The sequence below is a fragment of the Parasediminibacterium schistidii genome (assembly GCF_046546515.1).
GTDB lineage: Bacteria > Bacteroidota > Bacteroidia > Chitinophagales > Chitinophagaceae > Parasediminibacterium.
The window spans coordinates 57,672-115,342 of record NZ_JBKHKJ010000001.1; the positions used below are offsets into that span (position 1 = coordinate 57,672).

Below are 57,671 nucleotides of genomic sequence, written 5' to 3' on the forward strand. Positions count from 1 at the left end.
GGGAATAATGTGTCTTTTAATGTTGCAGCGGCTTTGGGGTTGCCAGGCATTGCTTTTACAGACTGTAAGTAGTATTGACCCGGCCCTCTATCGGTACGTCTTACCAAATCGAACCAGCGTTGGCTTTCCTGTATAAATTCCCTTCTCCTTTCGGTGAAAACAGAATCACGAAAATCGGCTTGGTTTAGCCCTGACAAGTCGTTTGCGTGGCTAGTATAGGCCCCATTGCTTTTGTAATTGTATGCAGCGTAAGCACCATTACTTATGTAGGTGTTTGCATTATAGGCACGTCCCCTAACAATATTGATTGCATTGTACGCATCTGGATTAGGACCGCCATTCAATTCATTCAATACCTCTGCATATAACAGCAACACATCAGCGTATCTTATTACAGGAAAATTAACCTTGCTGTTTGCCCCTTGGGTTCCCGCTAAGCCATTGGTAAACCCTGCACTTTGGTCGACAAACTTCAAGAAATTGTAGTAAGGCCATTTAACCCATGCACCTGTGGACTTATTGTAAAGAGAATCGTAAAAAGTGGTGCTACGACGTTGGTCTGCAATATTAAACAGCCCTTCTATCACGCTTGCATCTGCGGGTATATCGGCGGTGTAAGATGTTGGACTCCATACAAAAGAGCTAAGTGTGTTTGTGCTAGTAAAGCCACCAGCAGTACCATTGAACTGTGCAGAGAAGATATGCTCTTTGCCATTTTTTGTACCGGGTTGGAAGGCATCAGAGAAATTGGCGAATAAATCGTAGCCATAGTTACCTGTGGCACTTGCAAAGCCAGAGCCAGCAGTTATTACTTTTTCCAATTCAGTTTTTGCATTTGCCCAATCTTGCCTTGTAACATATACTTTGCCCAACAGTGCATGTGCAGCACCGCCTGTTACCCTACCCAAGTTATTAGCTGAATAGATAGGAAGGGCAGTTGCGGCATTTAAGTCGGCAATAATTTGGAGATAAACGGAATCTTTGGGTGTGCGGCTTACCAAATTGGCAGCGGCTGTATTTACGTTTGCCTGCTCATGCAAAACCAATGGCACATCACCATATAAACGAACCAAGTTGAAGTAATACAATGCTCTTATAAACTTAGCTTCATTAATGAGGTTTGCTTTTGAACGGGTTTTATCGAAAAATATAGAGTCTGGGAGCAAGGAGATGTTATCAACCGCCAAATTGGCTTTATTGATGCCCCAATACAACTGCGCATATATTTTCTTTACCCTATCATTTGTACTTACATAAGTGGCCGTACCTAAAGCCCGTACATCTGGGTTGGTATTTGATGGGCTATACACTTGGTTATCGCTTGGGTTATCGACAATCAGGTTCAAGTTTCTTCCGTAAATAGGGAAGTCATTGTTTACATCAGTTGACAAAGTGCTATACACCGATGTTACTGCTGCAATGGCATCGGACTGTGTTTTATAAAATTGATCTGGCGTTAACGTACCCAATGGATTTTCCGCCAGCTTATTGCAGGAAGAAAAAAGGGTGACAGTGGTAAAAGAGATACTTGCTATTGCTATGATATATTTCTTCATTGCTTACTAATAATTTGAATTAGATAATTGATTTTTAACCTTTATAAGGGTGCTTGTTATTCCGTTAAAAAGTGACATTCACACCTACCAAATACGTTTTATACCGAGGGTATACACCATAATCGATACCTGGTTGCAGGCTATTTTGGTCGTAGAAGTTTGCCTCAGGGTCTTGACCAGCATATTTTGTAATAGTCAACAGGTTTTGTGCAGAAGCATATATCCTAATTTGTTTTGCACGGATTTTTTCTGCAATCCCTTTTGGTATATTGTAGCCCAGCGTAATGTTTTTCAGGCGGATATAAGAGCCATCTTCAATATAAGTGTCCTGTACCTGCATTACTGGCGCATTAACCACTTTTTGGAATGTACCGTGCGGGTTACGAATAGAATCCCATCTATTCAATGCCAAGGCCGTTACATTGCCCATTGTAGTTGTTTTTTCCAACTGCTGTTGCAACAAGTTGAAGATTTTGTTGCCAAAAGAGCCTTGGAAGAAAAAATTTACGTCAAACTCCTTATATGTAATCGTGTTATTCAGGCTAGCCGTAAACTTGGCTTGCGCATTGCCCAAATCGTGCTTATCTGCCGTAGTGATATTGGCACCTGTAAGGCCATTTGCATGTAGGTATTTCCTATCTCCGGTAACTTGAGACACACCTGACAATTTAGGAGCAGGTTTTTTGCCATACACATCCTCAGTAGTTAACAAACCATCTGTGCTATAGCCCCAGAAAGTGCCCACTGGCAGACCGACTTTTACAATTACAGGCGACACCTGACCTGTTGGCGCAGTTGGCTGGAATGATTGACTAGGCCCTAAGCTTAATATCTTGCTGGCGTTAGTAGCATAAATGATGGTTGATTTCCAAGAAAAGTTTTTTGTTTTAATGTTTTCAGTGTTCAAAGACAATTCAAAGCCTTTGTTTTCAAGGCTACCGATGTTTTCAGAAGCAGTGGCATAACCAGTTGTCAACGGAATCAAACCACCACCGCTTACATACAGATTAGAGGTTTTCTTGTAATAAATATCGGCAGTTACGTTAATCCTGTTCTTAACTAAGCCCAAATCGATACCCGCATTGTATTGGGTAGTTGTTTCCCATCCCAAATCTGGGTTGCTTAACTGCGTAGGGGAAAGGCCATTTACGGCGGCAAGTGGACTACCAAAATAATAGCCATTTACGTTGATTGTTTCCAAGGAGCTGTATGCAGGGAAATTGGCATTGCCCACACTACCAGCAGTCAACCTAACTTTCAAATTGCTGATTGTTTTATATTGCTTCAGGAAATTTTCGTCGGAAGCATTCCAAGAGAAGCCGACAGCAGGGAAAAAGCCCCATTTTTTATTTATCCCAGCTGGAGAAGCTCCATCTGCCCTACTAGAGAAGGAGAAATTGTATTTATGATCGAAAGAATATGACAACCGACCCAACCAAGAGTTCCTTGTTTGCAAAGCCTCACCAGAGCCAGACACCTTATTGGCAGTGGCTAGATATAAGTTGTTGTATGTAAGTACATCAGTAGGAAAAGATTGACCTGCCAGAAACCCTGTTTCAGACTTTTGGTATTGGGTAGTGTAACCAGCCAACACGTTGAATGAATTTTTTTCACCAAGATTCAAATCGTAGTTAACTGTGTTTTCATTCAACCAGCTTAGATAAGCGATAGTACCTATAGAACCAGACCCACTAATAGTGCCGGTGTTGTTACCCGCTGCTGTAAAGGATGGGGCATAATAATTCAATTTAGTATTCAGGATATCCACGCCGAAAGTTGATTTCCAAACTAGTTTATCCAATATTTTGTATTCGGCCGAGAAATTGCCCAGCACCCTGGTAAGCTTGGTTTGGTTAACCGTGCTTGCTATATCCTGAATAAGGTTATCCGTGTTATTTTGTCCATTAATAACATTAACAGTAGAATTCAATGCCCCTAGTAAACTGGTATTGTAAGTACCATTTGCATTCTTTGCAGTTTGTAGTGGGTTGGCTATATACAAAGAAGAAAATGCATTGCTAAAATTAATGTCATTATAAGCGTTCCCAGTTGTTTTATTTTCTAAAGAGTTGCTACCAAAAATATTTGTGGCTAACTTGAGCTTGGACGTAAAATTCTTTTCGTAGTTGAACCGAGCGGAATATCTTTTAAAATTGGTGCTCAATACAAGCCCATCCTGGCTATAATAATTGCCAGACAAAGAATACCTTGATTTATCATCACCCCCATAAATATTCAATTGGTGGTTTTGCACTGTACTTGGCTTAATGGCTGCACCAACCCAATCCTGTGACACGCCAGCCGCACCTAGAGAATCTATATATTTTTTACTTGCTGCAGCACTGGTCTGTATGCTAGGAGTTGCCTTATATAAATCATCGAAAAGACTAGCCCATTGTGGGCCATTCAGTACATTTAATGTTTTACTTTGACGCTGCGTGCCATAAGATGTACTATAGGAAATGTTATTAGAACCTTTTGTACCCTTTTTGGTAGTTATAATAACTACCCCATTAGCACCACGGCTACCGTAGATAGCTGTTGCGGCAGCATCTTTTAATATATCGATAGATTCTATATCGCCAGGATTTATAGTGGACAAACCATTGGAAGATACACCTGAAACACCTGTGCCAGAAGCTGGAGCAAGGTTAGTAAGATTGTTGTCATTGTAATAAATAAATCCGTCTATTACGTATAAAGGGTCATTACCAAAACTGAGGGAATTACCTCCACGTATACGGATGCTTGCTGTTGCGCCGGGCTGCCCCGAGCTTTGTGTAACAGCAACACCTGCAACAGCTCCTTGCAACAAATTATCGAAAGAAGGGGTTGTTTGGGTAAACCTATCCTTGGAAACTGAACCAACGGAACCTGTTACTTCTTTTTTCTTTTGCGTACCATAACCAACCACCACTACATCGTTCAACTGGCCAGAAGCCTCTTGCAAGTATATGGTAACAGGTTTTGCTTCGGTAACCAAAACTTCTTGTGTTTGGTAGCCTACAAAGCTTACCAAGTATGTAACTGGCACTTTTTGCCCGGTTACAAACTGGAAAAAGCCTTTTAAATCTGTTATTACTTCGTGGGTTGTACCTTTAATGTGGATGGTTGCGCCAGCGAGTGGGGTTTTGTATTTGGCATCTTCTACCCTACCATTTAAGGATAAATTATTATTTTGTGCAAATACACCTGCCGACCCTAACAATACGAGTAGACTGAGGAAAGATTGTTTGTAAAATTTATGTATTCTCATCGTTTCTTTAGTTTAAGTCTACTTGCAAAATAGACTAATAAGATAAAATTTGGCTTTACCAGTATCCATAGCAAGGCTTAACGCCCCAAAAGGGGCTTAACCTTTGTAGTAAAAGCAAAGCAGGAAAATATTGTCTGTTATATGCACCAATATGTATTCAGTGCCAAGAATTTATACCTAACAGCAACTGGTAATACACACAGTTAACCAACCACCGGAAAACAGTATAATAAATTACACAGTTGCCGTTAGGTTTATAACATATTGCTAATAAGTGGTAAGTTATAAGTCGTAAGTGAAAACACACGACTAGACCACTAACTTACTTGCAATACGCCTTTAGTAAAATTTGGGAATTTAATACTGCTTGCTTAGCAACAACAGCAACGAGAGGAGTTGTAGGAGAATTGTTTTTTACTGTAAAAGCCCACCTTAGTGCAAGGATGCACTGTTCTTTTTAAAGATTGCATTTTTTATACATTTTAATGTAAAGGCTTTTTTGCTGGTGGTTAACAAAAATTCCTTTGGGTTAATGAGTAACTGTTACTTTACCCACTCAATTAGTCCACAAAAATAGTAGGTTAAAATCAATTCACCAAATTTTTTTTCCTTTCTTTATTTGTTGCTACTAAAGTGCAAGTTTGGTTAATCTGCCACGAAGGAACTAAGGCACAAAGAAGCACAGAGTTTTAAGGGAAGAAAAGAAAAAAAGAAGAGCAAATAAATACCCCTAAATGGCTAAAGCCATGATAGTAAACTGCAATATTGGGAAAATTGTTTTGGCAATCTTATCAAGCATTGGTGTGCTGTGATTTTTGTTACCATTTATATTGAAAAACAATAGCCAACCTATATAGGATTTTACCTACAAAGATTGGCTATTGGCAGGGGCGATCCCTGCCTCAACTTACCACTTACTACTTATTACCACGCATGTCGTGGAGCATAATCATCGTATTTATTGCCAATTAAAAACCCGACCAATATTTCGTGCGTGCCCCTGCTGATGGCATTAAGGGCAGACGTGGTATAATCGTAAGAATAACCAATGTTGATAGAATAATTGATGTTCAAGCCAAGCATTGCCGTGAAGCCATCCTGGTAGCGGTAGCCACCCCCTACCCAAATCTTGTTTTGGTATTCCAGCTTTGTGTTAATGTCAAAACCAACTGGCAATGGGCTTATATAACGAACCAGCACGCTAGGCAAAAGCGTAAGGTCCTCGTCCAGCTCAAACTTGTAGCCCGCTTGTGCAAAAATATGCGGCACAAACTTGCCTACTGTTTTTACAGAGTCGCTACTATTAGAATAATCAGTAAAATACAATTTGTCTGGCACTATTTGCTGCGCTGCAAGCCCTATGAAATAATTCTTGGAATACAACCATAGCCCGGCACTAATGTCGGGGTTTATCTTGTTCAATATGCCCGTGCTTGTACCCACGGCAGGGTCGCTGCCCCCACCAGTGCCGTTGGCACTACCATCGAAGTTTAGCTTGCTGGCATCAAGGCTCATCTGCGTGATGCCAGCGCTTACGCCCAGTGCCAGATTGGTGGTGCTGGTAAGGTTGAGGTGGTAAGCATAAGTACCATAAGCCGCAAAGCGATTCAGCGGACCCGTTTTGTCGTTCAAAATGGTAAAGCCAACCCCACCATGCGAATCTGGTGGCTGGTAGGGTGTGCCACCAAGCATATTGTTAGTGCCACTTGGGTAAACGCTGGTGGGGGTTTCCCTATCTATATCGTACAATTTCTTTTTTGTAGGCGCACTAATGGTAAGGTAAGTAGTTACCGGGGCATCCGTAAGCCCCACCCACTGCACACGGTGGCTGGCTTTGATGTCGGTATAATTATCGATACCTGCCACGGCTGGGTTAATGAGGTAATTATTTAAAATATATTGGGTATAGTATGGCCTTTGCTGCGCCTTGGCAAAACCTAGGCAAGCAAAAAGGGAAAATGAGAGCACAATTTTTTTCACACCAATTTGTTTAATGTTTCAAATATAAAATAATACTTACTACGTAGGTATAATTTAACTTTACTATTCAGGTACAATTTCACCACATAGACACAGTAGCACACATAGATTTTAGCGAGTAAAAGAAAGATGACATAGATTTTAACCTTATTTCCAACTTTTTAAATGCCTACGGAAGCTAAAAAGGCAAGCCAAGTACTATGTTTTCTCTTTTTTTCTTTTTCTTCCCTATGTGTACCATGTGCCTATGTGGTGAGTAATAATAATTTTACCTTATTATAGTAACACTGCCACTCAATTTTTCAACACCGTTTTTCGGGTCGATGATATAATAGTAAGTACCTACTGGCAGTGGCTTGCCATTAGATGTGCCATCCCATGGCACGGTGTAACCATCCTCTTGGAAAACCAATTGCCCATACCGGTTATATATATGCACGCTAGCAAACTGGAAGCGTTCTAGATTGGGTATATTCCATTTCTCGTTAATATTATCGCCATTGGGCGAAAACGCATTTGGGATAAGTGGTTGTTTTAGCAACACCACATCTACTTGGGTAGTGTTCTTGCAACCACCTGCTGCTGTTACGGTAAGCGTATAGGTTACATCTGTAAGCGGGGTGCATAGCGGTTTCAGCAAAGCAGGGTCATCTAAGTATGCCGATGAAATATTTGGCACCCACTGGTATGTAAGCCCACTGCCCTTAGCTGTTGCCTGCAGCCTTGCAGAACGCCCAAGCAGTATATACTGTTTAAGGTCAGCATTTACTACTGGTAACCCGTGTACCACTACTGTTTGTACCCGAGTAGTGCTGGGGCAGCCAAAATTGTCTACGATATAATGGGATATAGGGTAGCTGCCGCTATCTTTATAATTAAGGGTAGCAATAGGGGTAGTACCCGTTGTATTGTCCCCAAAATTCCAATGGTTTTCTTTAACCGTGCCAGGGCTTTTGTCTGTAACGGTTATCGGTTCGCCTAAGCAAACACTTAAACTAGCAGGGTTAACAATATATGCTTCTGCTGGCTGCGGATGGATACTTGTAGACGGCAGGGTCTTGGTTGTTGTGTTGGAACAACCAGTGCCTGGCACTGTTACCGTTAAGGTAATTTGGTAATCGGCCACTGCACTAAATTTATGCGTAGCTATATGCGAGGCAGATGTAGCCGTGTTGTTGGCATCGCCAAAATCCCATAAACAATTCAAACCAGCAGGTGTGGAAGCATCGGTAAACGTGCCGTTTCCATCAGGCAAGCAAATACCATTGGTAGGCAACTTGAAATCTGCCGTAGGCAAAGCGTTTACCACCACATTCTTAGGCGTAGTTACCACACACCCACTGTCGTTGGTTACAGTAAGTGCAACCGCATAGGTAGCGGCCGTGATATATTTATGCGACACTGGTGAGCCAGTTGCCGTGTTGGGGTTTGCTGCCGTGGCATTTGCCGCATCGGCAAAGTTCCATGCCAATGCTTTTATGTTGCCAATGCCCGCAGTCGATTTATCAGTAAAGCTGATAACGCCATTTACGCAAGTAGTGCTGGAGTAAACAAAATCTGGCACGGGCAATGGCCATACGTTAATAGGCTGCTTGGCAGAATCTTGGCAACCAAAGCCGGTAGTATATAATGCCTGCACCAAATTAGCACCAACCGTAGCCGTTGCAGGGTTGAACGATGTGCCGCTAACACCCGATCCAGAATAGGTAAATCCAGGATTACCAGCTTGCCCCGTGGTTTCCGTGGCCCCAGTTATTAGCCGTGCGGTTGCATTGGCACAAATGCCAACTTGGCTTACAAAAACCACATGCGGTATGCCATGCACGGTAATGGTTTGCGTAATAGAATCCTTGCAACTGCTACCAGCAGCAGCAATCAACCTTACCGTATATGTTTTATCGGTTGTGGAAACAGGGTATTTGTTTGTATAGGTTTTGCTGCTGCCCGCCGCCCCGTTTGATGGCGAGTTGTCTGTAAATATTACAGATGGGTTATTTACCACATCCCAAATAATCTGTACGGTATTTATCTTGCCTATGGCAATAGTGGAATTATCTGTCAACTGCACATCCACATTGCTGCACAACTTGCTGCCATTTACCATTGCAAAACTAGGTATTGGCTTGGAGCCAGCAATTTGAAATGGCACCGTATCTGCTGCGGAGCAGCCATGCAGCGTGGTTACCTTTTGTATAACGGAATAAGTGCCTATGCCTGCTGCCGTGTAATCGTGCTGCACATTGGTTGCCGTCCTGATAGTATCGTTGTTGCCAGACTTAGGGTCGCCAAAAGTCCAGAGGTAGGTAAATGGCTGTTGCGTGCCATCGTCTGGGGCAATGGTAGCTTTATCTGTAAATGTAACCGTGCCGCTACCTAGGCAACTGCCTGGCAATATAAAGCCCGGCGTAGGCAATGGGTTAATTTTTATAACCTGCGTTGCCGTGTCGCTCATGCACCCTTGATCAGTACTTATGGAAAACTTTACCGTGAAGCTGTTTATAGTGCCATATTTGTGCTTGGGGCTTGGCAGGTTAGAACTGTTGCTTGCACTAGCTCGCTCACCAAAGTCCCAGTTCCATTTGGTAATGGTTTGCTTATTGGCCGTGCTTATATCGCTAAACTTGGTTGAATCGCCGAAGCAAGTTTGAAGGTCTGCTGTAAAGGCAGCTTTGGGCTTATCGAATATATTGGCAGCCGTTTGGGTAATGCTATCCTTGCAGCCAAAGGCATTAGTGGCTACCAACTTCACAGTATATCCGCCGCTAGAAGAGGTTAGATAAGTGTGTACACCATCCACGGTAGTAGTGGTGGGCGTGTTGTCGCCAAAATCCCAAACATAACTATATGGCTGGAAGCCCGTTGCAAAATCGCTTGTATTGGTAAATGTGGTGCTGCCAGGCAAGCAAACGCCCTTAAAACTAAAGCCTGGCTTTGGCAATGGCGAAACAAATACTGAGTCAGAATATACTAAACTTTTACAACCGCCCGAGGTAAACACTTGCAAGGTAATCACATGCTTGCCGGGAGTTTGGTATTGGTGCGTTGGGTTTGCTAAATTAGAAGCATTGTTTGCACCACCGCTAGTTGGCTCACCAAAATCCCATACCCTTCTTGCTGCATTGGCAGAAGAACTATCAGAGAATGTTACGGTTGAACCAGGGCACAAAGTATCCATATCCATGCCAAACTTGGCTTTGATGCCAAAGGCTAAATCAAAGTTAACACTAAATTCAGACGTGCAGCCCAAACTACTAAAGGTAGTAAGCTTAGCCGTATAAGCACTAAGTGCAGGGTAAACATGTGGGTTCACGGTAGGGTTAGGGTTTGCCGCATTGGTAACAGACTCTGATGTGTGATCACCAAAATCCCAGTTCCATTTTACAATGGTAGAACCTGCAATAGACGTTGAGTTATCTGTAAAAGTTACATTTTTGCTGCCGCAACCTGCTGCCACTGCCGTAAAGTCAACATTGTCACCAGTTACCTGCACATATATTTTTTGAGCATCGGTGCCACCACATTCACTTGCAAATGTACCATAAGCAGTAGCAACAATTGGATAAAACCCATAGTCGCTAAATTTATATTGGACTGGGCAAGTATAAATATAGAAGGTTTGCCCATCCACTACAATAGTGCCGCTGGTATCGGCATATTGCTTAGCAGGATTATTTGGGTCTGTCATCATTGGGCCAGTATTGGAAGACCCACTTAGGTTGATATTGGAATTGTTAGGTACAGTCCAAACAATCTTATCTACTTTTGATGGCAAATAAGGCAGTGCAATAGCAAGGGTAACAAAGTTGTCCTTGCAAGTCTTAATCACTGAGCTTGATGTGTCATTACCAAAAGGGTTCTTGGCTATTTTAATAGATGACAAGTTATTAATAGCAGTACCAGCATTGTACCCATAACTTTCACCATCATCCATTCCATAAGCAATGGCATTAAAAGCCACATTAGAAGTTAAAGTATGCGAAAAACCAGTAGTTACTTTAAACTTCGCATAAGAATAGCTTGGATCACCGGGGTGCACTTTAAATACATTTTTCATTGGTATATTAGTGTTGGAACTAGAACCATAAATACCTGGAACACCAATTTTTGAGTAACTGCTAATACCAGTATCCGCAGTTTGCTTATTATCAAGTTTAAAACTAGCTACCCCTTCATTTTTTATTACCACATTAATATAACTACCGCCAGAACCACCATTTTTAAAATTAGAAGAATAAACTGTTGATGAATTTATCGCTTGTTGAACTGGGCTTAAAATTATCATCTCAGGATCTCCTAATCCACCATTTCCAATGTCTGGGTGGGTTGTCTTATTTTTACCATCGGGGGCTGATCCAGCTATTATAAACTGAGTAACAGATATTGGCTTATCACTTTCTATTATATTAGGTTGGTTACCTTCAATTGGATAATATTGACCTTGGCTATTATACTGAGAAGCAAGCAAAGCAGTAGCAGCAGTATGAATCGGACTATTTACCCAAACTTTTGTGTTAGCATCTTGAACATTGATACGAAAAACATTATATTCCATCGTTTTAGTTGGGACAGTAAGGTATTTAGTACCCCAAGCAACTTTCGGAAACATTTGCTGAACTAAATTGTCAGATCCTTGACCTACAAGATTTGTTTTAGTAGCAACTAATACTCTTCCACTACCGCCAAAAACGGCTATCTTTTTAGAGCAATCAACTGTTTTAACTGTTGTTCCGCTCAAATCAAGCCCAATTGCCGTGCCACTTCCTGTCCCTTGAACAAAAGCCATTGCATTAAAAATCTGCCCTTTATTTAAAGTTATAGCGTAAGTTGATCCTTTTGCGTATTTAACATTAGAAGGGATATTGGCTTCTTTAAAAATTGTTGCAGCACTAGAATCAACAATATCATTACTGGGTGTAAATTCAATTTGCGTGTTATCGTCTTTCGCAATTACAAAAAAGAAAGAACTTGCATTACCTGAATTTGTAGTACCCCCATATGCTTGAACACTATACGCTGACCCCCATGTATTTGTTGGAAACACCATTGTTGCCCCAGCAGAGTTATTAGTTGTATAAGTATGCATCCATACAGCAACAGGAACTCCATTTAAACTTTTGATATGTACCCCCCTATTACTAATACCAGTAAAATACAATCTAGAATCAGGGGCATTTCCTGAATTAAATTGATCAATTGCTCCAATCGGGAAATTTTTAATTTCCTTTACAGTATTAGCTGGTATCATCCATGTTTGTGGGAAACCAACGGCTCCAGAAATTCCTGGAAGTTCAATACTAACATTTGCATCTGTATTCCCAGCGGCAATATAAATTGACATCTGAGCAGCAGCCCCATCACTCGGTTGGGACTCCATATTATTCTGAAAAGCAAACCCAGTCCAAAAATCAGTACCCGTATTAGACAACTGATCGGGTGAAGGAATAATATTAGCCGTAAGACTTACTGAATCTGCATCTTGGGCAGCTGTACCGCCCCCAGAATGTGATATAGCACTTACAAAAGTGCCATAGTTATTTGTCAATAATTTTACGTAAATCACTTTTGTGAACTTCCCCCCCGTATAAGGTATCTTAAAAGAGGATACAGGCGCAGCAGGAAATGTGCTGGCAGAACTAGAAACAATAAAACCAGCAGCAGGGGATAGATTAATAGTAATACTATCTGCCGCAGGGCTAAGGTTTGCACCAGTTAATGTATAACTTAAAACTGGTGCATTAATATTATAAATTATATCGCCAAAATCTATTGAGCCTGTGTTTGTAGCCAATGTAGGAACTGCCCCCTTAGTAGTAAAGGAATCTATATTGCCACAGCCTGTTCCTTGGTTATTGGTAGCACATGCTTGGTAATAGTATTTTGTATTGGGTAGCAATTTTCTTACCACTTGCGTATAAGGGGTGCTACCAGTATTTACAAGTGGCGTAGCCGTATTGGCAAGCGAGGCCATGCTTGTGCCATAATTAATCACTTTATTTGTAATTGGCAATCCACCGCTATCAACAATGGTACCCCCTACCGTAGCTTTGTTAGACAATACATTTGCAGCTGGCTGATTAGTAATAACGCTTGGTACTGTAAAAGGGTCGGTTTTAAAACTCAATTCTGCACCATAAATGGTATCTAGTTGCGTAATAGCGTAAGCCCTTACAAAATAGGTAGTAGCGGCACTTAGCCCTGTGATAGTGCTATTAATAATACCATTGCTGCCATCGGTAGTTTTAGTAGGTAAAGAAGCCACTGGCGAAAGTGGTGCACCTGTTGTGTTCCAGCAAACGCCGCTTTGGTTAACCAATTGAGAGCCAGTAATTGAATAAGTGCCTGTGGCAGTACCCGCATACTTAGGTGCTGTTGCTGATTTAACCGCTGTGGAAGTAACCACAATAGGCTTTGAAGATGCCACAGTTGCTGTGCCAGCAAAAATTACATTTAAAATATTGAAATTATCATTCTTGGTAGCACCAGTAGTACTGGTAACATACATCCTTACTACATAAGTATGCGTGTTGTAGAAAGGTTGGTTTAAAGTGCCAAAACTGATAGTTGTTCCTAAAGTTGCTGAATCAACGGCTTGTGCTGGCGCAATCTGCTGCCAACTTCCTGCCCCATCTATTTGGTAATAGGGTGTTACCAACAAAGAGACAGTTTTACCTGAAGGAATACTTAGTGCCGGCACCTGAAAGCTAATACCAGTTATAGTTAAGTCAGAACCAGCTTTTGGGGATAGCGGAAAATCAAGGTTAAAAGTATTGTTAGCTGGGTGGCTAGATGGCCAAATCAGGCTTTGTTTAACTTTGAAGCCAGTTGTGGCAGAATAACCACCAGAAAAAGTTGGGTCTGCGGAAAACACCCCAGCATTAACGCTAGCAGCTACTCCGCTAGCATTGCTTGTGTTGGTTTTATTCAATGTCCATGTGGCCAATTGCTGTGCCTTTGCTGCTCCTGCAAACAACACCACTGCAAGCGACAATACAGCAACCTTTATAAACTGTAGGCGGCACGAAAAGGAAAAATTACAAATGCTCATAGTCAGGGGATACTTAAGTAATAATTATTTATTGAAACATCGGCACGGCAAATCTTTATATCCATTGTGGCAAGCCAGCCATGTTTTTTAATGCTAATGGCAAATATTAAATCCAGTTTATAAAAATGGGCAAAGCAATGCACGATACACCTGCATTACAGGCTATCATTACACTAGATAAATCATCATCAAAAAAAAGGATGCAAATTGTTCATACGGCGCTTATTCATGGCAACGGCAATACAGCAATAATCTATTTCAAACAATCGTTTATCAGCAATTACGGTGAAGCTACACCCATTTAAAACAACAGCACGAAAGAATCACCTAACCGATACACAAGATTAAACACTTTAAGCAACCTAACTATCCTGCACAATGCTGCTTTTGCAACCTGCTGTATTTTTTGCCTAATTGCTATAAGAACACTAGGGTTGATTTTGCAAGTCCCAACCCTTACCCCTTTTAGAAGCTAGAATATATACACAAATCTGATTGAAGCAAATGTTGCCCTAAAGCATGTAAACATCACTACAAACCCCGACCTCACCCCAACCCTCTCCAAAGGGAGAGGGGGCAAGAACAAATGAGAGAATTAGAAGACCTAAGTGAATATTTGAACTGGGCTATTTTTTATTTTTCGGTGATTTATTTTTTTTGTTACTTCCCTTTTTTGACTATAACTCATTGACATTCAGTTCATTAAGTTTTTTAAGCCTCATTTTTTATTATAATTTAAGTGAATTTTATGATCATGTATCGATAATAGAATGATAGTTTTATTATAGTAGAATGATAATATATTGATAAGAAACTGATAAGATTTTGATGGTGGATTATCATTTTCCTAAGCCAACCAACATCCGAATCGGGAGGTAAGGCCAAGATGCCCCTATGCTCCTTTAATGTAAAATTGGCATGAATAGGTATATAGCCCAAAATAAAAATCCTATATGGGGGAAATATGCTCCCATGAGCATCCAAAATTTCCCCCATATAGGATGCTTGCTGGGCAGCAAACAGCAGGGGTTGGCTTATATTATAAGCAGGATTAAATATTTCGTGCTTCTGCCAAATTGAAAACAACAAAAAGCGAAATTTTGAAATGCACCCAATTCCTAATTTATAATTCTGTTTTGTGCTACTTAGTGCCTTCCTACCTTCGTGGCTACTTTACCGAACTAAAAAAAGGGCCGGATAATATCCGGCCCCCGTCCCAATCATGATAAACAAAAAAGTTAATTATTGCACAGCAATTGTTTTTACAACCCTTGTTGCACCATTGGTAAATTCTAATTCATATGTACCAGCTTTAATAGAAGCAGGTAATGTTACTGCTTGAGACAAGGAACTACCTACCAAATTGATAGCTTTAGAAGCAACTTTTTGCCCACTGATGCTATAAATATTAACAGCGTAATTGCCCGCATCAAAACCATCTACCTGTAGGTTTAACTGGTGGTTTGCTACTGGGTTAGGGAACACAGTAACGCCGCCTTTGGTTTGGAACAACACTTTTAAAATAGAACTATAAGTTACAGCACCATTTTTATCAATTGATTTAATCCTGTAGTAGTTAACGCCGCTTGCAGGGGCAGGATCGGTAAAGGAATAATTCTTTCTGCTGGAAGCAGGTACAGTACCTGCTTGTTTAAACTCAATGCCATTGGTAGATTTTTCAACCGCATAGCTTGCCACATTCACCTCGCCTTCAGAAACCCAGTTGATTACCGATTGGTTGTTTACCCTGCTTGCACTAACAGCAGAAAACTTAACAGGAAGCGGCGTTGTATTTGCATAAATAACAAAGTTCTCAAAACCTAAGGCTTTGCCCTTTGATGCCGCTTTAGAAGCATTGTACGGCAATAACCTAACCTTGAAAGAACCACCCGCTACAACCAAAACATCTGAAACCTGAATGTTAAAAGTCCTTATAGTATCTTTAGACAGTAACTGGTCTTTACCCAAAATAAGCAGGTTTGAAGTAGCCCAATTATCGGTAGAATAATAAAAATCAGCTGTAACAGCAGCACCACCCGTGCTTACCATGGATACCTTAATGCCTGTCATGAACAAATTAGTAGTAGGGTGCACCGCAAATTCAATGTACCTGCTAGGAATGCCTTCAACGGTTGAGTTTCCTTCCCAAAATCCAGATGCTGGATCTACCTTCAAGTTGTTGGCACCTGTATCTGTTGGGGCAAATGTGCGCATGGAATAAGTAGCAATGTCAAAGGGGGCATTAATACCTGCTTTTGGCTTTAAAGTTTTAGAAACACCAATCCTTACATAAGCACAAGTATCAACTGTTAACCTTGAACTACTGAAACCGCCCGAGTCAAAAGCATTTTTGGGATAATTAGTGGGGGGTTTTGTAACGTTTGTCCAAACGGCAGAATCTGATTGTGCTGACAAGTGGAGGCTAACCCCTGTTGCTGCTATCACGGCAAGCAACCGCAAAGTAGAAATTGATTTCATAATGGCGTTTTTTTAAAAAATTATAAGTTTGTATTTATGTTGTAAAGATATTTAGGAGTATGCCTATAACTATCCTGCCCTGTGCTGCTATACCCACATAAACCTATACTTTTTCTACCCTATACCTTTTCCTAGTGGTTGGTGTCTCACTAACCACTAGGAAAAAAATATTAGTGCTATTCGTGCATTAGTGTCATACTTTATTTTATGCGATGGGCTACACCCATCGCTAGTATATGACACCCCTTCGGGACTTTGCGGTTAATATTTTTACTATTTTATCACTACTTGTTTTGTTTGCTTGCCCGATGGAGTAAAAATGGTTACGGAATAAGCCCCTTTTGCAAAAGAAGCAACTGGGATTTGTTGTGGGGAAGTTTGCAGTAATTTGCCTGTGTAAACAGCATGGCCAGCAAAATCGGTTATCAATACCAAGCCATCTATACTGCTTGTACTGCTTATTTGTATGTTTATAACATACTTCGCAGGGTTGGGGAAGATTGCAAAAGCAAGTTTTTTATCTGCATTTATCGCAACTGTGTTGCTATATGTTTTTTTACCATCATTATCTACACCCTCTATACGGTAATAAACAACAGCAGCCTTGTTTGCCAATGGCAAGGCATCTGTATAGCTATACTGGTAACCAGCACCCTGCACTTTTGCCCTGCCCACTTCATTAAATGCCACGCCATCAATGCTACGGAGAACAATGTAATAAGCAGTGTTTATTTCTATTCCTGTTTCCCATTTCAAAAGTGCATTGCCCGGGCTTTGGTACTGCCCAGTAAAATTTAAAAAAGAAATGGGCAGTATATTAGACAACATATTATGGTAAACAGAAACTACATTTTTGCCATAATTAGGCACAGCTAAATCTGCTTGCCCGTCACCATCAATATCGGCAATAGCGGCAGAAAAAGGATAATTGCCAGTGGCAATGGGAACACCCTTGGCAAAGGAAGCAGCACTAAGGATGCCAGCGGTATAAACATTTTTTATAACCGCAATATTATTGCTTACCAAATTGGCCACTACAATATCTGGCAGCGTGTCGCTGTCAATATTACCCACAGACACGCTATAAGGCGATGAGCCATAAGAAGGCAAATCGAACTTGGCAGCAAAGGCTGCTGAGTCTATTTTGCCAGCATTTACCTTGTTTGTTAGTATAGATATGGTATTGGTGGTTTGGTTGGCAACTACAATATCCAATTTACCATCGCCATTTAAATCGCCTGTGGCAAGCGTGTAAGGACAGGTGCCTACACTAAAGTCTATCTTCTTTGCAAAAGAAGCCGTGGTGATGCTATCCCCCGTTGTTGTATTCTTAAAAACAGAGATGGTTTTCGCATTCAGGTTTGAAACAATTAAATCAAGTTTATTATCCCCATTCAAATCTGCAATTGCTACGGAAGATGGCCCTAAACCCGTTGTAAAATCAACTGCAGGAGCAAAAGAACTAGAATCAATGATGCCCGTTTTAGCTATGTTTCTTAAAACAGATACCGTATTGCTATAACTATTGGCCACTGCAATATCTGGCTTGCCATCGCCGTCCAAGTCACCAATGGCAACACCTGTTGGCATTGACAGCGTATCTGAAATAAAATTGACTTTAGCACCCAAAGAACTAGCATTGATAACGCCCTTGGTTGCCGTATTTTTATAAACAGCTATTTTATTGGCAAATAGGCTCGTGATAACAATATCTTGCTTACCATCCCCATCTAAATCGCCAATGGCTATGGCACTTGGCGTAGAGTCTGTGGCAAAATCCACTTTGGCAGCAAAGGCTGTTTTGCCGACAGTTGAAGTGTTTTTAAGGATAGCGAATGTGTTGGTAGCCCTGTTTAAAACCACCATGTCTGCATTGCCATCGCCATCTATATCGGCTATTGCCACAATGCCCGCAGGGTTGCTGCCCGTTGCAAAATCTGCTTTTGCACTAAAAGAAGCAGCCGTAAGGGCTTGCCCAATGCCGCTATTGAAAGTTACAGAAAATGGTATTGCTGAACTGCCAATAAGGTTTGTGGCCGTGTTAACCACCGATATAGGCTGATAAGTAGCCCCAGCAGGTATTACTGCAACCAAGCTAGTTACAGAAGCATTGGTTACAGAAGCACGGGTAGCACCAAAAAACACGATGTTACTTGCGGTATCTGTATTAAAATTACTGCCTGTAATGGTAACAGCAGTGCCCACTGCCCCACTGGCAGGAGCAAAAGCAGTTATAATAGGCTGTGCTTTTGACGCCATGGCAATTAAAAGCAGCAATAAAGTACCAAAAAAAGGCAAAGGTTTTTGCTGGTGAAATTGTTTGTTATATTTAAAATATTGTTTCATGTTTTAGATTGAGTGTGCTTTCTAATTAAAATCCTTGGATACCAGTAACACTGGTAGTTATAACATTTGTCCCGTTCTTTGCAGGTGCTTTGTTGATGATTACATTCTTAAATGTTACCCCATTGGCAAAGCTGATTGCCATGCCTTTCTTGGCCGCAATGTTTACGTTGGTTAAAACGATGTTTTGTATCAAGCTATTGGTTAACCCTAAAAAAGTACCTGCATTACCAGAACCTGTAACTGTGAGGTTATTTATGAAAAAATTATTTACAGCAGGAATTTTTGGCGGTGTGGTTACAGTGTTGGCATAAGTAAAGTCAACCACGATTGGGTTTGTAACACCCGTCATGGTAATGTTTGAGTAATAGGTGTTTGAAACCAGCCCTCCAATGCCAGGCCCAGATTTTATACGGATACCGTTAGTGGTCGATTTAAAAGTACAGCCAGTAACCCGTAGGTTATTATACCCACCATTCGTTTCGCTGCCAATAGACAATCCATGGCCATAGCCAAACGTGCAGTTGGCTACCGTAATATCCTGGCAATTGCTCCCTGCTTTAATGGCTATATTATCGTCGCCCACGCTTACGCTACAGTTTGTTATCAGCACATTGTAGCATCCTGATGGGTCAATGCCATCTGTGTTTGGCGAATTTTTATCCGTGTTAATAGTGATGTGGTCTATAACAACATTCCTGCAATTATTGGGCACAATATGAAAAGTTGGGGAGTTTTGGATGTTTAAACTGTCGATGGTTAAGTTGGTAACATTAGATAAATAGATTAACCTAGGCCTGTTAACGGCATTGTTGGCATTAAAAGCAGCCCACCATGGGGCGCCGCTGCCATCAATAGTTCCTTGCCCTGTAATCCTCACGTTTGTAAGGTTGCCTGAAGTATATAGCAAATTCCTTAATGTAGTGCCAACCGTCCAGTCAGCCATAATAGGGCTGCCTTGCAAAGTAGCTGCGCTATCAATGCGCAGCGTGATATTACTTTTCATCAACAAAGGCGCTGTCCTGTAAACGCCAGCAGTAAGCCTTATGGTACCCCCGCCTGTGCTGCTACAGTAGTTAATTGCATTTTGTATGTATTTAGTTTGCAAAGTCGTATCCCCCGTAGCAACTGTAAGCGTGGAATCGTTGTCGTCATCCAAAGTATTGGCCATGCAGGTTTTAATACTTAACAGATGGAGGAAACCAAATAAAAGGAAGTAGTGTTTGTTCATGTATTGTGAATTGATGATGTTTTTATTTGTGTTAACACTTATTGTAAATAAGGATGTTGCCAAAACCAAGACTAGCTTGAATACTGGCAACACCATTTTTTATCTCCTATCCTTACTCTTATGCTCTACTGAACCTCTATTCCAGACTGGTAAACCTGTTGCTTGCTATCGGTGCTTGTAATGGTTACATTGTAAAAGCCTGTTGCCAGCTTATTGATGCTTAAAGCATGGCTTGTGCTGCCCCCATTGTGGTTGATAACCTGCTCATGCACTTTTTGCCCAAGGGCATTGTAGATACCTATATTGTATTTGCCAGCTACAACATTTTCCAGTTTCACGTTCAACTTGCTGTTTATTACTGGGTTAGGATACAATGTGTAAGGTGTAAAGCGCAAGGCATAAGGCGAAAGGGTTACAACATTGCTGTAAGCTATGCTTCCATCTGCGCTGGTGGCTTTGATGCGGTAGTAAGTAGTGCCAGTAACGCTATTGTCAACATAGCTGTATGCCGCAGTAGCCGTGTTCTTGGCTGTTGCAGTGCCTATTGCGGTGTATGCCGTGCCATCGGTTGATTTCTCTACTGTGTAGCCAGCTACTTTGTTTTCCCCTGCCGTGTTCCAGCTTACTGTTGCTGCACCTTCTTTCAATGTTGCGGTAGCCACAATGCTGTTTACTGCCAAAACTGTTGGCTTGAACACAATCTTGAACCTGTTGGCATAGCTTGCTGCAACTGTATTATCCGCCGCAAAGCTGATGGTGTTCAGGCCGCTGCTTAGTGCAGTGTAGGTTTTTGTATAGCCATCATATATATATGGCACTAGGCTATTGCTGTTGTAGCTTGTGGCATCTATTTGCAACTTGTAGTTGGCCTTTGATACCTGTGCCAACTCTATAGCTATAATATCATCCTTGGTGGCTACCTGCCTGCCGTCTATGCTTAGTGCCTTGCTGGTGCTTAGCTCGTGTATGGACAGGTTGTCGCTGCTGTTGGGCAGCTTAGGCACATCCTCGTTGCCATTGTAGCCATTGCTGTAACCATTGCCAAACACGATATTGGCCACGTCCATCTTGTGGTAGCTGCCTGCCCCTGCTGTTTCTGCCCTTAGCAAAACAATAGGCAATTTGCTTTCACCGCCAAACACTGCTGTTTGGTTGCCTATGCCTGCGGCCTTGGCCGCTTCTGTGAAGCCAATCACAGGGTATTTAGGGAACGTTTTCTTGTTCTGGATAAATATGGCCTGACCAGCTTGTATATACTGGTTGCTGCCTGAATTACCCGCTACATAAGCACCTGTTGCACCAAGGGTTGGGTCTAGGTAATAGTAATAGTTTTCTATGCTGTCCTTGGTAAGCAAACGCCAGTCAACAGGGCAAACATAAGGGTTGGCCACTAGGTTGAAACTGCTGTCTGTAAGGTTGTTCAAGCCAAAAGTGCTGTTGGCGTAGGTGCTGCCCGTAACTGCGTTGCTCACGCCTGCCGGGCTGTAGGTAACGTCTCCTGTTACCAAAGTGCCGCTTGCACGCAGCCTAGTGTCGTTGTACATCAACAAGCCAAGCGGAGTATTGTCTATGCTAGTACCGTACAGGTAGAAGCTCCTGTCACCCCTTATCAATAGCCTGTAGCCAGTGAATGGCGTTACCAGTGTATTGGTGTTGGTAACGGTTGCCCATGTGCCATTGATGTAGGTATAAGCCGTTTTCACAGCATTGGCACTCACATCAAAATGGTTGGCATCAATGCTGTTCGCCGTGCTGGTATTGCCCGCTACCCCTGTGCCACCTGTGATGAACATGCCGTAGCCACTGTTGCTATAGCTGCCGCTTTCTTGGTATGTACTGTACAAAGTGTTCGCCGTGTTGTAAACACCTGGGGCAATGTCGCGATAGCTCCGGTAGCCTTTAGGTATATACCTTTCCACGGTTACTGTTCCGCTGATGCTGCCGCTGTTGCCGCTTGCACCTACTGCGGCCAATGTGCCAGAACTAGCTATGCTGTTCGATTTGAACACTAGGTTGCTGTTGGTAGTCAATATGCCGCTTTGTAGGGTCAACACACCCGTTATGTTAAGCTTGTTGCTGCCACTGCTCACGGTTGCACCAAAGCTATTGCTTAAAGTGAGGCTGCTTACTGTGCCGATACCAGTAATGGTTTGGGCAGAAGTAGCTGCTAATACAATAGTACCGCCACTGATAGTACCATTATTGGTAAATGGTGAACCTGTAACCGAAATTGTGCCTGTATTGGCAAAAGTAACCCCGCTTGCTACAATGATTTGGGCAACTGAAGTAGCACCGCCCCATTGTGCATTGGATAGGTTAGCGTTAATAGTAGCAACAGAAGTAGCGGATGGTATGCCTGCACTCCATGAAGCACCATTCCAAATGGTGATTGGCACTGGTGTAACAGCACTAGATGCTGTACTTGCTGCACTCTGACCAACACTATTGGTGGCTTTTACAGTAAACGTATAAGCTGTGCCATTAGTTAAGCCAGTTACTACTATTGGGCTGCTAGAACCAGTTGGTGTAAAGCCGCCTGGAGTAGATGTTACTGTGTATGTTGTAATTGCGGCGCCTCCATTATCAACAGGTGGAGTAAAGGCAACTGAAGCCTGTCCATTGCCAGCAGTAGCAGTAACGCTTGTTGGCGCTCCCGGAACAGTTAATAAAAATGCGTGGCTATTGCCAATAGCATACAAATTAGCGGTTGTAGTAGGCAATGCTATTGCAGCTGCTGTGGCCACAGAATAAGTATTGCTACTTACAGTTGATACAGTACCTAAAGCAGACTCGGCATAAGCACTAACATAAGTTCCTAAAACAGGGCTTGTACTAGCGTAACCTGTACCTTGGTTTAAGGTGTTATATTGGAAAGTAACAGTTGGTGAAGTTGCTGCGCTTGCCAAGATAGACCACTCTAAGTTAACCACGTTATTCGGCGATGCGGCAACATGGCTAAGCGTAGATTTTACGCCCGTTGTTATATTACGACCCGTTGTGCCACCAGTTAAAATTAAAGGTGCATAATAAGAAGAAGTACCAATAGGAAAGGTTGTGGCTGATGTAGTAACTCCATTAAGTGTAAACTTACCTGTGCCGCTTGCATCTATATAAGAAGACGAACTACCTGTTGCTGAAGAAGCCGCAAAATTATTAGCCCCTAAAGTAACAATACCATTGTTAAGTGCCCATATACCATAACCAGTAATAGAACCATTTAAAATAAGTCCATTGTTATTATTTACCGTTACATTTTGTACACGAGTCAATGTAGAACTACCAAAAACGATGCTACCAGCACCTGTATTGCGTATTTTCTGCGCTATCGTACCGTTAAATGCTAATGAAGCTGTTCCATTTGCTGTTGGTGAAATTGTTAAGGCACTAGCTGAATTATTCACCAAATTGCCTAGGATATTTAAAGTAGCCCCAGTAAAATCAAATGTAGCAGCACCTGAACCAGCCTGAACAATCAAGCTATCCATCGTACAATTACCTGTTATAGGTGCCGTTGTAGCCAATTTAATACTTAAAGCGGTTGCAGTATTATAGCTAAAAATAGAGAATGTCCTGCCGCCAAAAGAAGGTGTATAAGATGCACTTGCTGCCTGGTATTCATAAGTACTTCCAGATTGGAACGCAATTACGGTATTCCCAGTTCCGCCAAATGCGTCAGCCCCCTTGATGCCTATTAATTTAGAATTATTTTTAAAAATCACAGAACTGTCTGTTCCAGTTCCAAAAGGGAATGTAGTACTACTTAAATTATAAGAACAAACTGAGCCGCTTTGGAAATTAACAGAACCAGCATCGGTGCCAATGAATTGATGGCCACCTGCACCAGTTTCACCCAATATTAAAGTACCGCTAATAGAAGCTGTTGCACCAGTAGCCAATGTGATAGTCAAAGCAGGGCTTGCACTTAATGTTGTTAAAGATGAAGTTCCGTCAATACTAAAATCTGATGCTGCCCCACCAACAATATTTAGTGTCCTGCTACCACTAGCGGTCAATGTTACAGCAGCATTATTTTGAAAAATAAACTGCCCATAATAGGTAGTTACTGTAGAAGGTAAAGTTAACGCAACAGTTCCTGTTTGGTTACCCACCGTATTACTAATGTCAGTACCATCAAAAATGATTATATCACTATTACCTGGTGTATTCATTCCTGTATATGCACTAGCATTTGGTGTACCACCTAAAGATGTAGCTAAAGTGCCTATCGCACCAAATGTTGCAGCAGTACCACCTACCCAATAATAAGATATAGGCCCAAGCACTGTAAATGTGTTTGAAGTAACAGACAATGCTCCTGAGGAAAATATAATTGTGGAACCGCTTGCGTTTGCAGTTGCCGAACCACTTAAAGTAAGGAAACTTGCCACGCCGCTACTTGCATTTACTGAATTTCCACCTCCAATTGTCCAAGAACCCGCCCCTACTGCTGCTGTTACGCTTGCAGAACTCCCAGTTAGCACATTGCCATATTTGTCTTCTATTTTAACTACAGGTTGTGTAGCAAAAGCAGCACCACTTGATGCAGGAGCTACAGGTTGGGTAGTAATAACCAACTGGGTAGCTGAACCAACAGCAATTGCTTGAGGGATACTTGTATTATTGTAATTGGTGGCAGAAATAACTACTGATTGTGTACCAGGAGTCCTTAAACCACTCGCAACGCCTCCAGAAGGTTTCAAGGTCAACCCACCTGCCGAAATTGTATAATCTGTACCAGCCGTCAAGGTATTTACACCATACTTTACTGTGGTAATAGCACCAAGCCAAGTGGCGTCATTACTACCAAATGTTATAAGGAAATCATTGTCAACTGTTGCACCACTGGCAGCAATTAATGAAGGTGGTGTACTCAAGGAAACAGCAGTTGCAATAACAAAATCACCTAAGGCTGTAAAACTATTTGAAGAACTAATTGTGCCAGTATTATTGGCAGAACCTACACCACCCAAATCAACCCATCCGCTACTACCAGCTATTCTTATAAGGTTTAAATCAGAAAGGCTTATACCACTGGCATCGGTTCCATCATATACTAACCCTAAAGTAGCAGATGCTATATTGCTTCCACTTGACGACAAGGTATAATACCTGTTGTTAGAAACGGCAGACAGTGTTCCAGGTATAGTATGTGTAGGTGTTGTACCGCCTACAAATGCTTCAGCTTTATAGGTTGTAGAAGTAGCCGTTGACTGTGTTACTGTTAATGTAACAGGGCTATAATAGTTTGTAGTACTTATTTTCTTGCCAATTGGAAATACCAATGCTGTACCAGTAGTAGTTGCAAGGGTATTTTGCATTGGCCCATTTATATAAGATGAAGAAGACCCACCACTTAAAGTTGCTGTACTTGCCAGTGTCAATAAGTTTGTTGAGGTAGTTGTTAATATACCAGCAGTCAAAGTAAAGGTGCCATTAACCGTAAGTGCGCTGTTTAAAGTAACACCCGCCGAGTTGTTGATTGTAATTCCGAGCCCTGCCCCACTCAATGTACCAAAAGTGGCATTTTGGGCAGAAGTGCCTACAAACCTGATTAATTGTGATGAAGCACCAGATGTTATAGTTCCTACGGTTTGTACAAAGTCTCCTTTAACATCCAAATTGTCTGAAGCCGAACTACCAAAAGTTAAGGCAGCAGCAGCATAGCCACCAGTAGCTGATAAAGAATCTACCATCCTAAATGAACCATTTACCGTTGTGGTATATATTCCATTATTAAATAGATAGCTACCACAATTCAAATTGATACTACCAAATGTTCCATTAGTAGAACCGGCAGATGTGTACAGTTGTACTTGCTTGCTATTTGTTCTCGCCAGTGTAAGGTTACCAGCTACTACTAAAGCAGTTGGGAAATTGGTAAATAGTTTTAAAGGGTTAGCAGTAAGGCCAGGTGCATCAAAATATATATTACCAAAACCCCCTGCGCCTGGTGCACTAACAGCAGCAATAGTTGTAGCAGACGTAACCCCTGTTATATTTAAGTTGCCATAATGCGTACCATTTACCCATGTTGCAGCAGGAACCTGGCCACCATTTCCAGTTAAGGTATATCCACCGGAAGCACTACTTGTTGCAAACAATAATGTAGATGTGGTAGCTGTTATTGCCGTGCTGCTTGTATTAGTACTTACAATAGTACCTAGTACTGTTACCACCGAACCAGTTGTAACAAAAGATGCCGCTGTTGTGGTATTAATATTTAATGTACCAGTAATACTCATAGTACCACCGGTAGTAGTTAGGGCGCCTGCTCCTGATGCCAAAGTATAAGTACCAGCAATGATTGAACTTTCACTTGCACCTAATGTAACAGCAATTGCGCTGCCTTGTGTAAAGGCCGATGTAGCATCTACTGCAACCCCACTAGTTACTGTAAGGGTTGATGTACCTGCCAATGAAACCGATGTGTTATTAGATACTTGCAATGCATAAATAGTTTGTGTTGAAGGCATGGTTGTAATGGCTACAGATGCTGGTGTTCCATTACTATTGTCGAATAACAAAATATCTGTAGTTGCTGGAGATGTCCTTGTAGGGATCCAGTTAGTCGAAGTACTCCAGTTATTATCTGTAGCACCTGTCCAAATATATTGTGCGTTTGCAGTTGTTGATTGGGTATTAGGGTTATTGGTAGAAGCAGAAGTTAAATAATTTTCTGAACCACCAGCACCATTGAAAGTATATACTTCAAATGTATAAGAAGTACTTACACTTAAGCCGGTTACAGTAACAGTGTTACCTGTGGAATTATATACTACATAACTACTAGCCGCAGTAGTACCGCCAATACCATAACTAGCATTTGCAGTATAGCTAGTGCCACTTGTAGGGGCTGTTGGGCTACTGCCTTGTTTTACCACTACTAAACTTTTGACGCCGCTACCTGCTGTCCAAGAAAGCGTTAACTGATTACCCGATACATTATTAAATGATATACCAGATGCCTGTGTAGCTGGCAAAGCAGATAGGGTTGTAAAACTAATTTCACTGCCGTAGTTTGTACCATTACTATTGGTAGCATAAGCTTTTACAAAATACGGTGTTCCAGCAGCCAAACCACTTATAGTACTTGTAAAAGGAGTACTTGTACCATCATTTGTAAAATTGCTTCCAGAAGCTATTGTTTCAGCACCAGAATTTGTACTCCAAGCAACTCCTTCTCCTATAACAGCAGAACCGCCAATAGCTGTAACACTACTACTAGTAATGGTAGCCCCACTGGTAGTAATGCTTCCTGAAGTACCTGTAACCACTGTAGGTGGTGCAGTGCTTGTAGCTTGATTGCCCGCAGCAGGGGAAGTAGTTAAATAATTTTGTGTAGCACCAGAACCATTGAATTGATATACATCAAAATAATAAGTAGTGCCACCAGAAAGGCCAGTTATAGCAATAGACGATGTAGCTGCACCGCTGTACACCACATAGTTACCCGTGCCAATTTGCGTGCCGTTGCCAAAAACTAAGTTGCCAATATAAGCAGTTCCATTTACAGGATTGCCACTATTTGCAGCCGGATCGCCACCTGCCCTTGCTACTACTATCAAGTTGGTACCAGCACCGCTTCCGGGTTGTGTCCAACTAACTGTCAATGTAGTACCGCCTACGGAAGGGAAATTAACTCCTGTTGCTTGCGCAGTAGGGGCATTAGATAAAGTATAAAATGTAGCATCGCTACCATTGGTAGTGCCAGCAGAACTTGTGCCATTAACCCTAAAATGGTATTGTGTAGCCGCTGTTAAGCCGCTTGCGATAGTATAAGATGTGGAAACATTGGTAGCACCAGCACTTGTTGGGCTATTAGAACCTGCATTACCAGTACTACTATACGAAGTACTAGTACCATAATCGAATGTAATGTTGGTAGCAGCCCCATTAGCAGCATTGATAGTACCGTTTAAAACAGCACTTGTTGTAGTAATGCTACTTGCATTGCCTGTTGTTACAGTTGGTGCAGGAAGCGCCCCCATTGCCAAGTAAAATGTACCCGCAGTTCCTGGCGAAGCAGTAATAGCATTGGAAACGCCAATACCATTAATACCCCCAACAGTAGCGGGTATAGTACCACCTATACTGCTATAAGAACCAGATGAGCCAGTTGTATTTGTCCCAATTAAAGCATTAGAACCTAAAGATGATTTACCCAATGAAGCTTTAAGTAATGTAAATACTGCACCAGTAGTTGTTAAAGACCAATATTCGCTAGTACTAGGTGAAATTGTACCGTCGTTAGTAGGTGAAAAACTACCTGAAAAAGCCTGGATTTGTGCGGTACTTGTGGCAGCACTGGCTGTATATGTCAAATCAAATGGAAGATACGCAGAACTTGTCCCTACTGGGAATGAATATTTTGTTGCTGAGGCGTTTGTAGCCAAAGTCCAGTTTATTGGCCCACTTATATAACAACTAGTGGAAGGGCTACCTGCAATTGCAGTAGAAGCTGTATTTGTTATTGAAAGTAAATTGGCAGTGGTAGTGGTCAATATCCCACTTGTTAATGTAAGAACGCCTGCTGAACCAATGGTTATTGGAGCGTTTAACGCAACTGCCGCATTGATAGTAAGATTATTAACCGTGGGAAGTGCGAATGTGACAGTAGCACCAGATGAAACCCCTGTTGTAACTGCAGACAATACAACTGTAGTAGCTGTATAACTACTAACAGTGCTATTCGCCGCAATGCCTAAACCAGTAACAAGCATACCAACAGCCACGCCAGTAGTAGAAGTAAAGTTTAGCGTAGCACTAGCATTCGCTGTTAAGGCACTTGTTGCTATTGCAGCTAGTGTTGGCGTTGTTGTAGCACCATTAAAAACATAGTTGGCTCCAGCAGTGTAAGTATTTGTTAATCCAGTACAAGTTATTGTAGCAGCCAAGCCACCCGTATTGGCCGTTTTTAAAGTACCCGCAGCAGCTAATGTAAAAATACCCCCTGTACCATTCACAGTCTTAGTTCCACAATCTAAAGTACCATTAACGGTTAAACTAGGAGCAACACCAACTTTTGTTAGTGGAAAATTATTACTTAAAGTTAATGACTTGGCCGCGACAACAACAAATGGAATTGAATTACCAGAAGCAGCCGATGTTGTAAGTGTTCCACTACTAAAAGTAAATGTAGTAGCCCCATTAAAGTTAAATGCACCAGGAGTACTTAATACCTTATTAGTACCAACACAAACCAAACTTCCACCTTCAATTATTAAATTTCCAGCCAAATTCACTGTATTTGCCTGACTTGTAGATGCGGGAACATTAGGAATAAAATTGAATGTGCCACCTTTGATATCTAAAGCACCAGAAATAGTTAAAGTAGAAGACCCAAAAAGCAATGCTCCAGTGGTTGAACCTCCCATAAAAGTACCCCCATTCATTGTGAAATTAGTACAAGAAATTGTACAAGCTGTTGTACTGGTTGTTGTCGGAGAAAAATCGCCTCCATTTAATATAACGTCACCAGTTACTGTAATAGAACTACCATTTCCTGTAGTTGAACTAACTGAACCTAAAAAATTTCCATTATTAATTACCAAATTCCCTGCAATTGAAAGACTTGAAGTATTTACTTTCAACTGAATACCACCAGATGTTGTTGTTGCTGCAGTTCCATCTCCTATAGTAAGATTACCCTTTACTGTTGTTAATTTACCACCAACAGTTGCAATTGTTGAATAAGCGGAAGGTAGGTAGAAAAACAAATTACCGAATGTGGGTAATGCTGCGGAAATAGTTCCTGTAGTAATATTTTGTATATATACATTACTCATATTAGCAACAGTGCCAGTGCTATACAAACTAACTGTTCCCATTTTAAATGGACCACTCGCAGCAGTAGGATCCCCAGTTCCACTAGCATTATAATAGAAGTTTCCTAATTGATCAACTTGAAACGTAGAAAAAGTATTAAGAGTTGTAGCAAAAAGAGCCGCAGTCTGTGTAACCGTAGCACCTCCCTCTATTTCAAAAACCACATTACTTGTAGCACTTGCCCCAAAAGTTGTAAAAGCAGTGCTTAGGGTCACAGACTCAGGCAACGTTACACCGCTACATGTCACAGCAGTACCACTAGAATTTGTACTCCCTTGTACAACAAAAACATCCCCAGCAGTAGTAAAGTTACTTGGGTGAGTAGTAGTTAATACCCTCGCAGTAGAACTACCACTATTAGTACACCATGCTGTAGTTGTAATTATTGATGTAGTACCATCCCAATAATAGGTAGCCGCAAATACACTCGAAGTAATTAAAACCGCAAAAACAAGCATGAATGCATGTTTCAAAATCTGGGATGCCTTAGAAAAGGCTGAATTTGTAGATAAATTTTTCATACAGCTGATGTAATGCCCGGCGAAGGCTTTTAAAAATACTTTTATATAATGCAATCGTTCCCGACAATGAGCAAAAAACATAACTATATTATTGCCTAATACAACTATTTTAATATTTACTCGAAGGGTAAAGGTAGTGTACCTAAAAAGCTGTTGCATCCTGTCCTATCCTGCACTATCCTGTTACTGGCAAAGCACAATCGTTTATGCAAACAGCATACTTTAAGCATTATTTCATTTAAAAGTATCTATCTAGCAATAAAAAAAGCAACTAAAACATTGATTATCAACATACTAATAAATATATCCCTCTAAAAAACACATGTAGAGCCCTATGTGCAAAGATTTTAAAAGAAATATGCCATACCCCTCATTTAAGGGGTTTTTAATTTGTATTTCCTTCATTTATTTTAATATAGCCTTGGTAAAAACTATTGGAATTGCTTTTCTAAAAAAGCAACAACATACCCCATCATCGGCTGGAACCATGGGTGGAAAAACCAGAATGGGTGTGGCGTGTCGTCTATGGTTTGTGCCTCTGAATAAATGCCGAGTGTACTCATTTGTTTCATCATGCTGTCCCTGCCAGCATGGAAGCGGGCCGTGGCGCTGTTGATAAACAAAAATGGCACGGTACGCTTGTCCAAATGGCTTAATGCAGAAGCATCCTCCCATTTTTCAGGCTGCTGGGCGTAGGTGCCGCCCAGCCATTGGGCTGCAACAGCCCCCTCTGCTGATTCGGGGTGGTGGAAGGCCAATATGCCGTCAATATCAACCACGGCCTGCACCTTGGATGAAACTAATTGGGTGCTGCTGGTATCTTCAAATTTTGGGTTGCAGTTAGTTGTGCCAATCAATGCGGCTAACTGCCCCCCTGCTGAGCAGCCCAGAATGGCTATTTTGTTGGTATCAATGCCATATTGCATGGCATTTGCCCGCATCCATTTGATAACGTCCTTCAAATCTAGTACTGCCGCAGGGTATATTGCCTCGGGCGATAGCCTATACTCAGCACTCACGGCTACATAGCCTTTGTTAGCTAGTTCTACGGCCATGGCATGGTTCTGTGTTTTATCGCCAGAACGCCAGCCGCCACCAAAAACCAGCAGCACGGCAGGCTTTTGGTGTTTTGTATTCTTGGGGTAAAATACATCTAGCAGCAGTTCCCTTTGGCCAATATGCTTGTAAGGAATATCTAGCTGGGCAATGGTGGTTTTGCTTTTTTTGGGTGCTGCTACCACAATATAGGGCCTCCTTTTTTGTTCTTTTAGGTATGTGGAAGCCACTGTAAAACTGGTATCTTTTGGCACAACAAGCCCTTGGGCTAGGCAAAGCCCAATATTGATGGTTAATAATACAATGGGGAGGATTAATTTCAAAGTTATTATTACTTTTTTTTACGCACCACATAGATGCGCTTACGCCATTTTTCGAAGGGCTTAACCTTCCGCTATTGTATACCGCCCTTTCAGGGCTATATTTTATACTTGTATATTGCCTTACCTAAAATATAGCCTATCTTACTTCATTTCCTCTTGCCTTAAGACTTTCGGCTTACAACGACCTCCTTTTAATCATATAAAAGGGATTTTTAATTTGTTCATCCCTGTTATTCAATATCAAATCGGCAGTGCTTTCACCCATTTTCTCAAAATCGGTGCTGATCACCGTTATGTCAAGCAAATCCTTCAGCTCTGTTTCATTAAACGAAATAATGCCAATGTCTTTCCCAAGCAAGAAGCTAGATTGTTTTATTTTCTTTACCAATACCACAAGGTCATCTTCAGCAATTACAATATACAACGTACCCTTTACCAACTTAATGCTGTCGGCTTTTGAAATAATCTTGAAGGAATGCTTGTATTTCTTGCAAAATAGCTCTGCCCCTTGTATTATTTCCAAAGGGTGGTTGCTTTGGTCTGGAAAAAGCAACGACACCGATTTATATTTTGCTATCAGTTCCTGAGCCTCTGTAAGTGCCTTGTAAATATCGTTTTTAAAATCTTGGTACACCCCCTTTGTAGTAGGTATCTCTGGCAAAATCTTATCTACCAAGATTAGCTCGCCAGGTGGCACCGTTTTCAGCACAGCAACGTATTCTTCAGGCTTTGCGCTCATTTCAAAATGGGGCATCACCAAGTAATAATTGTATTTGCCAATTGTTTGGCTAAAAATATCTTTCAGCAACGATGGCTTGTAATGGTGTATCTGCAAGTCCACGGTTGCCTTGTCGCCCATTGCATTTAAAAAGCTGTAATAAATAATCCGCTTGAAAGAACTGATTTTATTAAAAATAAATAATATTTTTAGCTTGTCGTCTTTCCTCCCCACCACAAAATACCCCTTTCCCCGCACCGAATTTACATACCCAATCCTTTTCAGCTCCTTGTATGCTTTTTCAATCGTGTCCCTAGCAACATTGTATTCCTCGTTAAACACGTTGATAGAGGGCAATATGGCATCTTTCTCCAGCATCCCTTTTTCTATCTGCTGCCCGATGATGTCGGCAATCTGCATGTAGATGGGCGTTTTGCTCTTAAGGTCTATGGCAATATCGCCGAGTATTGACAACTTTTTCATTTGCGTGGACAAGCTTGTATACTTGTGTTTGGGGTTAAAATAAAGTAGGCAACATAAACCTAGAAGGGAAGTTATTCAACCGCCATTTATTCCGATGGGCTGACACCCATCGCTATTATATACCGTCCTTTCAGGACTATAGCGTAGCTTAACGATAGGATTAACCACCCATCGAAACTGTACTTTCTAACTTTATTGATAAAAGAGCAATACATACCACGCAGCAGACTTATAGTATTATTCGGCAAGGGTGTTGTAATAAGTGCCAGCAGGCTCCCCGGGCAATTATTATATACAATTGCTAAACAAATATGATTGCCTACACCAAAATTTATAAAATGTACCCGGCTACCAACATCCCATCTTCTTTCTTTCCATGTTTATGCTATTATTCTTCAAATGCTGGCAAGCCCGGTAATCCTATACATTTTGGTTTAGGCAATTAAATTATTTTATAATTACTGACTTGCTTGCTTCTCCCCTGCCCGTGCTTTTGGCATTGTTGCCTACATTGGTAGCAATTGCCACCACTTTATACGTCCCTGCTTTTGTGTATTGATGGATTACATAATTGCTTGAAAAATCAAAGGCTGTTTCCGTGTCGGTAATTGAATTGATATTACTAGAATCGATATGGGTATGCGCTGAGTCGCCAGTATATATTACCCTGAAATCTGAGCCGCTGCCGCAATAGTTGAAATACAGTGTTTTTTTATAAACATTGGCTGGCACGCCATCCTGCATGTCTATAAAATAACCAGCAGTATGGTTTTTCATGATGCTATCTACTGTTAGTTTATCAAGCATGCTTACTTTTGCAGAATCCAAAGCACTTATGGTGAAACAAACGCTAGGGTTGCTTACGCTGTTCTTGCTGCAAGACCACAATACAATACCCACGGAATACAAAAGCAATACCCAAAAAAATACCTTTTTCATACTAAATAATTGATAATTGACAATTGGAAATTGATAATTGTCTCTTAATTCCTAATTCTTAATTCCTAATTCATAATTAATACCCATAGTCCTGTTTCAACACGCCCCCACTTGCATCTATCACCGATTGTGGCAAAGGAAGCAGCTCGCTATGGTTGGCATGGAAGCCCGAACCTAGATTTGCTTTGATTGCTGTTTGCAAAGCGGTCCCAATCCATGTTACTTTGTTCCATGGAGAAGTAGACGGTGCTTTGGCATAAAATGAATTAGCCCAAATACCAGCATCGTCAACAGCAGTGGAAGCAGAAGAAGCAGGGTTTTGTGGCGTACCTGGCGTATAGAAATACATTGACTTAGCAAGTGGCCCCGCAGTAGCGTAAGCAGGTGGCGGCGCCATATAGGTAGTAACAGGGTTAACTGCTGAAACGGACATAGTGTTTATATTTGTTTGAGTTTGACTGATAGCCGTGCCTAACAAACCCCACCTAATCAAGTCATATTTCCTTATCCCTTCTCCCCCAAACTCTAACGCACGTTCCCTTACAATAGCTTTAAAAAAGCCATCATGGTCAGTAGGCGTAGTACCAATAAGGCTTTTATTGCCGCCATAACCCCGAGTCCTTACTTCTTCATAAGCAGCTATGGCTGCGGCCGATGGTCCCGTGCCATTGCTTAATTCATTATCGGCCTCGGCATACATTAACAATACATCGGAGAACCTTATCAACGGCCAATTTATACCCCAGTAGGTAATTCCAATGGGTGTTGGCTTTTTAATCCAATCTATGCGGAATTTTCCATCGTGTATGGTAGTCATTTTAATACCCACTTTTGAATAATTAGATTGCCAAGTATCATAAGGGGCTATAGTAACATCCCTTCTTAAATCACTAGAGTCGAACAAATAAAAATAAGTAGGCAAGGGAATTAATGTGGCACTGCCTAAATAAGTGGTAGTAACGGTACCACTCTTCGCCGTATCTGAAGACAAAATAAACCTTGTGCCATTGTATTGGCCAATTTTACTGTCTGTGCTGCCATTGCCACCGCCCATGGCTACCTGAAACAAAATTTCATTAGTAGGGTCGGGCGTGTGTGCATCTATGCCGTCTTTAAATATAGCTTTAAAGCTAGGGTTTAGCGTGTGCTGGTCGCGCCTATTTATCAAATCAGCGCATTCATCCCTGGCTATTTTATAAAAGGAAAGGGCATCTGATGGGGGTACATTTGTAAGGTCTTTGCGTAAAGAATAACCTGCACGGTACAGGGCAATCCTTGCCCTTAATGCTTTAACGGCACCTTTGGTAATCCTTTCATCGGGCTGGTCGCCAATTGACGACAATTCTGTCCTCCAAGGAACTAACGTTTCTGCCAAAGGCAAATCAACAAGCACTAAACGGTTATAAATAGAATCCCTGTTTGTTTTTGGCAGGGCAAAAGTATTGGAATGTTCCGCAGGGTCAAACTGTGCAGGCACATCGCCCCAATTCCTTATCAATTCCAAATAAAACTGTGCCCTGAGGGTAAGTGCCTCCCCCAATAACCTTTTTAGCTCCCCTTGCTGTATGCCATTACCCTTGGTATATAAATCCATCTTGGGAATATTGTAGATGCACAAATTGGCCCTGCCCACGCCTTCGTACAGTTGCACAAAAGGTGCATATAGTTGCAGGTTTAGGGATGTGGTATTGTAGCGTGCCATGTCTTTCCTGTCATTGTCTCCACTGCCAGAAGCACCCAGCATTTCGTCATTGTCGTAAGGGTAAACAAGGCTAATCCTGCTGCCATAGCCATTGTCGCCCGCCAAATCGTTATAGATGCCAATAACGGCAGCCTGGGCAAATCCAACACTGCTAAAAACATCTTTCTCGCTAATGCTGGATACTGGATCGGGGTTCAAAAATTTGTTGCACCCTATGCCTGCACATACTGCAAAGAATGCTGTTATATAAATCGTTGTTTTAAGATATTTGTTTGTCATAACTAGAAATCGTTAAAAGAATTAAAATGTCAAATTCAAACCGCATATATATGCCCTGCTGCGTGGGTAAGCAGAATAGTCCACGCTAGGCGTAAGCGGTGTGGCGCGCCTAGTATTTACTTCAGGGTCGTAGCCAGAATAGCCTGTTATCACGGCTACATTGTTCACTGTTAAATAGAAACGCAGCTTGGTAATTTTTGCGCGCCTCATCAGGCTAGCTGGCAAGGAATACCCAAATGTAATGTTGCTAATCCTAATAAAAGACCCATCTTCAACAGACCAAGAATTTGGCGAGAAGGAACTGGAACTAGAACCAACCAACGGCAGCCAGAAAGAGGCATTTTTATTAAGGGAATCCAATTGTGATGGTAATACTGACACAACCACTTGCTTGTTACTTATTTGTTGGTAAATATTGCCATTGTTGTCTGTCACCCTCCATCGGTTATTGGCTACAGCCAGCATATTAGCCCCTGGGGTATAGCCACTGGTAAACTCAAGCCTGTTGTAATTAAAAACTTTGCTTCCGTATGAATAATTGATAAAAATGCTAGCATCAAAACCCTTGTAGCTAAACTGCTGGTTCAAGCCTCCAAAAAATTTAGGGAGGGCGTTGCCTATAATAGTCCTGTCGTTGGCATCAACCACACCATCGCCATTCAAGTCTTTATACTTGATGCTACCGGGCTGCGTGATAGCAGAAGTAATCGAAGAATCGTTTGCAACACTTTTCTTTAAATTATATACATATGGGCCGGGGCCGCTTTTAGGCGTTACATCAAAATCACTTGCATGGTAAAACCCATCATTTACAAAACCATACATGGAGCCAACTGATTGACCAACCTTCACCTCAAAATCAGGCAGGTTGCTTGTTCCAGCCCATCCTGAATTGAACAGGTAAGCATTTTGGGCACCTAAACTTTTAATGGTATTGCTATTGGCTGAAATATTGTAGGTTGCTGTCCAAGTAAAATTCCTTGTCCTTAGCACCGTGCCAGACAGTTGCAGTTCAACCCCCTTATTAAGGGTAACACCAATGTTTTGGTATTGGGTTTCATACCCAGAACTTTGCTGGATTGGCGTATTAATCAATAGTTTATTCGTGGTGTTGTAATATCCATCTATGGTTATAGATAGCCTGTCTTTGAACAATGACAAATCCAAGCCAAGATCCCTTGAGGTTGTAGGCTCCCATTGCAAGTTGGGGTTTGCAGGGGAAGGCACATTGATGCCAGGCACAATCGTTTGGCTTAGTGCATAAGCTGATGCAGGGTTGGTGCTGGTATAATAAACATCGTATTGATAAGGAGGAATACGGGAATTGCCCACGATACCGTAAGAAGCCCTCAATTTCATGTCGCTAATTGTTGATTTATACTTGTCCATAAACGATTCCTGCGAAACACGCCAAGAAAGCGATGCCGATGGAAAAATACCCCATCTATGTGCAGGCCCGAACACGCTGGAACCATCTTTGCGCAAGCTAGCCGTGAAAACATATTTTTTGTCGAGCGTATAATTTAGCTTGCCAAAAAAAGAGCTTATCCTAAGTGGCAGTATGGACGAGGTTTGCAATGGCTGCGAATAATATTGTGGGGTGTGAGCCAAGTTTAAATTGCCCAGTGCCTGTGCCGCAGTAATGCCAATGGGGAAATAAAAAATCTGGCTATTATTTTGTTTGTCCGTGTTCATGTACCATTCCTCGCCAGCAAGCAATGTAATATCATTATCGTGCTTGAACCATTTGGTTTTGGTGGTGAATGTAAGCACGTTTGAGTTGTTGAATATAACCCTATTATCGTTGCCGATGGTTACTGCTGGTTTGCCAGCACCGCTACGCTTGGCCAAATAAGTAATCGTATCATCAAAAGCATCTTGCCTCAACGTGTTGTTGTCGAAACCAAATGTAGCCCGGAAAGAAAAATGAGGATCGAAGGTATAATTCAAGTACCCACCAAGGTTATAGTTATTGGTAACATTGTTCCTATACATAGCATTGTTCAGCAAAACAGGGTTAATGAGCGACAACCCATTACTACTGGTTGCATCCTCCAATGCTTGGTCGCTGGAGTTATCGGTTTGCCCAGCTCCCAAAAACGGCTTGTACCGGATAATTTGCCGCATAAAATTCAAGCTACTGCTACCTTGGTCCGATGTATTGGGTCCTTTCACGGCATTGTTGTTATACCGTATGTTTACCCCAATTTTCAGCTTTTCGCTTGCTTTGTGGTCAAATTTAAAAGTAACCAGTTTCCTGTCATAGCCCGAGTTTAAAAATAAACCATCTTGTTTGTTAGCCGTAAAGCTAAGGTAATAGGTTGTTTGCGCAGTACCGCCCGATATGCTTATGTTGTGGGTTTGCTGCATGGCATTGTGCCCAAGCATCTTTTTTTGCCAATCGTAAAATGGCCTATTTTTATATGCCTGCACGGTATCCCAAGCCGAAGACCATGGAGCATAAAGGTTGATGCCCCCTTTAACAGTATCGCCTGTGTATAAAGACCGCTCGTATAGGTACAACATGAAATCATACGGCTTCATCACTTCCAATTCCTTGGGCAACTTATTGATGCCCGTGAAGAAATTGTACGAAACGTTCATTTTGCCTTGTGTGTTCTTGCCGCCTTTTGTAGTAATTACTACCACGCCATTGGCACCCCTGGCACCATATATAGAAGTAGCGGCAGCATCTTTCAACACATCTATTGTTTCAATATCCTGAGGGCCTAGTTTCGACAAGCCATCATCCACTTCTATCCCATCAATAATATATAAAGGCACATTGTCCTGCGTTACAGAACCACCACCCCTTACTTTAATAAGCATTTGTGCATTGGGGCCTCCTTCAGAGCCGGTAACTTGCACACCAGCAAGCCTGCCTGTGAGGGCTTCCTCAGCAGAGTTTACCACAACATCTTTTAATTGCTTGGCATTAACTGAGGAAACGGCACCTTGTATATCTTTCCTTCGTACAGACTGGTAGCCAATTACCACCACTTCATCGGGCGTGGCACTAAAATCAAGCTCTAGTTTTACAGTTACGGTTTTGCTGACTGCAAAAGGCACTAACTTGGTTTTATAATTTACATAGCTAATTACCAAATACCCCGAATCTTTAGTAATAGGGATTTTTAATACAAAGTTTCCCTTTTCATCGGTTGACACGCCGCCTTTAGCACCTTTGAACACGACACTAGCTTTGGGCAACGGCATGCCTTTTTCATCTAAAACAGTCCCTTTTACTTCCCGGGACTGTGCAAGCAAACTGGCAATAGACAGCATACAGCACAAGCAAAACAGCAGACCTTTTTTCATACGCAACAATCGTTTATAAATATACAGCCATATACCATACAGCCCCTACTATACCATTTCAGGGGTTAAAAGTACCATGCTTTTTCCTATAACTATCCTGCACTATCCTGCCAACGGTATTGGTTTGACTAAAGTGAATGGTTTTACCGAAGGGGCAAAGGTGATATAAATAAAAGGCTAATTCTTTTTTTAATATGCTGGTGGGTTTACAACTGTTATTGCAATTCAGGGTTTCCCCCATCATGGGGGCATTTTTGGTTACTCATGGGGGCATATTTCCCCCATATAGGATTGTCCTTTTGCAAAAGTCCCAAATCTATCCCAACTTTGTATTATATAGTCCCCTTGCTTTCGTTGGTTCAATCCTTGTGGTTGCCCTAGCCTTGGTTAGCTGCCCCCTTGGCTCATTTTAAACATACAAAAAAACGTCATTATGAACTACATCCGTACACAAAAAACACGAAGAAGCACTCACTTTTCACTCACAAATCACTCACTTTTCACTCATAAATCACGCACAAATCACTCAAAAAACACTCACTTTTCACTCACAAAACACTCACTTTAAAAAATACAAAAGCACTGTATTTCAATGAGTTACGATGCATTAACACCTAAAAATTAAATTTAGGGTCTCAAAAGCCAGCAAAACCAAGCAGGCAACGCCCCTGAAAATGGGCTATTCACTTTGGATTTTGCCCCTATTAAGGTTACATTAAATGCTAGGTTGGCACTCACCAGCACCTCAAAAAAAGAATTAACCCTTTAAGGGGGTGCATAAAAGAGGCCTATCGTGCCTAATATAAGCGGGCAGGATAGTGCAGGATAGGCACTTTTGTTGTATAGCTACCTTTACCTACGCTTTTAAATAGCTTGCACTAAGCAATAGGATATTTTTGCTTGCCAGTATTGGGCATTTTTGCCCTTGGTTTTTTATCACAAATCAATACATAAGGATCGTATGAAATTAAAACAAATTGCTTGCTGTGTGTCTATGGCTTTGGCCACGCTAACATCCACTGCACAAAAAACAAATTATTCTTGGGACAATCTACCCAAGGCAGCCAAGCCCACCTTTAAAAAAGATACTTTTAATATACTAAAATATGGTGCTGTTGCAGATGGCATTACCTTAAACACCAAAAGCATCAACGATGCCATAGACGCTTGCAGCAAAAAAGGCGGCGGAGTAGTATTAGTGCCGCAAGGTTTCTGGATGACTGGCCCCATTGTTTTTAAAAGCAATGTAAACCTGCACCTGAATGGGGCGGCATTGCTGCAATTTACCAACGACAAAAGCCAGTACCCTTTGGTAATAGGCAATTGGGAAGGCCACCCATCGCCACGCAACCAATCCCCCATTTCAGGCACCGACTTAACCAATATTGCCATTACTGGCGAAGGTATTATTGATGGCCATGGCGAGGCTTGGCGATATATAGGCAAAGACAAGCTTACCGAGCCTGAATGGAAGCAATTGGTAGCTTCTGGCGGCATTGTAAGCGAAGACAAGAAAACATGGTACCCATCAGAAAGTTTCATGAAAGGGGCGAAGACAAAAGATGCTATCAGCATACAGCCCGGCAAAACCTTGAAAGACTATGAGGACATGAAAGATTTTTTCCGTGCCAACATGGTCGTATTTAACAATTGCAAGAAAGTATTGCTCCAAAATACTACTTTCCGCAATTCGCCAGCCTGGTGCCTGCATATGCTTTTGTGTGAAGATCTCACCTTGCTAAATGTAACCGTACATACGGAATGGAACGCACAAAATGGCGATGCCATAGATGTAGAATCGTGCAAGAACGTTTTGATAGAAGGCAGTAACTTCTCTTCTGGCGATGATGGTATCTGCGTAAAATCGGGCAGGGACGAGGACGGCCGCAAAAGGGGCATACCTACCGAGAACATGGTAGTGCACAACTGCACCGTTTACCGTGGGCATGGCGGTTTTGTAATTGGCAGCGAAATGAGCGGCGGCGCAAAAAACATTTTTGTATCGGAGTGTACTTTTATCGGCACTGATATTGGCCTTCGGTTTAAAACTACACGTGGCCGTGGCGGCATAGTGGAGAAGATTTATATCAAGAACATCAGCATGAAAGACATTTTGCACGAAGCTATCCTGTTTGATATGTACTATATGGTAAAAGCGGGGAAAAAAGAACTAAAGCCTGTTACCGAAGCAACGCCACAGTTCAAGGATTTTTATGTTTCCGACATCGTTTGCGATGGGGCTGAAAAAGCTATCATGATACGTGGGCTACCAGAAATGAGCATCAAGGGCATCCATTTGGAAAACATGGTGCTGAAAAGCGATAAGGGTGCTGAAATAATAGAAGCGGATGACATTAGCCTGAAAAATATATCCTTGCTGAGCAAAGACACAAACCCGTCTATTTTTATCGACAATGGCAGCAACCTTAGTTTCGACAATATTAAATACACCAATAATGCTGGTTTGTTGTTCAGCATCAATGGTGATAAATCTGCCCAAATAAAAGTAAGAAAAACAGATGTGTCAAAAGCAGCGAAGCAAGCGGAGTTTAACAATGGGGCTACGGAAAAGGCATTGATATTATCTAATTAATTATTGAGTTGGTATGCTAAAAAGAATTGCCCTTTCATGTTGCGCTTTGGTTAGTTGCCTAGTTATTTTGAATGCACAGAAGCCTTCATTCCCAAAAGATATTACTGTGGCGACAGATGGTAGCGGCAATTACCTAACTATCCAAGAAGCCATCAACTCTGTCAGGGATTTAGGCGCTCAGCGTGTAACCATACATATCAGAAAAGGCATTTACCACGAAAAACTAATTGTACCCTCATGGAAAACAAATATTTCACTTATAGGGGATGACAAAGAAACTACCATCATTACCAATAGCGATTATTCGGGCAAGGCTAACCTAGTAGGCAAGGATGCTTTTGGGAAAGATAAATTTACCACCTACACTTCTTATACTTTATTGGTAGAAGGGTCAGATTTTATAGCAGAAAACCTGACCATTGAAAATGCGGCAGGGGCTGTTGGCCAGGCAGTTGCCCTGCATGTGGGTGGCGACAGGTGCATTATTAGGAATTGTAAACTATTGGGGCATCAGGACACCCTATATGCAACCAATGAAAACAGCAGGCAGCTATACCAAAACTGCTATATAGAAGGCACAACTGATTTTATATTCGGCACGGCAACGGCTGTTTTTCAGAATTGTGTTATTAAAAGTCTGGCCAATTCATTTATCACCGCAGCATCTACCACCCCAAGGCAGCGTTTTGGTTTTGTATTACTGGATTGCAAATTGATTGCAGACACCAGTGTTAAAAAAGTATTCCTCGGCCGGCCTTGGCGGCCTTATGCCAAAACCGTATATATCCATTGCGAGCTAGGCAGCCATATTACCCCCGAAGGATGGAACCCTTGGAGGGGCGATGCCATGTTTCCCGATAAAGACAAAACTGCTTACTATGCCGAGTATGGCAATAGTGGCGAAGGTGCTGCTACCAACAACCGTGTTGCATGGGCAAAACAGCTTACCGCTTATGAGGTTAAAGAATATACCATTGCCAATATTTTGGGTGGGGCTGATTATTGGGATGCTTTGGGTGGGAAGTAAGATGGGATGAAGATAGCTTTTAAAAAAATGAGCGGCCTTGTTTCGCTACCATCTTCGCCGATGTTGCATCTCCGACCAACATCGAATAAATTTCAATCGAAGTGGCTTTGGTTGTTTTGAAAAAGTAATAACGTTAGCGGGTTATAGTAACATTATGGGAATAACAAAAGAACCTTTGGATGTTGATTTTGTCGTGGATCCCAAACCGTTGACAAAAGAAGATGCACTAATGATTAGCGAATTTATTAAGGCAGATAAAGCAAAAAGGGCTTTGCTTGACAAAAAGACTACACAAAAGCCAATCTCAAAGAAACAAAAAGTGATGGGATAAGCTTTTTGTACTTCTTTAGTAATTGTAAATTTTGAATATGGAAGTAAAAGAAAACAATAATAATAAGGTTGTAGTTAAATCCCAGCGAAAAAAAGCAGCGGTTAAAGCTGTTGTTAACGATTATGGGCAACACCCTTTTTTTATCGAAAAAGCAGAAGCTGCCAAGGCTTTTCTCTTAAAAGTCGGGCTACCTAAAGAGTTAAAAGAAAAGAATGTGTAGTATGCTGACATAATAGTTATCAAATCATTATATTATTTGATAATTAGTCAAAGACGTTTCGTTTGAGGTGGTTTTGGTTGTTTTAGGCAGGCCAGCAATTTGCGATTTTAGAAACAAATATTAGAATAATGGGTTTCTGTGTTATGAAAATGAAGGCTGTTACGTTATATATGTGAGGAAACTATTTTACGCATCTAATCACACCTTAAAAAAATGATACGACCAACTAAGGAAGAAAGAACTGCATTCAATGTTGATTACGCTGATAATACTGATTTTTCAGCCTATGCAAGGCTATTGCAAAGTAAATGGAGGGAGTGTAAGCAATACCCTTATGCCAAATATGGCAATTTTCTGGAGACTAAATTTGCCATGGACACCAAAGCAAATTTCTTAACAGAAAATATAAAAAACCTAGTAACAACTGCGATAGCAAATTCAGACAAAGAAGGCGCAATGATTCGCCAACCACGGATATGGGACAATTTGCTCTCCTCCCAGCCTTTGTGTTTTAATTTATTTGGAGAGCTTCATTTTGATTTAGAACTGGCAACAGCATACTTTAAAGAATTATTCCCAAATCGCATCGATACTGTAACTGCAGTTAAATTTGAATACTCAGCAGGAAGGGGCAATAAAAATTATACTGGAGACCATTCGGCTTTTGATGTGTTCGTTGAATATAAAAAAGATAATAGTAAAGGATTTATAGGGATTGAAGTAAAATATGCAGAAAGTTTGCAGGAGGAAAAAGAACTTGATGCACTGGCAACTTTTAATAGGCATCAATCAACATATACATCTTTAACCCAAGGCGATATTTTCAAGCCTACTGCTATTGAATTTGTAAGTAAAGTGCCCTTGTCGCAAATTTGGCGAGACCACCTTTTATCTATCGCACACAAAAAAGATTATGACGAAGGCTTTTTTGTTTTTCTATTCCCTAAGGGCAATACCAACTGCCAAAAAGGAGTGGATGCTTATATCAGCAACCTTATTTCAGCGGATGAAGAAATAATGGGATTTTATCCAAGGTACTTGGATGATTTTATACGCACATTGAGAAAAATAAAAAATGTTGCTTGGACAAAAGAATTAGAACACCGATATTTAGGAAAACCAATGATGAATACAGAATACTTTAAACTTGCCAACCAATTAAATGAAGAATTTAAACCCATGCTTCTTGAAAATGAACTTCATTTCAGGGGCAGTTTAGGCTCTATGTCATTAATATCATTATCTCCAAATACCCCTGAATTAGGCATTAAGTGCAATGCTGAAAACTATAACACAGGCAATAATATAGAAAAAATAATTTTAGAAGATTTAGGCAAAATAAAAATTAAGTCCTCGCCAAAAAGGCCTACACCAGAAAAGCATCTACAGGCATGGATAATTAAAAACGCATTTAACAGTCAAGGTAAACTGCCCTTTGGTGATAATATACAATTTATAACTTCTGAACTTGCACTTGAAAGCAATTCAGGAACCAAAGTAGTTGCTGACATTCTTGGGTACAGCACTACTACAAAACAACTCTGCATTATTGAATTGAAATCAAGTAGGCTAATGAAGGAGTTAATTAATCAAGTGAATATTTTTGAAGAAATAATCTTTGAGAATTTTGAATTCTTTACAACACTATTATTTATCAAGCTTAATATTGATTCAAGCACAGTATCTAAAAAAGTGAGGAAAATAATAATTTGGCCTCATGAGCATACATCCCCATTGGTAAAACTAAAAGAAGCTGGTATTGAAGAGATTACTTACCACAACGTATATACGTTCAATAGCTTTTAATTTTTTCTTTTAAATCTCCAAAAAAATGTTTTCCATAGGAAAACATTTTGTTATTTTTGGCTGTGTTTAATATAATCACCAAAAATACATTGCTAGATTATTGTAAAAAATATCCCCTTGCTGCGGTGGCATTGCAAGTATGGTATTATGAGCTGGCACAATGCAACTTTAAAAATTTCAATGAATTAAAAGAAGTCTATGGCAATGCAAGCCTTGTTGCAGATGATAGGGTTGTCTTTAATATAATGGGCAATAAATACAGGCTTGTAGCAAGGATAATATTTGAATTTAAAGCCATACAGATTAAATGGTTTGGAACTCATGCTGAATACGATAAAATTGATGTGACAACCATACAGTTTAAAAAGAAATAGCTATGGAACTTAAGATAATACAAACAAAAAAAGAGCATCAAGCATACCTTGATTGGCTAGACGAAATGTTTGACAAAAAAGTAAAGCCTCATACTCCAGAAGGAGATAAAGTAGAAGTTGCTTTATTGCTTGTGAAGCAATATGAGGACGAGCATTACCCTATACCAATGCCCGATCCTATCGATGCAATAAAAATAAAAATGCAGGAATTGGGTTTGAAAAACAAAGACTTGGTTGGCAAAGTTGGAACTAAAGGCTATGTATCTGCTTTGCTAAACAAACGCAAGCCATTGACATTGGAGCTGGCAAAATTATTTCATCGGGAGTTAAGCATTCCTTCTGATGTATTATTATCATAAAAATTTATTCTATACTATTCTTTAAAAATTTTCCACTCGCACATGAACATAACCCCCTCTCGCCTCCAGCAACATTTCGAGGCAATGAGCCTGATAGGCAAAATTGGTGAAACAGGCACTTGCAGGCCTGCGCATACAGCATTGGAAAAACAAGGTTTCGAGTTGGCTGCATCGTGGATGCAAGCCGCTGGCATGAAAACCCATATCGATAATTTTGGCAACCTCATTGGCAGGCTTGAGGGTAAAAACCCAGAACTGCCTGTACTGATGATGGGTTCCCACCTGGATTCGCAGCCTTATGGTGGGCGGTTTGATGGAGTGGCAGGCGTGCTGTGCGCCATAGAGGTAGTAAAGACATTGTCCGAAAATGGGATAGTACCTGAACGCAGCATTGAAGTAATTTCTTTTGCTGATGAGGAAGGCTGGCGTTTTAAGAAAGGGCTTTTTGGTAGTCGTGGCATTTTAGGTAAACTGGAGGAAGGCGAATTGCAACGTGCCGACCAAGACGGCATTACCCGCGAAGTGGCCCTAAAAGAATTTGGCTGCGACATTACCAACTTCAAAGCATCGGAATACAAACCCGGCAGCATTTTCTGCTTTTTGGAGCTGCATATAGAACAAGGGCCTGTATTGGATATTGGCAATAAGCCTATTGGCATTGTTACTGGCATCTCCGGTCCACTATGGCTAACGGTAAAGCTAAAAGGCATGGCTGGCCATGCGGGTTCTGTGCCTATGCCCATGCGCAAGGATGCATTGCTGGGTGCTGCCGAAATAATCGTTGCCTTGAATGAAATAGCTACGCAAGACCCGTCTGCCCCAACGGTGGGAACGGTGGGTACCATCAATGTATTCCCTGCTTCCAGAAATATTATCCCAGAAGAAGTGGAATTTACCCTTGATTTGCGGGACATTGACCTTGACCGACGCAACCGCTATGAAAAGCAGTTGATGGACAAAATTGCCGCTATCACGGCAAAACACAAATTGACTTATTCCATTTCAGAAGACACCAATAGCGAACCTCGCTATTGTGCCGACTGGATAAAAGATATTTTCCGCAGCAAGTGCAAAGAGCTAAACATAGATGCCCCCGAGTTGATGAGCGGCCCTTTCCATGATTCGTTAGCATTGTCTTATGCCTGCGACTATGGGATGATTTTTATCCGCTCCAAAGACGGCATCAGCCACAACCCATTGGAATATTCTTCTTACGAAGATTTGGCATTGGGTACGGAATTACTGTATGCTTCTGTGTTGGAGATATTGTCTAAACCATGATTTAGGGAGATTAGATGGATTAAAGGAAATTGGGGGTGAGAAAGTTTAACCGCAAAGCTCGCAAAGTGATTTACAAAAAAAAACACTTAGGACAATATAAAGTATTTTTATTACAAGGGCACGAGGGAATGGCAAGGCGCTATATCCACTTTTGGGTACTCGAAAAATGGTAGTAATGTTGCAAGGTTTTGTAACTGGCTACAAGATAAAAATGGGTAGGGATGCTTTGTTCACGCTGCTGCGGGAACAAGATTTGCTGATAAGGAGAAGGAAGCGAAAAGTACAGACAACCTTCTACAAGCACTGGCTAAAAAAGTACCCGAACCTGATAAGGGAGTATGTGCCGGCCGGCCCAAACGCACTGTGGGTAAGCGATATAACGTACATCGTGACAGACATGCATATTGAACTACTAAAATTTCAAGAAAAAATTGCTTAAATAACCTTACCTCCTCACCCATTTCCACATTTCTTTCCAAGTTGGTTTTTTGCCATACATCAGTATGCCTGTGCGGTATATTTTGCCACTTAGCCATGTAGTGAACATAAAGCCACCTATTAGTAAAAGCATGCTTAAAATTAGCTGCCAGTAAGGCACTGTGTTTGGTACGCCAAAAGGTATGCGTGCCATCATTACAATGGGCGAGGTAAGCGGGAAAAGGCTGCCAAAAACAGCCAAGCTGCCAGTAGGGTCATTCACTGCCCTTGTCATGATAACTATAGCAAAAATAATGGGCATGGTAATGGGCAGCGATAGGCTTTGCGCATCTTGCGGGTCTTCGTTCACAGTACTGCCCACGGCTGCAAACAAGGCGGAATAGAGCAAGTAACCCCCAAGGAAGTAAAATATAAAACAACCAGCCAATAACCCAAGGTTAATATTGTCCAGGCCATGCAGTAAACCTGCCAAAGCCCCACTGTCTTTTGCTTGCTGTATGGCCTGCACGCCATTGCCACCGGGCATTGCATGAACAGTATCAGACATCCCAGGTATAAATATGGGCAAAACGCCCCGGAGAAAAATAGTAAGCCCTATCCATATAAGGAATTGCAAAAGCCCCACTGCGCCAATGCCTGTTATTTTGCCCATCATTAGCTGGAATGGTTTTACGCTGCTGATAATTACCTCGGCTATGCGGTTGGTTTTTTCTTCCATCACGCCACGCATCACCATGGTGCCATAAATGAACAGGATAATATAAATCATAAATCCCGAGATATAGCCTATAATATAGCTTACCTGTATTTTAGCATCATTTTCTTCCTTGCCTTCCAGCGTGGCAAATTTTATTTCACTGCCTTTTTGAAGGCTGTCTAAATGGGATTTGCTTATCTGTAGGGTAGATAGCAAACGGTGTTCTTCCAGCGCATTGCCAAGTTTTTTTTGTATTTGGTCCCGCGTCATTAGGCCTACTGTTTTCCCGGAAATAAAAGACAATGTATCGCCTTTTGCTGCCTCAAAATTGCTGGCTACCCATACATAGCCGTCCAGTTCTTTTTTTGCTACTTTTTCCTTTAGCGAGGCAACCGTTTCTTTTTCCACAAACCTGAAAAATATATCGTCCCCATTTTCTATTTTGCCGCCAAACACGTTGGCATTATCGGCTACGGCTATTTTATAACTATCAGCACTCTTTACAGAAAAATAAATAATCATCCCATAAAAACCGAAGATGATTACTGGCAAAAGGATGGTCGTTAGCAGGAACGTTTTTTTCTGTACCCTGCTTAAAAATTCCCTTCTTGCTATGATGAATATTTTGTTCATATATTAGTGATAAGTAGTAAGTGATAAGTGGTAAATAGAACCGCGAGTAATCGGTAGTTGTTCGTGAGTAACTGGGAGTTATTCGTGAGTGCCTTTCATCCCTTTAGGGGATGGGGGTAGGGGAAAACGCCCTGCTAACAGCTTTTGTGCCTTCTACCAGATGGATAAAAATTTCATTCAGGCTGGGCAATATCTCGTTGAAAGACTCTATCGCAATGCCTTCACTGATAAAATATTGCAATATCTCATTGCTTTTATGCCCTTCATTTATTTTCAGGATCAGCTCATTGCCTTTTTGGCTAACCAGTTCATAGAGGTTATTTTCAGCATAGGATGGCATACCCGCAAGCTTGATGCTGAACTTGTTTTCCTTAAACTGCTGCTTCACTTCGGCCACGGTGCCGTCTAATATTTTTTTACCGAGGTTCACAAGCACTATATGGTTGCATATTTCTTCTACCTGCTCCATGCGGTGCGTACTGAATATAACGGTGCTGCCTCGCTGTGCTAGGCCGTAGATTTCATCCTTAATAAGGTTGGCGTTTACCGGGTCTAGCCCGCTAAATGGCTCGTCAAGTATTATCAGCTTTGGCTCGTGCAAAACCGTGGTCACAAATTGTAGCTTTTGGCTCATGCCCTTGCTTAGGTCTTCCACTTTTTTGTTCCACCAGCTTTCCATTTCCAAACGGCGAAACCAAAATTTTATTTTTTCCAAAGCCTCTGTTTTGCTCAAGCCTTTTAACTGGGCAAGGTAAATTGCTTGCTCGCCTATTTTCATTTTTTTGTACAACCCACGCTCCTCGGGCATATACCCAATCTTGATGATGTCATTCTCGGCATCAAATGGCCTTCCATCAAAAGTAATGCTGCCACTGTCGGGGTAAAAAATACCTGTTATCATCCTAAGCAGTGTGGTTTTGCCAGCACCGTTAGGACCAAGCAAGCCAAAAATGCTTCCTTCTTCAATATTAAAGCTAATGTCATCCACTGCTTTTTGGGTAGCGTAGTGTTTTTTTAGGTGGCTGAGCTGCAATATGTCTGGCATAGAATAATTAAGAATTGAGAATTAGGAATTAGGAATTAAAGAGCGATAACTTGCTTATGCTGGTTATTAAATAATTTTCGTAACCCATTTTTTTACAGCTTTTAATTCCAGATTGTGCCTGTTAGTATTGTCTAGGCATATTTTATTACAAGCATAAAGCAAAAAAACAGGCATTTATACAAAGAAAGTATAAATGCCTGTTTTAGAACAAATTATTATATAAGTAATAGTTACTGAAATAAATCAATTTTCAATAAAACCGCTTAGAAATAAATAATCAATTTTGCATAGACTTTGTGTGCTTACATTAAGTCAAATGTTTTTCCAATAGAAACTGCTTCCTTTATGCTTCTTTGCGAAAAAACGTTGTGTACTTTGTGGTTAAACCCAACTCCTTACTACTCTGCTTTTGCAGCTATTACCTCGCCGTCTATCAATAAAACAATTGGCTCGGGGTGGTTAGCAAATTTTACAGTTACGTCTTTCTTAAAAGGACCAGTAGCTGCTGCATTGTAGGTAACTTTTATTTTAGCTTCCTTGCCTTTGCCTATCGGCTCTTTTGGGTAATCGGGCGTGGTGCAGCCACATCCTGCAACCGCATTTTCTACAATCAAGGGCTTGTTGCTTTCATTTGTAAAAGAAAAGAAAAAACTAACAGGCTTGTTTTGTTTTATTTTTCCAAAACTGTGCTTCAACTCTTTAAACTTAATGTCGTTTTGTGCGCTAAGCCCAAAGGAAACAAACAATGCACAGGCAACTAATAGGTGCTTCATATTTTATTTTTAATTAGATTGAGTAGGGTTTTTCATTTTTTGTGTAGCCCCGTTTGCTGGTGCTGCTTCTTCTGCTGGCTTAAATGTTTCGCCATGGAAAGTTACTTGCTTGCTTAGTCCACCGCTGAAAAAGAACGTTACAAATTTGGTGAATGCACCATTAGTGCCGCCATTGAAACCTAGGGTAACTGTAACTGTTTGACCGGGGGCTATTTTCTCGCCCTTGGTGTATCCGTGTGGGGTAGTACAGCCGCAACCTGCTTGAACATTATCCAATGTTACTGAATCTGCGCTAATGTTTTTTACTTTCACTACATATTCAGTAGGTTTACCAAAAGGGATTTTGCCAAAATCGTAGTCTGCATTAACAAATTCCAATGTTTTGTTAATGTCTTTTTGTACAATAACACCTGGGGTTGTAGTGGTGGTAAGCTGTGCATTTATAACTGTTGAAAGAAACAATGCACAGAATAAAATGGTTAAATTTTTCATCTTTTAATGTTTAATGCTGTAAAAATATCGCTTTATCAGTAACGTTTACTAAATATCAAGCCAAAAATTTTATCTTTATCAAACTTTAATATTTTTTCACAATTCACTTTCAATTTTGTTCAAATAGCCACTATGGCACAACGACTCAAAGATGCACTAAGGGTTTACGGAAAAGAAGAATTAACCAAAAAACTTACGTTAATATTAAAAGTTTTTCTAGCTCCCAACCATATAGGGTGCATTTCAAATCTTCGCTTTTTATTCCCCTTTTTTATTTATCAGCAACATACATAATTGATGCTAATAGCCTCATTTAAATCTCAACCTCTCCCCAGTTATCTCCGAAAGGAGATGGAGCAAGAACAAAAGAGGGAATAATAAGAACTAAGCGAATATTTGAAATGGATTTTTTTCTTCTTTTTCCGTGATTTATTTTTTTAGAATCTATCTTTTTGCCTATAACTCATTGACATTCAGTTATTTATGTTTTTTTAGCCTCGTTTTTTATGATAATTTATATGAATTTTATAATAGTTTATTGATAGTAAAATGATAGTTTATTGATAATGGATTAATAATTTATTGATAAGAAACTAATAAGATTTTGATGGTGGATTATCATTTTCCCTAGTGATATACCAGCTGGTGAAGGAGCTAAAGCTAATGTGGCTAGTTGCTGTTTTAATGTAAAGTTGGCATGGAAAAATATATAGCCCAAAATAAAAATCCTATATGGGGGAAATATGCCCCCATGAGCATCCCAAATTTCCCCCTATATGGGGGTATACTTCCCCCATATAGGATTGTGCTTTTCAATATCCCGTAAATTATTCCCAATTTTACAGTAAATGGCACTCTTTCTCACAGTCTGACCTCCATGCCCTACCATCTGTCCTTAGCCTCGTGGCACTATTTTTAACATCAAAATAAAAAGTTATAATATGTATATTTCCAAATCAAAAAAATCACTCACTTTTCACTCACAAATCACTCACTTTCCACTCACAAAACACGCACAAATCACTCATTTTTCACTCATAAAACACTCACCAATCACTCACTTATAAAAAACATAAAATACTGTATTTCAATGAGTTACGTTCACGGAAGGCCTAAAATTTAAAATCAGGGGCAAAATGCCCTGCCAAACAAAGGCTGGCAATGCCTCCAAAAAGGGTAAAAAAGAGGTATCCGCACAGTAGCTCTTCTAAGGGGTAAAATAGGTACAGCTATTTTAGGATAAACAATTAGCGAAGTTTTGAAATGCACGCGTGGTTATTTTATAAATAAAATTGCTTCTTTTTTGTGCTGCTTTGAGCTTTTGAGCCTTTATGGCGAAAAAATACTTTTTTAGCAATAATATTTTTATATTCGATGTTTTGGAATTTTCCATTTTTGGACAACGGCTTGTAGCTGCAGGTTACTGGTTTTGGGTTGCAAGTTTAAGGCCGATTGCCAGCCTAATATGCACACTCATAACTTATAATTCATAATTCATAATTCGACAACTATTTTTGCACCATGGAACAATCTTTGAACTTGTCTTATAAAGACGATATGCTTTCCTACGATGGCTTTAGAAATGAAGTATTGAACGACTACCGCATGGCTATCTTTAGCCGTGAAGTAAGCCTTCTTGGTAGGCGGGAAGTATTGACAGGCAAAGCTAAATTTGGCATTTTTGGCGATGGTAAGGAACTGGCACAGATAGCCATGGCAAAGTTTTTTAAACCCGGCGATTTCAGGGCAGGCTACTACCGCGACCAGACTTTTATGTTTGCTAGCGGGCTTGCCAGTGCCGAGCAGTTTTTTGCGCAGCTATATGCCGACCCAGATATAAAAAACGACCCATTCAGTGCAGGCAGGCAAATGGTATCGCATTTTGCCACCCGCAACGTGGATGAAAACGGCAACTGGCTGGATTTGGCCAACCGGAAAAACATTACATCGGACATGGCACCTACTGCCTCTCAAATGCCACGGGCATTGGGGCTAGCTTTTGCATCTAAATGTTTCAGGGCATCGCCACATTTAAGACGATACGAAAACCTAAGCCATAATGGCAATGAAGTGTGCTTTTGCACCATTGGTGATGCAAGCACCAGCGAAGGGCACTTTTTAGAAGCCGTGAATGCGGCAGGTGTGCTACAAGTGCCGTTGGCTATTTTTGTGTGGGACGATGGCTATGGCATATCTGTGCCTAAGTCGCAACAAACCACCAAAGGCTCTATTTCGGCTGCATTAAAAGGTTTCCAAAAAACAGAAGGCACCAACGGCATACATATATACAAAGTAAAAGCATGGGACTACCCTAGCTTGTGCGAAGTGTTTGAGGAAGGCATACAAAAAGCCAGGGAAACGCATACGCCTGTGTTGTTCCATGTAGAAGAAGTAACCCAGCCACAAGGTCACAGCACTAGCGGTAGCCACGAGCGGTATAAAAAACCCGAAAGGCTGCAATGGGAGCGTGACTGGGACTGCATCAAGAAAATGCGGGAATGGATTATAGAAAACGCCATTGGCAGTGAAGATGAATTGCTGGGTTTTGAAAACGAAGCCAAGCAAAAAGCAAGGGAAAACAAAGACAAGGCATGGGAAAAATACCTTGCCCCTTTGAAACAACAAATGGACCAAGTAGTGGCATTGGTAAATAGCATTGCCGCCCCTGATGCAGAAGTGCATCATTACCTACAAACATTAATCACCAACCTGCAACAAAACCCCGAGCATTTCCGCAGGCATATCATGCGCACGCTGGCACTAGCCATAGATGCTGCGCCAAAATCGCCTACTATTGAACCAGTAAAGCAATATTACCAGTACTTGCTGGCACAAAACACCAAGTTGTTCAATTCATTGTTGTACAACGAGGGGCCAAAAAGTATTGGCCGTGTGGAAGAAGTGAAACCATTGATAGCTTTTGATGCCCCAGTATTTAACGGATATGAGATTTTGAACAAATATTTCGATGCCCTTTTCAGCAAAAACCCGCTTGTTTTTGCTTTTGGTGAAGATGTGGGCATGATTGGCGACGTGAACCAAGGTTTTGCAGGCTTGCAGCTAAAGCATGGCGAAAACCGCATTTTCGACACGGGCATTCGTGAACTAAGCATTATAGGTCAAGCCATAGGCATGGCACTGCGTGGGCTAAGGCCAATAGCAGAGATACAATATATAGATTACCTAGTATATGGCTTGCAGCCACTAACGGATGATGTGGCTACGCTGCATTTCAGGACGTATGGGCAACAAAGCTGCCCGGTTATTATCCGCACCCGTGGCCACCGCCTAGAAGGTATATGGCATAGCGGCAGCCCCATGGGCATGATTATCAATTCGCTAAGGGGGATGCATGTATGCGTGCCACGGAACATGGTGCAGGCGGCGGGCATGTACAATACCTTGCTGAAAGGCAACGACCCCGCCATAGTGGTAGAGTGCCTCAATGGGTACAGGCTAAAAGAAAAAATGCCTGCAAACCTGCTGGACATCACGGTGAAACTGGGCGTGCCAGAAGTGATAAAGGAAGGGGATGACATTACCATAGTATCGTATGGGTCTACCCTTCGCATCATCTACGATGCAGTGGAGCGTTTGGAAAAAGAAGGTATTAGCTGTGAGATAATAGATGTGCAAACACTGCTCCCTTTTGATATTAACCACCTTATCCTTGCTTCACTAAAGAAAACAAACCGCATTATCTTTATTGATGAAGATGTGCCAGGCGGCGCAGCAGCATATATGTACAACAAAGTGATGGAGGAGCAAGGAGGCTATAAATGGATAGACGTAGCCCCAAGGACGCTTACCGGGAAAGCCCACCGCCCAGGCTATGGCAGCGATGGCGACTATTTTGGCAAACCCAATGCCGAGGAAATTAGTACTGCCATCAGGGAAATGGTAAGTGAGTAAATAGGAGATAGTTTTTAAATAACCTTTATAGGGTTCCAAACCCTATAAAGGGTTATAGGATAGCTACTAAGTAATACTTTTAAAAAATATGTTTACACTAGAACAAATTAAGGCGGCTCACAGCAAAGTGAAATCAGGAGCAGACTTTCCTGCCTATATCCAGGACATCAAAAAATTTGGCGTTACTTTTTATGAAACTTTTGTAACAGATGGACACACCGATTATTATGGTGCGAACGATTATAAAACCTCAAGCCCCGCAAAGTATGAAGCATTGACTATTGAAGAAACTTCCAACGCAGCGGCATTTAAAGCAGACTTAAAAGCACACCAGCAAGGCAAAACAGATTATCCAAGTTTCTGTAGCGATTGTGCCAAATCGGGCATCGAAAAATGGGCAGTTTGCATAGAAAAAATGACTTGTACTTATTACGACAAGGCTGGCAACGAAGTTTTAGTGGAAATAATTCCGCAATGAAAAACAACACCTACCTTTTAAAAATAGGGTAATCTGTATATCCTTTTTCATCCGCAGTATAGAACAATTCCATTTCTAAGGTTTGGGATAATGGCCAATTGTTGGCCATCCTTTCTACTAAGTCTGGATTATTGATAAGTGGGCGGCCAAAAGCTATTAAGTCGGCCAGCCCACTGTTTATATCGGCCTCGGCTCTTTCTTTGTCGTAGCCCCCACAAAGGATAATGGTGTTTGTAAAATGATGGCGTATCAATTGCTTTATTGCAAGCGGTACTACTGGCGCACAAATGCTGGAATGATCTACCAAATGGATATATGCAATGCCCATCTTATTAAGCTCAGTAGCAAGGTATTGATAGGTGGCATCTATTTCTGGATAATGCGGCATATCGCTTGCTACCCCATAAGGCGATAAGCGGATGCCTGTTTTTTCCTTTCCAATGGAGGCTGCAACGGCGGCGGTTACTTCCAGCACAAAACGGCAACGGTTCTCAATGCTGCCCCCATAATTATCATTCCTAATATTGCTTATAGGCGACAAGAACTCTTCCAGCAAATAGCCATTGGCACCATGCAGCTCCACCCCATCAAACCTTGCTTCCATTGCATTGTTCGCGGCTGCCACAAATTCATTTTTTGTTTGTTTAATGTTTTCGGCGGTCATTGCTTTGGGTACTACAAAGTCCTGCATTTGCTGCGCATCCGTCCACATTTGCCCTTCGGCTTTTATGGCCGAAGGTGCTAGTATCACAGCATCCTTTGGCATGTTCAGTGGATGGCTAATCCTGCCAGTGTGCATCAACTGTACAAATATCCGCCCACCATTTCCATGGGTTTCATTGGTTGTCATTTTCCAACCCTCTACCTGCTCTTTGCTAAAAATGCCAGGTATCCTGGCATAGCCAAGCCCATTTGGGGAGGGCGCAGTGCCTTCGGTAACAATTAAGCCTGCTTCCGAGCGTTGCTCGTAATATTTGGCCATTAAATCGTTGGGGATGTTGCCTATTGCCCGACACCTTGTCATGGGTGCCATTACTACATGGTTCAACAATGTCAAAGGACCCAGTTTTGCTTCAGTGAACAATTTATATAGCTTCATTTTTACTGTTTTATGAGTACTTATTTCGTTACTATCCCCGCTCAATCAAGCCATTCTTTTCCAAATATTCCGAATTGCTTATTTCGCCTGAGGCAAAACGTTTGTTCAGAATATCCAATGGTGAGTCTTTCCGCCTCCTTTGCCCAGGTATATCATAAGGGGTTAAAAAAACCCAGAATATAATAACCATCCAAACTGACCACCATACAAAATTCATCCCCCAGTAATAATTAGTGTAAAACATAATTTTTGTGTTTTTAATGTGATAGTAAACTCCAGAACCCACTTTTGTATTATAATGGAGCATAGCCTTGCCGTGTGCAGCAAAAAATAAAAAAAAGGAGGCAGTGCATCCTTTTTTTATGGCCTAGTCTGCCAAGTCATATTCATAGTCAATCACCAATTCATTGTCCACAGACCATACGCCCATAGCATTCCAGGCAATGCGGCTTGCCTCGTCTTTCTGATACACCGAGTCAACAGTGCCAGTCAATGTTGCCCTATGGCCCGAAACACAAACGCCAATGTCTTTATAAGCCAAAGACCAGTTGCGTTTGATGGCTGCTTCTATATCTGCTTTTTCAATATCGGCACTAGCGTCATATTTTATCTTGGTATTGTTTGAAACACCTTTTACGCCCATCAGTTTTTCCACGGCAGTCTTGGCGGCTTTCCGTTGATAGTTGAATTCAAAATCACCTTCCAGCGTTACCCAACCGTCTTCCACTTTTACTTTTACCTTGTCTTGTGGTACTTGCCAGTTCCATTTAAAGGCATTTAGTACTTCCGTGGCAATTTCATTGTCAGTTGGCTTGCCGACCATGCTGGTAAATCTTATTTCAATTTTTTCTACAACAGCCCTCACGCCAGCCACACTTTTTGCTGCATTTTCTGCCTCCCCTTTTTTGGCAAAACTGTCCACCACACCCCTTAGTGTTACCACCCCATCATCAACAGTTACGCCAATTTGGGCTGCTTGCAACAGTGGTTCCCACTTAATGGCATCTTGTACGTCTTTCTGCAATTGTTCGTTATCTTTCATTTGAATTACTTTAATACC

General features: G+C 41.3%; 32 protein-coding genes (1 of these 32 only partly in view). 12 read left to right on the forward strand and 20 right to left on the reverse strand.

The window, feature by feature from the left end:
- The 4 genes from ACHFIY_RS00210 to ACHFIY_RS00225 all read right to left on the reverse strand — a co-directional run.
- Window positions 1-1,556: the 5' portion of a RagB/SusD family nutrient uptake outer membrane protein gene (locus ACHFIY_RS00210; protein ID WP_410844018.1), read on the reverse strand. Its footprint begins 73 nt before the window's first position; 1,556 of the gene's 1,629 nt are visible here — the first part of the coding sequence; it begins with the start codon at window positions 1,554-1,556; the stop codon falls past the left edge of the window.
- A 64-nt stretch (window positions 1,557-1,620) separates the two neighbouring features.
- Window positions 1,621-4,812 (reverse strand): SusC/RagA family TonB-linked outer membrane protein, encoded by a 3,192-nt coding sequence (locus ACHFIY_RS00215; protein ID WP_410844019.1) that lies wholly within the window; start codon window positions 4,810-4,812, stop codon window positions 1,621-1,623.
- Between the two features lie 924 nt (window positions 4,813-5,736).
- Window positions 5,737-6,792 carry a PorP/SprF family type IX secretion system membrane protein gene (locus ACHFIY_RS00220; protein ID WP_410844020.1) on the reverse strand — a complete coding sequence of 352 codons (1,056 nt, stop codon included), beginning with the start codon at window positions 6,790-6,792 and terminating at the stop codon, window positions 5,737-5,739.
- 268 nt (window positions 6,793-7,060) lie between these two features.
- Window positions 7,061-13,837, reverse strand: a complete 6,777-nt coding sequence (locus tag ACHFIY_RS00225; protein WP_410844021.1) for a PKD domain-containing protein — start codon at window positions 13,835-13,837, stop codon at window positions 7,061-7,063.
- A gap of 125 nt (window positions 13,838-13,962) precedes the next feature.
- Here ACHFIY_RS00225 and ACHFIY_RS00230 point away from each other — a divergent pair, with 125 nt between their 5' ends.
- Window positions 13,963-14,142, forward strand: coding sequence for a hypothetical protein (locus ACHFIY_RS00230; protein ID WP_410844022.1), 180 nt, complete (start codon window positions 13,963-13,965; stop codon window positions 14,140-14,142).
- Window positions 14,143-15,079: 937 nt separating this feature from the next.
- On the opposite strand, the gene ACHFIY_RS00235 is transcribed toward ACHFIY_RS00230, so the two are convergent.
- The 9 genes from ACHFIY_RS00235 to ACHFIY_RS00275 all read right to left on the reverse strand — a co-directional run bounded on the left by ACHFIY_RS00235 (window position 15,080) and on the right by ACHFIY_RS00275 (window position 39,053).
- Window positions 15,080-16,315 carry a T9SS type A sorting domain-containing protein gene (locus tag ACHFIY_RS00235; protein ID WP_410844023.1) on the reverse strand — a complete coding sequence of 412 codons (1,236 nt, stop codon included), beginning with the start codon at window positions 16,313-16,315 and terminating at the stop codon, window positions 15,080-15,082.
- A 273-nt stretch (window positions 16,316-16,588) separates the two neighbouring features.
- A complete protein-coding gene (locus ACHFIY_RS00240) occupies window positions 16,589-18,661 on the reverse strand; it encodes an FG-GAP-like repeat-containing protein (RefSeq protein WP_410844024.1) in 2,073 nt (690 codons plus the stop codon).
- A gap of 25 nt (window positions 18,662-18,686) precedes the next feature.
- Complete coding sequence (locus ACHFIY_RS00245) at window positions 18,687-19,889, reverse strand: glycoside hydrolase family 28 protein (RefSeq protein ID WP_410844025.1); 1,203 nt, start codon at window positions 19,887-19,889, stop codon at window positions 18,687-18,689.
- Window positions 19,890-20,014: 125 nt separating this feature from the next.
- Window positions 20,015-30,235 carry a fibronectin type III domain-containing protein gene (locus tag ACHFIY_RS00250; RefSeq protein ID WP_410844026.1) on the reverse strand — a complete coding sequence of 3,407 codons (10,221 nt, stop codon included), beginning with the start codon at window positions 30,233-30,235 and terminating at the stop codon, window positions 20,015-20,017.
- 431 nt (window positions 30,236-30,666) lie between these two features.
- Window positions 30,667-31,614, reverse strand: coding sequence for an alpha/beta hydrolase fold domain-containing protein (locus ACHFIY_RS00255; protein ID WP_410844027.1), 948 nt, complete (start codon window positions 31,612-31,614; stop codon window positions 30,667-30,669).
- A gap of 175 nt (window positions 31,615-31,789) precedes the next feature.
- Window positions 31,790-32,815 carry a GntR family transcriptional regulator gene (locus tag ACHFIY_RS00260; protein WP_410844028.1) on the reverse strand — a complete coding sequence of 342 codons (1,026 nt, stop codon included), beginning with the start codon at window positions 32,813-32,815 and terminating at the stop codon, window positions 31,790-31,792.
- 447 nt (window positions 32,816-33,262) lie between these two features.
- Window positions 33,263-33,754, reverse strand: coding sequence for a hypothetical protein (locus ACHFIY_RS00265; RefSeq protein WP_410844029.1), 492 nt, complete (start codon window positions 33,752-33,754; stop codon window positions 33,263-33,265).
- Window positions 33,755-33,830: 76 nt separating this feature from the next.
- Entirely contained in the window at window positions 33,831-35,735 is a 1,905-nt protein-coding gene (locus tag ACHFIY_RS00270) for a RagB/SusD family nutrient uptake outer membrane protein (protein WP_410844030.1), read from the reverse strand.
- A gap of 21 nt (window positions 35,736-35,756) precedes the next feature.
- On the reverse strand, window positions 35,757-39,053 hold the full coding sequence (locus ACHFIY_RS00275; RefSeq protein ID WP_410844031.1) for a SusC/RagA family TonB-linked outer membrane protein: 3,297 nt from the start codon (window positions 39,051-39,053) through the stop codon (window positions 35,757-35,759).
- Between the two features lie 961 nt (window positions 39,054-40,014).
- Between ACHFIY_RS00275 and ACHFIY_RS00280 the strand changes: the two genes are divergently transcribed.
- The 9 genes from ACHFIY_RS00280 to ACHFIY_RS00320 all read left to right on the forward strand — a co-directional run bounded on the left by ACHFIY_RS00280 (window position 40,015) and on the right by ACHFIY_RS00320 (window position 47,483).
- On the forward strand, window positions 40,015-41,646 hold the full coding sequence (locus ACHFIY_RS00280; protein WP_410844032.1) for a glycoside hydrolase family 28 protein: 1,632 nt from the start codon (window positions 40,015-40,017) through the stop codon (window positions 41,644-41,646).
- A 13-nt stretch (window positions 41,647-41,659) separates the two neighbouring features.
- Window positions 41,660-42,673, forward strand: coding sequence for a pectinesterase family protein (locus ACHFIY_RS00285; RefSeq protein WP_410844033.1), 1,014 nt, complete (start codon window positions 41,660-41,662; stop codon window positions 42,671-42,673).
- A gap of 154 nt (window positions 42,674-42,827) precedes the next feature.
- Window positions 42,828-43,004, forward strand: a complete 177-nt coding sequence (locus ACHFIY_RS00290; RefSeq protein ID WP_410844034.1) for a hypothetical protein — start codon at window positions 42,828-42,830, stop codon at window positions 43,002-43,004.
- A gap of 37 nt (window positions 43,005-43,041) precedes the next feature.
- Complete coding sequence (locus ACHFIY_RS00295; RefSeq protein WP_410844035.1) at window positions 43,042-43,224, forward strand: hypothetical protein; 183 nt, start codon at window positions 43,042-43,044, stop codon at window positions 43,222-43,224.
- Between the two features lie 213 nt (window positions 43,225-43,437).
- Complete coding sequence (locus tag ACHFIY_RS00300; protein ID WP_410844036.1) at window positions 43,438-45,030, forward strand: PGN_0703 family putative restriction endonuclease; 1,593 nt, start codon at window positions 43,438-43,440, stop codon at window positions 45,028-45,030.
- 62 nt (window positions 45,031-45,092) lie between these two features.
- Entirely contained in the window at window positions 45,093-45,404 is a 312-nt protein-coding gene (locus tag ACHFIY_RS00305; RefSeq protein WP_410844245.1) for a type II toxin-antitoxin system HigB family toxin, read from the forward strand.
- Window positions 45,405-45,406: 2 nt separating this feature from the next.
- Complete coding sequence (locus ACHFIY_RS00310; protein ID WP_410844037.1) at window positions 45,407-45,763, forward strand: helix-turn-helix domain-containing protein; 357 nt, start codon at window positions 45,407-45,409, stop codon at window positions 45,761-45,763.
- A gap of 42 nt (window positions 45,764-45,805) precedes the next feature.
- Window positions 45,806-47,044, forward strand: a complete 1,239-nt coding sequence (locus ACHFIY_RS00315) for a M20 family metallo-hydrolase (protein WP_410844038.1) — start codon at window positions 45,806-45,808, stop codon at window positions 47,042-47,044.
- A 175-nt stretch (window positions 47,045-47,219) separates the two neighbouring features.
- Complete coding sequence (locus ACHFIY_RS00320; RefSeq protein WP_410844039.1) at window positions 47,220-47,483, forward strand: hypothetical protein; 264 nt, start codon at window positions 47,220-47,222, stop codon at window positions 47,481-47,483.
- Window positions 47,484-47,489: 6 nt separating this feature from the next.
- On the opposite strand, the gene ACHFIY_RS00325 is transcribed toward ACHFIY_RS00320, so the two are convergent.
- The 4 genes from ACHFIY_RS00325 to ACHFIY_RS00340 form a co-directional block, all read right to left on the reverse strand.
- Complete coding sequence (locus ACHFIY_RS00325) at window positions 47,490-48,812, reverse strand: ABC transporter permease (RefSeq protein WP_410844040.1); 1,323 nt, start codon at window positions 48,810-48,812, stop codon at window positions 47,490-47,492.
- Window positions 48,813-48,915: 103 nt separating this feature from the next.
- Window positions 48,916-49,857 carry an ABC transporter ATP-binding protein gene (locus ACHFIY_RS00330; RefSeq protein ID WP_410844041.1) on the reverse strand — a complete coding sequence of 314 codons (942 nt, stop codon included), beginning with the start codon at window positions 49,855-49,857 and terminating at the stop codon, window positions 48,916-48,918.
- Window positions 49,858-50,255: 398 nt separating this feature from the next.
- On the reverse strand, window positions 50,256-50,630 hold the full coding sequence (locus ACHFIY_RS00335; RefSeq protein ID WP_410844042.1) for a DUF1573 domain-containing protein: 375 nt from the start codon (window positions 50,628-50,630) through the stop codon (window positions 50,256-50,258).
- A 9-nt stretch (window positions 50,631-50,639) separates the two neighbouring features.
- Window positions 50,640-51,122, reverse strand: a complete 483-nt coding sequence (locus ACHFIY_RS00340) for a DUF1573 domain-containing protein (RefSeq protein ID WP_410844043.1) — start codon at window positions 51,120-51,122, stop codon at window positions 50,640-50,642.
- A 1,521-nt stretch (window positions 51,123-52,643) separates the two neighbouring features.
- On the opposite strand from ACHFIY_RS00340, the gene ACHFIY_RS00345 reads away from it, so the two are divergent.
- Window positions 52,644-55,034, forward strand: coding sequence for an alpha-ketoacid dehydrogenase subunit alpha/beta (locus tag ACHFIY_RS00345; RefSeq protein WP_410844044.1), 2,391 nt, complete (start codon window positions 52,644-52,646; stop codon window positions 55,032-55,034).
- 88 nt (window positions 55,035-55,122) lie between these two features.
- Complete coding sequence (locus tag ACHFIY_RS00350) at window positions 55,123-55,512, forward strand: DUF1398 domain-containing protein (protein ID WP_410844045.1); 390 nt, start codon at window positions 55,123-55,125, stop codon at window positions 55,510-55,512.
- Between the two features lie 10 nt (window positions 55,513-55,522).
- Here the strand turns inward: ACHFIY_RS00350 and ACHFIY_RS00355 are convergent, their stop codons facing one another.
- From ACHFIY_RS00355 to ACHFIY_RS00365, 3 genes are all read right to left on the reverse strand, one after another.
- Window positions 55,523-56,611, reverse strand: coding sequence for an alkene reductase (locus ACHFIY_RS00355; RefSeq protein WP_410844046.1), 1,089 nt, complete (start codon window positions 56,609-56,611; stop codon window positions 55,523-55,525).
- A 31-nt stretch (window positions 56,612-56,642) separates the two neighbouring features.
- Entirely contained in the window at window positions 56,643-56,855 is a 213-nt protein-coding gene (locus ACHFIY_RS00360; protein ID WP_410844047.1) for an SHOCT domain-containing protein, read from the reverse strand.
- Window positions 56,856-56,978: 123 nt separating this feature from the next.
- Complete coding sequence (locus ACHFIY_RS00365) at window positions 56,979-57,653, reverse strand: BON domain-containing protein (RefSeq protein ID WP_410844048.1); 675 nt, start codon at window positions 57,651-57,653, stop codon at window positions 56,979-56,981.
- Between the last annotated feature and the right edge of the window lie 18 nt (window positions 57,654-57,671).

Coding starts and splice junctions, on each gene's coding strand:
- ACHFIY_RS00270 (WP_410844030.1), bottom strand. CDS start 35,735: ATGACAAACAAATATCTTAAAACAACGATTTATATAACAGCATTCTTT.
- ACHFIY_RS00325 (WP_410844040.1), bottom strand. CDS start 48,812: ATGAACAAAATATTCATCATAGCAAGAAGGGAATTTTTAAGCAGGGTA.
- ACHFIY_RS00365 (WP_410844048.1), bottom strand. CDS start 57,653: ATGAAAGATAACGAACAATTGCAGAAAGACGTACAAGATGCCATTAAG.
- ACHFIY_RS00360 (WP_410844047.1), bottom strand. CDS start 56,855: ATGTTTTACACTAATTATTACTGGGGGATGAATTTTGTATGGTGGTCA.
- ACHFIY_RS00245 (WP_410844025.1), bottom strand. CDS start 19,889: ATGAACAAACACTACTTCCTTTTATTTGGTTTCCTCCATCTGTTAAGT.
- ACHFIY_RS00345 (WP_410844044.1), top strand. CDS start 52,644: ATGGAACAATCTTTGAACTTGTCTTATAAAGACGATATGCTTTCCTAC.
- ACHFIY_RS00285 (WP_410844033.1), top strand. CDS start 41,660: ATGCTAAAAAGAATTGCCCTTTCATGTTGCGCTTTGGTTAGTTGCCTA.
- ACHFIY_RS00250 (WP_410844026.1), bottom strand. CDS start 30,235: ATGAAAAATTTATCTACAAATTCAGCCTTTTCTAAGGCATCCCAGATT.
- ACHFIY_RS00350 (WP_410844045.1), top strand. CDS start 55,123: ATGTTTACACTAGAACAAATTAAGGCGGCTCACAGCAAAGTGAAATCA.
- ACHFIY_RS00280 (WP_410844032.1), top strand. CDS start 40,015: ATGAAATTAAAACAAATTGCTTGCTGTGTGTCTATGGCTTTGGCCACG.
- ACHFIY_RS00330 (WP_410844041.1), bottom strand. CDS start 49,857: ATGCCAGACATATTGCAGCTCAGCCACCTAAAAAAACACTACGCTACC.
- ACHFIY_RS00355 (WP_410844046.1), bottom strand. CDS start 56,611: ATGAAGCTATATAAATTGTTCACTGAAGCAAAACTGGGTCCTTTGACA.
- ACHFIY_RS00340 (WP_410844043.1), bottom strand. CDS start 51,122: ATGAAAAATTTAACCATTTTATTCTGTGCATTGTTTCTTTCAACAGTT.
- ACHFIY_RS00310 (WP_410844037.1), top strand. CDS start 45,407: ATGGAACTTAAGATAATACAAACAAAAAAAGAGCATCAAGCATACCTT.
- ACHFIY_RS00240 (WP_410844024.1), bottom strand. CDS start 18,661: ATGAAACAATATTTTAAATATAACAAACAATTTCACCAGCAAAAACCT.
- ACHFIY_RS00215 (WP_410844019.1), bottom strand. CDS start 4,812: ATGAGAATACATAAATTTTACAAACAATCTTTCCTCAGTCTACTCGTA.
- ACHFIY_RS00320 (WP_410844039.1), top strand. CDS start 47,220: ATGTTGCAAGGTTTTGTAACTGGCTACAAGATAAAAATGGGTAGGGAT.
- ACHFIY_RS00265 (WP_410844029.1), bottom strand. CDS start 33,754: ATGAAAAAGGTATTTTTTTGGGTATTGCTTTTGTATTCCGTGGGTATT.
- ACHFIY_RS00315 (WP_410844038.1), top strand. CDS start 45,806: ATGAACATAACCCCCTCTCGCCTCCAGCAACATTTCGAGGCAATGAGC.
- ACHFIY_RS00300 (WP_410844036.1), top strand. CDS start 43,438: ATGATACGACCAACTAAGGAAGAAAGAACTGCATTCAATGTTGATTAC.
- ACHFIY_RS00235 (WP_410844023.1), bottom strand. CDS start 16,315: ATGAAATCAATTTCTACTTTGCGGTTGCTTGCCGTGATAGCAGCAACA.
- ACHFIY_RS00230 (WP_410844022.1), top strand. CDS start 13,963: ATGGGCAAAGCAATGCACGATACACCTGCATTACAGGCTATCATTACA.
- ACHFIY_RS00260 (WP_410844028.1), bottom strand. CDS start 32,815: ATGAAAAAGTTGTCAATACTCGGCGATATTGCCATAGACCTTAAGAGC.
- ACHFIY_RS00335 (WP_410844042.1), bottom strand. CDS start 50,630: ATGAAGCACCTATTAGTTGCCTGTGCATTGTTTGTTTCCTTTGGGCTT.
- ACHFIY_RS00225 (WP_410844021.1), bottom strand. CDS start 13,837: ATGAGCATTTGTAATTTTTCCTTTTCGTGCCGCCTACAGTTTATAAAG.
- ACHFIY_RS00295 (WP_410844035.1), top strand. CDS start 43,042: ATGGAAGTAAAAGAAAACAATAATAATAAGGTTGTAGTTAAATCCCAG.
- ACHFIY_RS00290 (WP_410844034.1), top strand. CDS start 42,828: ATGGGAATAACAAAAGAACCTTTGGATGTTGATTTTGTCGTGGATCCC.
- ACHFIY_RS00275 (WP_410844031.1), bottom strand. CDS start 39,053: ATGAAAAAAGGTCTGCTGTTTTGCTTGTGCTGTATGCTGTCTATTGCC.